At 37.4% G+C, this 57,122-nt stretch carries 57 protein-coding genes, 3 tRNA genes and 1 rRNA gene; 5 read left to right on the top strand and 56 right to left on the bottom strand.

The features are described from left to right. Positions 1 to 616 precede the first annotated feature (616 nt). From lysS to AC2CGN_RS23890, 17 genes are all read right to left on the bottom strand, one after another. Positions 617 to 2,110 carry a lysine--tRNA ligase gene (gene lysS / locus AC2CGN_RS23970; protein WP_429988385.1) on the bottom strand — a complete coding sequence of 498 codons (1,494 nt, stop codon included), beginning with the start codon at positions 2,108 to 2,110 and terminating at the stop codon, positions 617 to 619. A gap of 185 nt (positions 2,111 to 2,295) precedes the next feature. After that, complete coding sequence (gene dusB / locus AC2CGN_RS23965; protein WP_429989319.1) at positions 2,296 to 3,336, bottom strand: tRNA dihydrouridine synthase DusB; 1,041 nt, start codon at positions 3,334 to 3,336, stop codon at positions 2,296 to 2,298. 76 nt (positions 3,337 to 3,412) lie between these two features. Beyond that, positions 3,413 to 3,931, bottom strand: coding sequence for a 2-amino-4-hydroxy-6-hydroxymethyldihydropteridine diphosphokinase (gene folK / locus AC2CGN_RS23960; RefSeq protein WP_484516681.1), 519 nt, complete (start codon positions 3,929 to 3,931; stop codon positions 3,413 to 3,415). Further along, positions 3,931 to 4,296, bottom strand: a complete 366-nt coding sequence (gene folB / locus AC2CGN_RS23955; protein ID WP_429983609.1) for a dihydroneopterin aldolase — start codon at positions 4,294 to 4,296, stop codon at positions 3,931 to 3,933. The genes folK and folB overlap by 1 nt, the downstream gene beginning before the upstream one ends. Beyond that, entirely contained in the window at positions 4,296 to 5,150 is an 855-nt protein-coding gene (folP, locus tag AC2CGN_RS23950; protein ID WP_484516679.1) for a dihydropteroate synthase, read from the bottom strand. Before folP ends, folB begins: the two co-directional genes overlap by 1 nt. A gap of 13 nt (positions 5,151 to 5,163) precedes the next feature. Next, the gene (gene pabC, locus AC2CGN_RS23945; protein WP_484516677.1) at positions 5,164 to 6,003 is read right to left on the bottom strand and encodes an aminodeoxychorismate lyase; all 840 of its coding nucleotides are present in this window, start codon (positions 6,001 to 6,003) and stop codon (positions 5,164 to 5,166) included. Next, a complete protein-coding gene (pabA, locus tag AC2CGN_RS23940; protein WP_484516676.1) occupies positions 6,004 to 6,585 on the bottom strand; it encodes an aminodeoxychorismate/anthranilate synthase component II in 582 nt (193 codons plus the stop codon). Next, positions 6,582 to 7,991: an aminodeoxychorismate synthase, component I gene (gene pabB, locus AC2CGN_RS23935; protein WP_484516674.1), complete on the bottom strand. Its 1,410-nt coding sequence runs from the start codon at positions 7,989 to 7,991 to the stop codon at positions 6,582 to 6,584. The genes pabA and pabB overlap by 4 nt, the downstream gene beginning before the upstream one ends. A 157-nt stretch (positions 7,992 to 8,148) precedes the next feature. After that, positions 8,149 to 9,078, bottom strand: a complete 930-nt coding sequence (gene cysK, locus AC2CGN_RS23930) for a cysteine synthase A (RefSeq protein ID WP_054772178.1) — start codon at positions 9,076 to 9,078, stop codon at positions 8,149 to 8,151. A gap of 249 nt (positions 9,079 to 9,327) precedes the next feature. After that, positions 9,328 to 10,299: a peptidyl-prolyl cis-trans isomerase gene (locus AC2CGN_RS23925; protein WP_286927004.1), complete on the bottom strand. Its 972-nt coding sequence runs from the start codon at positions 10,297 to 10,299 to the stop codon at positions 9,328 to 9,330. Continuing rightward, entirely contained in the window at positions 10,283 to 11,164 is an 882-nt protein-coding gene (gene hslO / locus AC2CGN_RS23920) for an Hsp33 family molecular chaperone HslO (RefSeq protein WP_484516671.1), read from the bottom strand. Before hslO ends, AC2CGN_RS23925 begins: the two co-directional genes overlap by 17 nt. A gap of 21 nt (positions 11,165 to 11,185) precedes the next feature. Further along, the gene (locus tag AC2CGN_RS23915) at positions 11,186 to 11,953 is read right to left on the bottom strand and encodes a type III pantothenate kinase (protein WP_283870274.1); all 768 of its coding nucleotides are present in this window, start codon (positions 11,951 to 11,953) and stop codon (positions 11,186 to 11,188) included. Between the two features lie 190 nt (positions 11,954 to 12,143). Beyond that, positions 12,144 to 12,977: an aldo/keto reductase gene (locus AC2CGN_RS23910; RefSeq protein WP_484516669.1), complete on the bottom strand. Its 834-nt coding sequence runs from the start codon at positions 12,975 to 12,977 to the stop codon at positions 12,144 to 12,146. Between the two features lie 208 nt (positions 12,978 to 13,185). Further along, entirely contained in the window at positions 13,186 to 15,216 is a 2,031-nt protein-coding gene (gene ftsH, locus AC2CGN_RS23905) for an ATP-dependent zinc metalloprotease FtsH (protein WP_429983602.1), read from the bottom strand. 283 nt (positions 15,217 to 15,499) lie between these two features. Next, the gene (hpt, locus tag AC2CGN_RS23900) at positions 15,500 to 16,042 is read right to left on the bottom strand and encodes a hypoxanthine phosphoribosyltransferase (RefSeq protein WP_286927000.1); all 543 of its coding nucleotides are present in this window, start codon (positions 16,040 to 16,042) and stop codon (positions 15,500 to 15,502) included. 65 nt (positions 16,043 to 16,107) lie between these two features. After that, the gene (tilS, locus tag AC2CGN_RS23895; RefSeq protein WP_484516667.1) at positions 16,108 to 17,514 is read right to left on the bottom strand and encodes a tRNA lysidine(34) synthetase TilS; all 1,407 of its coding nucleotides are present in this window, start codon (positions 17,512 to 17,514) and stop codon (positions 16,108 to 16,110) included. A gap of 38 nt (positions 17,515 to 17,552) precedes the next feature. Beyond that, positions 17,553 to 19,937 (bottom strand): SpoIIE family protein phosphatase, encoded by a 2,385-nt coding sequence (locus AC2CGN_RS23890; RefSeq protein ID WP_484516665.1) that lies wholly within the window; start codon positions 19,935 to 19,937, stop codon positions 17,553 to 17,555. Between the two features lie 515 nt (positions 19,938 to 20,452). Here AC2CGN_RS23890 and AC2CGN_RS23885 point away from each other — a divergent pair. From AC2CGN_RS23885 to AC2CGN_RS23870, 4 genes are all read left to right on the top strand, one after another. Continuing rightward, positions 20,453 to 20,527, top strand: a tRNA-Gly gene (locus AC2CGN_RS23885). An 11-nt stretch (positions 20,528 to 20,538) separates the two neighbouring features. Beyond that, a tRNA-Met gene (locus tag AC2CGN_RS23880) sits at positions 20,539 to 20,615 on the top strand. Between the two features lie 6 nt (positions 20,616 to 20,621). Further along, positions 20,622 to 20,693, top strand: a tRNA-Glu gene (locus AC2CGN_RS23875). A 179-nt stretch (positions 20,694 to 20,872) separates the two neighbouring features. Further along, positions 20,873 to 21,124, top strand: coding sequence for a hypothetical protein (locus AC2CGN_RS23870; RefSeq protein ID WP_484516663.1), 252 nt, complete (start codon positions 20,873 to 20,875; stop codon positions 21,122 to 21,124). Positions 21,125 to 21,328: 204 nt separating this feature from the next. Here AC2CGN_RS23870 and AC2CGN_RS23865 read toward each other — a convergent pair whose 3' ends face one another. The 25 genes from AC2CGN_RS23865 to metG form a co-directional block, all read right to left on the bottom strand. Beyond that, the gene (locus AC2CGN_RS23865; RefSeq protein WP_219363866.1) at positions 21,329 to 21,757 is read right to left on the bottom strand and encodes a S1 domain-containing RNA-binding protein; all 429 of its coding nucleotides are present in this window, start codon (positions 21,755 to 21,757) and stop codon (positions 21,329 to 21,331) included. 134 nt (positions 21,758 to 21,891) lie between these two features. Continuing rightward, positions 21,892 to 22,296, bottom strand: a complete 405-nt coding sequence (locus tag AC2CGN_RS23860) for an FtsB family cell division protein (RefSeq protein WP_283870268.1) — start codon at positions 22,294 to 22,296, stop codon at positions 21,892 to 21,894. A 17-nt stretch (positions 22,297 to 22,313) separates the two neighbouring features. Next, positions 22,314 to 22,805 carry a spore cortex biosynthesis protein YabQ gene (gene yabQ / locus AC2CGN_RS23855; RefSeq protein WP_484516660.1) on the bottom strand — a complete coding sequence of 164 codons (492 nt, stop codon included), beginning with the start codon at positions 22,803 to 22,805 and terminating at the stop codon, positions 22,314 to 22,316. Further along, positions 22,802 to 23,101 (bottom strand): sporulation protein YabP, encoded by a 300-nt coding sequence (gene yabP, locus AC2CGN_RS23850; protein WP_054772175.1) that lies wholly within the window; start codon positions 23,099 to 23,101, stop codon positions 22,802 to 22,804. The genes yabQ and yabP overlap by 4 nt, the downstream gene beginning before the upstream one ends. Before the next feature lie 126 nt (positions 23,102 to 23,227). Next, positions 23,228 to 23,518, bottom strand: coding sequence for an RNA-binding S4 domain-containing protein (locus AC2CGN_RS23845; RefSeq protein WP_283870267.1), 291 nt, complete (start codon positions 23,516 to 23,518; stop codon positions 23,228 to 23,230). 3 nt (positions 23,519 to 23,521) lie between these two features. Beyond that, a complete protein-coding gene (gene yabN / locus AC2CGN_RS23840) occupies positions 23,522 to 24,982 on the bottom strand; it encodes a bifunctional methyltransferase/pyrophosphohydrolase YabN (protein WP_484516657.1) in 1,461 nt (486 codons plus the stop codon). Positions 24,983 to 24,991: 9 nt separating this feature from the next. Further along, entirely contained in the window at positions 24,992 to 26,614 is a 1,623-nt protein-coding gene (locus tag AC2CGN_RS23835) for a putative polysaccharide biosynthesis protein (protein ID WP_484516655.1), read from the bottom strand. Positions 26,615 to 26,776: 162 nt separating this feature from the next. Further along, positions 26,777 to 27,313: a stage V sporulation protein T gene (spoVT, locus tag AC2CGN_RS23830; protein ID WP_286926993.1), complete on the bottom strand. Its 537-nt coding sequence runs from the start codon at positions 27,311 to 27,313 to the stop codon at positions 26,777 to 26,779. 287 nt (positions 27,314 to 27,600) lie between these two features. Next, positions 27,601 to 31,113 carry a transcription-repair coupling factor gene (mfd, locus tag AC2CGN_RS23825; protein WP_484516652.1) on the bottom strand — a complete coding sequence of 1,171 codons (3,513 nt, stop codon included), beginning with the start codon at positions 31,111 to 31,113 and terminating at the stop codon, positions 27,601 to 27,603. Between the two features lie 139 nt (positions 31,114 to 31,252). Then, entirely contained in the window at positions 31,253 to 31,480 is a 228-nt protein-coding gene (locus AC2CGN_RS23820) for an anti-sigma-F factor Fin (RefSeq protein WP_008180264.1), read from the bottom strand. 147 nt (positions 31,481 to 31,627) lie between these two features. Beyond that, complete coding sequence (gene pth, locus AC2CGN_RS23815; protein ID WP_286926991.1) at positions 31,628 to 32,188, bottom strand: aminoacyl-tRNA hydrolase; 561 nt, start codon at positions 32,186 to 32,188, stop codon at positions 31,628 to 31,630. Positions 32,189 to 33,294: 1,106 nt separating this feature from the next. After that, positions 33,295 to 33,873, bottom strand: coding sequence for a 50S ribosomal protein L25/general stress protein Ctc (locus AC2CGN_RS23810; RefSeq protein ID WP_429988376.1), 579 nt, complete (start codon positions 33,871 to 33,873; stop codon positions 33,295 to 33,297). A 247-nt stretch (positions 33,874 to 34,120) separates the two neighbouring features. Beyond that, entirely contained in the window at positions 34,121 to 35,080 is a 960-nt protein-coding gene (locus AC2CGN_RS23805; protein WP_054772172.1) for a ribose-phosphate diphosphokinase, read from the bottom strand. 24 nt (positions 35,081 to 35,104) lie between these two features. Further along, on the bottom strand, positions 35,105 to 36,475 hold the full coding sequence (gene glmU / locus AC2CGN_RS23800) for a bifunctional UDP-N-acetylglucosamine diphosphorylase/glucosamine-1-phosphate N-acetyltransferase GlmU (protein ID WP_054772171.1): 1,371 nt from the start codon (positions 36,473 to 36,475) through the stop codon (positions 35,105 to 35,107). Between the two features lie 458 nt (positions 36,476 to 36,933). After that, entirely contained in the window at positions 36,934 to 37,236 is a 303-nt protein-coding gene (gene spoVG, locus AC2CGN_RS23795) for a septation regulator SpoVG (protein WP_054772170.1), read from the bottom strand. Positions 37,237 to 37,449: 213 nt separating this feature from the next. Then, entirely contained in the window at positions 37,450 to 37,824 is a 375-nt protein-coding gene (locus AC2CGN_RS23790; protein ID WP_429983592.1) for a RidA family protein, read from the bottom strand. Continuing rightward, positions 37,821 to 38,654, bottom strand: a complete 834-nt coding sequence (purR, locus tag AC2CGN_RS23785) for a pur operon repressor (RefSeq protein ID WP_004229190.1) — start codon at positions 38,652 to 38,654, stop codon at positions 37,821 to 37,823. The genes AC2CGN_RS23790 and purR overlap by 4 nt, the downstream gene beginning before the upstream one ends. 56 nt (positions 38,655 to 38,710) lie before the next feature. Next, positions 38,711 to 39,577 carry a 4-(cytidine 5'-diphospho)-2-C-methyl-D-erythritol kinase gene (ispE, locus tag AC2CGN_RS23780; protein ID WP_429988375.1) on the bottom strand — a complete coding sequence of 289 codons (867 nt, stop codon included), beginning with the start codon at positions 39,575 to 39,577 and terminating at the stop codon, positions 38,711 to 38,713. Positions 39,578 to 39,861: 284 nt separating this feature from the next. After that, on the bottom strand, positions 39,862 to 40,044 hold the full coding sequence (locus AC2CGN_RS23775) for a small, acid-soluble spore protein, alpha/beta type (RefSeq protein WP_054772167.1): 183 nt from the start codon (positions 40,042 to 40,044) through the stop codon (positions 39,862 to 39,864). A gap of 113 nt (positions 40,045 to 40,157) precedes the next feature. Next, positions 40,158 to 40,418: a biofilm formation stimulator Veg gene (veg, locus tag AC2CGN_RS23770; RefSeq protein WP_283870258.1), complete on the bottom strand. Its 261-nt coding sequence runs from the start codon at positions 40,416 to 40,418 to the stop codon at positions 40,158 to 40,160. A gap of 156 nt (positions 40,419 to 40,574) precedes the next feature. Further along, positions 40,575 to 41,456 carry a 16S rRNA (adenine(1518)-N(6)/adenine(1519)-N(6))-dimethyltransferase RsmA gene (rsmA, locus tag AC2CGN_RS23765; protein ID WP_286926406.1) on the bottom strand — a complete coding sequence of 294 codons (882 nt, stop codon included), beginning with the start codon at positions 41,454 to 41,456 and terminating at the stop codon, positions 40,575 to 40,577. Further along, complete coding sequence (rnmV, locus tag AC2CGN_RS23760) at positions 41,449 to 42,015, bottom strand: ribonuclease M5 (RefSeq protein WP_286926404.1); 567 nt, start codon at positions 42,013 to 42,015, stop codon at positions 41,449 to 41,451. Before rnmV ends, rsmA begins: the two co-directional genes overlap by 8 nt. Positions 42,016 to 42,231: 216 nt before the next feature. Continuing rightward, positions 42,232 to 43,443: a resuscitation-promoting factor gene (locus tag AC2CGN_RS23755; protein WP_429983589.1), complete on the bottom strand. Its 1,212-nt coding sequence runs from the start codon at positions 43,441 to 43,443 to the stop codon at positions 42,232 to 42,234. Positions 43,444 to 43,578: 135 nt separating this feature from the next. Continuing rightward, positions 43,579 to 44,349: a TatD family hydrolase gene (locus AC2CGN_RS23750; RefSeq protein WP_286926400.1), complete on the bottom strand. Its 771-nt coding sequence runs from the start codon at positions 44,347 to 44,349 to the stop codon at positions 43,579 to 43,581. Positions 44,350 to 44,600: 251 nt separating this feature from the next. After that, complete coding sequence (gene metG, locus AC2CGN_RS23745) at positions 44,601 to 46,577, bottom strand: methionine--tRNA ligase (RefSeq protein WP_429986464.1); 1,977 nt, start codon at positions 46,575 to 46,577, stop codon at positions 44,601 to 44,603. A gap of 350 nt (positions 46,578 to 46,927) precedes the next feature. Between metG and abrB the strand changes: the two genes are divergently transcribed. Then, a complete protein-coding gene (gene abrB / locus AC2CGN_RS23740) occupies positions 46,928 to 47,206 on the top strand; it encodes a transition state genes transcriptional regulator AbrB (RefSeq protein ID WP_036150958.1) in 279 nt (92 codons plus the stop codon). 192 nt (positions 47,207 to 47,398) lie between these two features. Here abrB and rsmI read toward each other — a convergent pair whose 3' ends face one another. The 14 genes from rsmI to rrf form a co-directional block, all read right to left on the bottom strand. After that, positions 47,399 to 48,271: a 16S rRNA (cytidine(1402)-2'-O)-methyltransferase gene (gene rsmI / locus AC2CGN_RS23735; protein WP_484516646.1), complete on the bottom strand. Its 873-nt coding sequence runs from the start codon at positions 48,269 to 48,271 to the stop codon at positions 47,399 to 47,401. Next, entirely contained in the window at positions 48,268 to 48,531 is a 264-nt protein-coding gene (locus tag AC2CGN_RS23730) for a GIY-YIG nuclease family protein (RefSeq protein WP_283870251.1), read from the bottom strand. The genes rsmI and AC2CGN_RS23730 overlap by 4 nt, the downstream gene beginning before the upstream one ends. Then, positions 48,515 to 49,264 carry a tRNA1(Val) (adenine(37)-N6)-methyltransferase gene (locus tag AC2CGN_RS23725; protein WP_286926396.1) on the bottom strand — a complete coding sequence of 250 codons (750 nt, stop codon included), beginning with the start codon at positions 49,262 to 49,264 and terminating at the stop codon, positions 48,515 to 48,517. Before AC2CGN_RS23725 ends, AC2CGN_RS23730 begins: the two co-directional genes overlap by 17 nt. 66 nt (positions 49,265 to 49,330) lie before the next feature. Next, a complete protein-coding gene (gene yabA, locus AC2CGN_RS23720; RefSeq protein ID WP_054772163.1) occupies positions 49,331 to 49,687 on the bottom strand; it encodes a DNA replication initiation control protein YabA in 357 nt (118 codons plus the stop codon). Positions 49,688 to 49,714: 27 nt separating this feature from the next. Continuing rightward, the gene (locus AC2CGN_RS23715; RefSeq protein WP_283870249.1) at positions 49,715 to 50,530 is read right to left on the bottom strand and encodes a PSP1 domain-containing protein; all 816 of its coding nucleotides are present in this window, start codon (positions 50,528 to 50,530) and stop codon (positions 49,715 to 49,717) included. Beyond that, complete coding sequence (gene holB / locus AC2CGN_RS23710; RefSeq protein ID WP_484516643.1) at positions 50,523 to 51,527, bottom strand: DNA polymerase III subunit delta'; 1,005 nt, start codon at positions 51,525 to 51,527, stop codon at positions 50,523 to 50,525. Before holB ends, AC2CGN_RS23715 begins: the two co-directional genes overlap by 8 nt. 141 nt (positions 51,528 to 51,668) lie before the next feature. Continuing rightward, on the bottom strand, positions 51,669 to 52,109 hold the full coding sequence (locus AC2CGN_RS23705; protein ID WP_283870247.1) for a YaaR family protein: 441 nt from the start codon (positions 52,107 to 52,109) through the stop codon (positions 51,669 to 51,671). A gap of 65 nt (positions 52,110 to 52,174) precedes the next feature. Next, entirely contained in the window at positions 52,175 to 52,504 is a 330-nt protein-coding gene (locus AC2CGN_RS23700; RefSeq protein ID WP_010857007.1) for a cyclic-di-AMP receptor, read from the bottom strand. A 150-nt stretch (positions 52,505 to 52,654) separates the two neighbouring features. Then, on the bottom strand, positions 52,655 to 53,284 hold the full coding sequence (tmk, locus tag AC2CGN_RS23695; RefSeq protein ID WP_286926392.1) for a dTMP kinase: 630 nt from the start codon (positions 53,282 to 53,284) through the stop codon (positions 52,655 to 52,657). 17 nt (positions 53,285 to 53,301) lie between these two features. Then, positions 53,302 to 54,726 carry an aminotransferase class I/II-fold pyridoxal phosphate-dependent enzyme gene (locus AC2CGN_RS23690; protein WP_484516640.1) on the bottom strand — a complete coding sequence of 475 codons (1,425 nt, stop codon included), beginning with the start codon at positions 54,724 to 54,726 and terminating at the stop codon, positions 53,302 to 53,304. Between the two features lie 106 nt (positions 54,727 to 54,832). Next, positions 54,833 to 55,369 carry an HXXEE domain-containing protein gene (locus AC2CGN_RS23685; protein ID WP_484516638.1) on the bottom strand — a complete coding sequence of 179 codons (537 nt, stop codon included), beginning with the start codon at positions 55,367 to 55,369 and terminating at the stop codon, positions 54,833 to 54,835. 62 nt (positions 55,370 to 55,431) lie between these two features. Next, positions 55,432 to 56,004 (bottom strand): TetR/AcrR family transcriptional regulator, encoded by a 573-nt coding sequence (locus tag AC2CGN_RS23680; protein ID WP_429983584.1) that lies wholly within the window; start codon positions 56,002 to 56,004, stop codon positions 55,432 to 55,434. 291 nt (positions 56,005 to 56,295) lie between these two features. Then, a complete protein-coding gene (locus AC2CGN_RS23675) occupies positions 56,296 to 56,730 on the bottom strand; it encodes an SRPBCC family protein (RefSeq protein ID WP_484516636.1) in 435 nt (144 codons plus the stop codon). Between the two features lie 316 nt (positions 56,731 to 57,046). Further along, positions 57,047 to 57,122, bottom strand: a 5S ribosomal RNA gene (gene rrf / locus AC2CGN_RS23670); the annotation flags it as partial.

Genomic DNA, 57,122 nt, shown 5'->3' with positions numbered 1-57,122 from the left:
TAAAAGAAATTTGATTAGCTCAAATTGTTTTGCTGGCATCAATTTTGATGTCCAAAATTTTTGTTTCGTTCACTAGCGAAAGCTAGCTAGTAAAAACTATATTGATTACGTTTTGCTTGTTCAGTTTTCAAGGTTCATTTTGATTGCGTTATCGGCAACCACTCTATTATAACATCTTTTTTCCGGTTGTCAATAACTATTTTATTTCATCTTAGTTATTTAAGAGACAACTCTCAAAATATATCATAATCTTTTTTTGATGTCAACATCTTTTTAGAACTTCACATTTTTGATGTCGACTCTTATGTCGTCTTAGCGACAAGTAATAATTTATCATGGTTTATATAACAATGCAAGTAATTTTATATAATTTATTTATCTTTGTAAAATCTCTGATTTTGCAAGCTATTTTACGTATTTTCGAGAGAGATAAAAAATTGTAAACTCATAATTATATATGATGATTTGTTTAAATATACATTTCTTTTATATAAATCTCAACTAATTCTGTACAATCACGTTTAGAAACAAAAACAGGAGTCATGGTGCTAATTAATTATTAACACCTTTGACTCCTAATATTTAAAAGCTGTTCATTCAGGTTTGCATCTTCTAATTACTTTGTAATATGACGCATTGTTGGGAATAATAGTACGTCACGAATTGAAGGTGAGTTTGTAAGAAGCATGATTAAACGGTCGATACCAATACCTAAACCACCTGTTGGAGGCATACCGAATTCTAACGCTTCAATAAAGTCATTATCCATCTCATGCGCTTCATCATTACCTGCTGCTTTTTCAGCCATTTGTGCCTCAAAACGCTCTCGTTGATCGATTGGATCATTTAGTTCTGTGAAAGCATTTGCGTGCTCACGGCGCACAATAAATAGCTCAAACCGATCTGTAAAACGCTCGTCCTCTGGGTTTTTCTTTGCTAGAGGGGAAATCTCTACTGGATGACCATAAATAAATGTTGGTTGTACAAGTGTTTCTTCAACCTTTTGCTCAAAGAACTCATTAATAATATGACCCACTTCATGAGCTTCTTTAACCTCTACACCATGCTCTTTAGCAAGTGCTTGGGCTTCTTCTACAGTCATTGGCTGCCAGAAGTCTACGCCTGTCATTTCTTTTACCGCATCTACCATATGCACGCGTTTCCAGCCTACAGCAAGGTTGATTTCATCTTCTCCATATTGAACTGTCGTTGTACCAAGAACTTCTTGTGCAACATGAGCAATAAGATTTTCTGTTAGGGACATTATATCCTTATAATCAGCATATGCTTCATATAGCTCTATCATCGTAAATTCAGGATTATGACGTGTTGAAATTCCTTCATTACGGAAAACACGACCAATTTCATATACTTTTTCTAGTCCACCAACGATTAAACGTTTTAAATGCAATTCAATTGCAATACGCATATATAATTCCATATCAAGTGCATTGTGGTGTGTAATAAATGGACGGGCCGCAGCACCACCAGCAATCGTATGAAGCATTGGTGTTTCTACTTCTAAGTATCCTGCGTTATCTAAGTAATTACGAATTGAACGAATGATTTTAGAACGCGCAATAAACGTTTTTTTACTATCTTCATTTGTCATTAAGTCTAAATAACGTTGACGATAACGTTGCTCCACATCCTGTAAGCCATGGAATTTTTCTGGCATAGGGCGTAATGCTTTTGTCAAGAATGTAAACTCCTCAGCCTTTACTGAAAGTTCCCCTACTTGCGTGCGGAATACATTTCCTCGAACTCCAACAATATCTCCAAGATCAGCTTGTTTAAATAGCTCATATGCTTCTTCGCCAACATGATCTTGACGAACGTAAATTTGAATTTGACCACCTAAATCTTGAATATGTGCAAAGCCAGCTTTCCCTTTACCACGTTTAGTCATAATGCGACCTGCAATAATCACTTCTTGTAAATGTTCTTCTAGCTGTTCTTTTGTTTGATCTGCAAATTGCTCACGTACTTCCGTCGATAAATGTGTACGCTCGAAACGACTTCCAAATGGATCTTGACCGTTCTCTTGGATAGCCGTCATTTTTTGGCGTCTCACTAAAAGCTGATCATTTAACTCTTCTATATTTGACACTTATTTCACTCCTTATTAAATTGTCCGCGTTTACGTCCATAATATTTCTATTGTACACAATTTTAGTGCTGTAATCATCTGTTTCAATTTTTTTTCGAGGGCAGTGGAAATGATTAATGATTCTGAAAATTAATTGTTGCAACAAAAAAGCGTCTCTTTCTTAGCATTGAGACGCCTTCAGGTAATTATATAATTAATTCTTTTGGTACTGGCACGATTAACTTGGATTCATTTTCTTCATAGTCTTGCACAAGATCATTTAATAAGGCGCGAAACTCAGGTGCTGTTTCAGTTTGATTAATAGCATTACGAGCTTTCCCGTTCCCTCTTATCCCCTTCAAATACCACGAGGCATGTTTACGCATCTCACGTACTGCCACAGCCTCACCTTTTAATTGGATAAGACGCTCGAAATGAAGTAAGCACACATCAATCTTTTCACGAACACTTGGCTCTTCCTTTAACTCACCTGTTTCTAGGTATTGAACTGTACGATAAATCATCCAAGGGTTGCCTAGGGCAGCGCGACCAATCATTACAGCGTCTACGCCAGTTGTATCTAACATCCGTTTAGCATCTAAAGGTGTCTCAACATCACCGTTACCCAGTACTGGAATCTTTACATTTTCCTTCACCTGACGAATAATGTCCCAATTTGCTTTCCCTTCATACATTTGCACTCGAGTACGTCCATGAACTGCTACCGCAGATGCACCTGCACGCTCTGCTGCTTGTGCATTCTCGACCGCAAAGATATGCTCGTCATCCCAGCCAATACGCATCTTTACGCTGACAGGTTTTTCAACAGCATCTACAACTGCAGCTACCATTTCATATAATTTATTTGGATCTAAAAGTAAACGAGCGCCAGCTTCACATTTAATAATTTTATTAACAGGGCAACCCATATTGATATCTATAATATCTGCAGTTGTATTTACATCTACATATTTTGCTGCCTCTACTAATGTTGCCTTATCTCCACCAAAAATTTGTAGTGAAAGTGGGTTCTCACGCTCATCAATATAAAGCATACCTAAAGTTTTTTCGTTCTTATTGACAATCCCTTTATCACTAATCATTTCTGCATATACAAGCCCTGCTCCAAACTCTTTTACAGTTAGTCTGAATGCAGAGTTACAAATTCCAGCCATTGGCGCTAATACGACACGGTTGTCCATAACAATATCGCCAATCTGAAACGGCTTCTCAGTTGCTTGACTCAATGGTGATTTCCTCCTTCGATGGGTTTTACATATCCTACAATGCAATGAAATGATTAACTATCCATACGCACAATTGTTAATTGGCTGATTGCAACACTAGCTTCTTAGACTCCAACCACAAGGTTACACCTTCGTCTACATAATTTAACTGTTGGCATATGTGGTGTGCTTGTTGTAATTGTTCTCCAACAGGTACAGGTGTAATTTCTACCAACGGGACTAACACGAAGGCCCGCTCATACATTCTTGGATGTGGAACAATTAAGCTCTCAGTTTCAATATTTTCATGATTGTATAGCAAAATGTCAAGGTCTATGATGCGAGGACCCCATCTAAATTTACGTACACGCCCAAGTTCCTGCTCAACTGATTGGCATATGGTCAATATTTCAGAAGAAGATAGGGCAGTTTTAATATGAACTGCAATGTTTAAAAAATCTGCTTGATCAGTGTAGCCAACAGCAGCCGTTTCATAAACAGAGGAAATACGGACAACCTCAATCCCTTTATTATCTTTTAAAAGCTCTACGGCATGTTGGAGATTTTCTAAGCGCTCCCCTATATTAGTGCCAATTGATAGATAGACATTATTCATTAAAACTCACCCCTCGTTACTTCAACTGAAACTTCTTTATAGTAACCATGTATGGGTGGGTCCGGTTTAATAAGCTCTACACGAACACCTTTCACTTTATCTGCGTATGTCTCTAGGATACTATTTGCTATTTTCGTAACAAGCGCTTCTATTAGCTTTAAAGGCTCACCTTCAACGATGTCACGGCATAGCGCATAAACTTCAGCATAGTTTACCGTATAGTTCAGATCATCTGTTTCCCCAGCCTCTGTCATATCTACCGCAAGTGAAACATTCGCTCGGAAGCGTTGACCAAGTGTTGTTTCTGCTGATAATACACCATGATAACCATAAAACTGCATATCCTTTAAATGAATATAGTCCATTACGCTTCCTCCTTATAAATACGTTTACCAACTAATACATCGATCATATGGGTAGCTCGTGCCATTTCCTGTACATCATGTACACGAATAATATGACACCCCTTTTCTATACCATAAACAACTGTTGCGCTAGTGCCTTCTATCCTTTCCTCAACAGGTAATTTCAAAACATTACCAATCATTGATTTACGTGATGTTGCTAGCAAAACGGGATAGCCCATTGTCACTAAATCGTTTAAATGTTGCATCATTTTTATATTTTGCTCTGTAGTTTTGGCAAATCCAATGCCTGGATCTAAAATTATATGGCTATCAGGAACTCCAGCACCATGAGCAATGGCGATACTATTCTCCAAATCCGTTCTTGCAGTTGTCCAAAAGTCTAAGCCGTAATCGGTATTTTCACGATTATGCATTAAAATAATCGGAACATGCAACTCTGCTGCGACCTTAGCAATCTCGGGCTCAGCCTTCGCTCCCCAAATATCATTAATGATATGTGCTCCAGCTTCTATTGCAGCACGGGCGACATTTGCCTTATACGTATCAATTGATATAACGGCTGGTACTTCAGCCACTAGGGCTTGAATCACTGGAACAATGCGGGCTATTTCATCCTCATCCGAGATACGTGTATAGCCAGGGCGAGTAGACTCTCCGCCAACATCAATGATTTTAGCCCCCTCAGCTACCATTTTTTTCGCTTGTGCAACAGCAGCTTCTACGTTATTGTATTTGCCACCATCCGAAAATGAGTCTGGTGTGACATTTAAAATACCCATTACAATTGTTTCTTTTTTATAGTCTAAAGTAATACCATTAATCGTTAATGGTGATATATATTTTTCTAGCATGATAACGCTCCTTCTATCCCTGCTCCACTTCTTTGATAAACGCTTCATGGATACTCGAATAAATAGGCCCTTCCTTGCCTAGCAATTGTTTGTTTGCTAGTTTACGAATTGGCACAAGTTCTTGTATGGAGTTCGTAATAAAGCATTCAGTACTATTCTCGACATCTTCCTTGGCAAAGAGCCCTTCCTTTACATAAATGCCTAGAGATGACGCCTTTTTGATCACCCATCCTCGGATAATACCTGGTAAAATGCCTGTGTCCAAGGAAGGCGTATATAGTATATCATTTTTTACCCAAAAAACATTTGATGTTACACCTTCAGCCACATAGCCATCTGTAGTTAAAAATAAGCCTTCCTGTTGTGCTAAGGATGGCATTTCAAAGCGACCAAGAACATTATTCCCATAATGATGTGACTTAACGCGGACTCCCTTTTCAGGAGTATTGCGTGGCGTCTCTAACCACTGTGCGTTTTTTTCTGTACCTCTAGGTGCTAACGGTAATTCTTTACGAAAAACAATAACATTTGGTTGTTTGTATTCCGCTGGCTGTAGCCCAATACCATGTTCCCCAGCAGATACATTTAGACGGAAATAACCATCCTGTCCATTAGATTGTTTATTTAAATGCTGAACAACCTCTAGTAATGCTTCTGAAGAATATGCCAAATGGATATGGTATTGTGATAAAGCAGCGTGTAACCTTTCCATATGCATGTCCCACTCAAATACTTTATCTCCATATGTCCGAAATGTCTCAAAAAAACCCAAGCCATATAAAAATCCATGATCAAATGGTGAAATACGCAAATCTTCCGCCTTTAGATACTCTCCGTTCATCCAACAATACATTTACTCCGCTCCCTCTACATACAATTCTATAAATTGGTGCAAAAGCTTTTTCCCTTGCTCTGTCATTATAGATTCTGGATGATACTGAACACCTTCAATAGGATAATCCCTATGGCGAATGCCCATAATTTCACCTTCATCTGTCCAGGCAGTTACTTCGAAGCATTCTGGTAGTGTTTCCATTTCTACAATGAGAGAATGGTAACGGGTAGCCTGAAACGGATTTGGCATGTTCTTATGTAGACCTCTGTCAGCATGTAATACAGGAGAAGTTTTTCCATGCATTAAACGTTCTGCTCGAATAACATTTCCTCCAAATACCTGTGCTATCGCCTGATGCCCGAGACAAACACCTAAAATCGGAATATTTCCCGCGAAATATTTAATAATGTTCAGGCTTTCACCCGCTTCATTCGGACTGCATGGTCCAGGTGAAATAACAATCATATCGGGTGCAAGTTGCTCAATATCCTTTACTGTTAATGTATCATTTCTTTTCACAACGAGTTCATGACCAAATTCCCCAAAATATTGAACTAGGTTATACGTAAAAGAATCATAGTTATCAATCATTAAAATCATTTTGCTCGCTCCTCCGCCATTGCCTTTGCCTGCCACATAGCCTTCGCTTTATTCAAAGACTCTTGATATTCTCGCTGCGGCACAGAGTCAATGACAATTCCTGCTCCAGCCTGAATATGTGCTACACCTTGTTTTATAAAGGCTGTACGAATAACAATATTGAATTCCATATCACCTGTGTAGCCAAGCCAGCCAATTGAGCCTGTATATAACCCACGTCTTACAGGTTCTAATTCTTCAATTATTTCCATCGTACGAATTTTTGGGGCACCTGTAATTGTACCGCCTGGGAACATAGCACGTATTACATCTGCATTTGATTTACCTTTAGCGATTTCTCCTCGCACGTTAGACACTATATGCATTACATGAGAATATCGTTCAATAACCATAAACTCATCCACCTCTACTGTTCCATATGTGGATACTCGTCCTAAATCATTGCGCTCCAAATCAACGAGCATTACATGCTCTGCTCGTTCCTTTTCGTTATCGATTAATTCCTTTGCTAATTCTATATCCTCTTCCTCAGATTTCCCTCTAGGTCTTGTACCCGCTATTGGTCGTGTAGACAATTCATTTCCATGACGCTTCACTAAAAGCTCCGGTGATCCAGAGACAACCGCAAAGTCCGGTGCTTCAATGTAAGCCATATAAGGAGATGGATTGAAAGTACGTAATGCTTCGTATACATCCATCGCTGAGGCAGTTAATTTTTTAGATTGACGAACAGATAAGTTCACTTGAAATACATCGCCTTGCGCTATATAAGATTGAATTCTACTTACTGCTTCTTCAAAGTCAGTTCCTGCAAATGATACTAGTAATTCACTTTCATCATTTACTATTTCTACAGCACTTGTTTTTTCAAATTTGCGGTCATTTAAACCTGCTACTGCCGCTACATGCCATACATTAGCCCAATCTTCTAAATTGGCATCACTGCTTTCTAGCTTCATAAGCGTTACTTCATTTGTGTTCACATCATGTACAGCCCAGCAGTCGAAAATATAAAAATATATATCAGGAACATGTAAATCGTCCTCTGCAGAATCTGGTAATTCTTCAATTTTTCGCGCATAATCATACGCTACAAATCCGATTGCTCCACCTTGAAATACTGGAAGGGTAGCATTGTATGAAACTTGATATTTTGCTACCAAATCCTCTAATAATGATAGGGATTCACCCAGTAGAATTTCACTATCACCATTTCGCCACTTCACAAGTAGTCCATCCTTAACTGATTGCGCTATGGCTAATGGATTCCATGCGGCTATCGTAAAATGTCCTCCACGTCCACTTTCTAAAAATACATGTGCTTGTTCTGCTGCTACTTGCTTTTTATAGCTATAAAAAAACGAATCTGCATTCATCGTTATTGTTTTCGTTCGTATTGTCTTCAAGCTGCCATTCCCCTTTAAATCATTTGATGTGATACCATCTTAACTTGAATATTGCTGAGAAGCGAATATTTTTAAATCGTTCCAATAAATTTCATACAATTCCCTTTAACAGAAAAAAGGCTCCTCGTTAAAGGAGCCTTTGTTAGCAAATCATAGATTAGTCTTCAAATTGATATAAAGGTGTTGATAAATAACGTTCACCATTAGATGGAACAATTGCAAGGACATTTGAGCCTTTTCCTAAACGTTTTGCTGTTTCAATTGCCGCATAGATTGCTGCACCTGATGAAATACCGCACAAAATTCCTTCTTCACGCGCTACTTTACGTGCAACTTCGAAAGCAATCTCATTTTCAACAGGGAATACTGAAGAATAGATATCTGTATCTAACACTTCAGGCACGAAACCAGCGCCAATACCTTGAATCTTATGTGGTCCTGGTTGACCGCCAGAAAGTACTGGTGAATCCTTTGGCTCAACTGCAATAATTTCAATCTCAGGATATTTTTCTTTTAATACGGCACCTGCACCTGTAATTGTACCTCCTGTACCTACTCCAGATACAAACGCATCAAGCGTTAAACCGTCAAATGCTTCAACAATCTCTGGGCCTGTTGTCAAACGGTGAATAACAGCATTAGCAGGATTTGTGAATTGTTGTGGTAAAAAGTAACCTTTTTCTGCGGCTAATTCTTCCGCTTTAGCAATTGCCCCCTTCATACCTGCTGGACCAGGTGTTAAAACAAGCTCTGCTCCGTATGCACGTAATAAATTTCGGCGCTCTAAGCTCATTGTCTCTGGCATTACTAAAATCGCTTTATAGCCTTTAGCTGCTGCGATCATTGCAAGACCAATACCTGTATTACCAGAAGTAGGCTCAATAATAGTACCTCCTGGCTTTAACGTACCGTCTTTTTCAGCTGCTTCAATCATCGCCAATGCTAGACGATCTTTTACTGAGCTACCTGGATTAAAATATTCTAATTTTACATAAACCGTACCTTCATTTTCGCCTGTTGCATGATTTAACTTTACAATTGGTGTTTTTCCAACTAATTCAGCTACTGAGTTCGCTAATCTACTCATTTATTAATCCACTCCTAATCCCTACTATTTTTATAGGTTTTACTTATTTTGTATTTTATCAATTTTTCCATTCGATTGTCAATAAATAAAGCATATATTTTCAGAATATTTATTGAAACATAGAAAAGAATCCGCCGAACTTTTGGAATATGCCAATAAGCTGTTGACGCAAAACGTCTGCAGTATTATTTGGCTCACCTATCCCGCAGATTTCTTGCAGATTCTTCCTAAACGCATTGGAGCTAGCTATTATTTATCTTTTTTCTCTTCTCCATAATACCAAGTTGCCTTGAATTCAGACCAAAATGCTTCTGGAGTAACAGATTGCGGTAATTGATCTAGCGCAAGCTCACGTTCAATATGCTCTTTCACATCTTCATATGTAAAGGATTGTCCTTCTACGATTTCTTGTACTTGCACAATTCCATAATGACCGTTATTAAGCTTAAAGGCTTTACTTACCTCTTTAGCTTTTAATGCCTTTGCAGCCTTTATAATTGCTGGATCAACGTTTTCCTGTTTTTCTGTGAGGAAACCGATATCTCCACCTAAACTAGCTGAGGCACTATCTAAAGAAATTTCTCGTGCTAGCACGGAAAAATCAGAGCTATTTTTTAGCTCTTTTAATGCTTCCTCAGCAGCTTTTTTGGAATCCACTTCTATGAAATTGGTGCGATAGCTTGTTTTCGTATTATACAGGGATTGATTTTCTTCATAATATTTTTCAATACTATCCTCTTTTATTACTACATCTTTTGTTAATACTTTATCCAAAATAAGTTGTGAGCGTATTTTTTGTCGCAGTTGCTCAGCAGACAGATTTTGCATTGCCGTATCAAACTTATCCTGGGCAGAGCGCATTAGTGCAAGCTCTAAATCAATTTCTTTATCTGTAACTTTAATTTTATATTTCTTAGCTGCCTTCTCCATCACAGATTCATTTACTAAATTTTGTAGTGTCTCTTTACCATAGCGTTCTTCCATGGCAATCATCCACTCCTGACGAGTGATAACCTCCCCGTCAATGGCAGCGACCTGTTCATCGCTGCCAATCTCCTGACCTTTGTTTGGGATTAACCAAGCAATCAACCATAAAATATTTCCTAATAACAAAACGGCTATAACTGTTAAAGCTGGTTTCGTTTTTAAACGTCGTTGCAATAGAGGCGTTTGGTTTGGCGTTGCAGAGATTGAAGGTCGGCGATTACGCGTTGAGCTCATCAATATAACCTTCTAGTTCTTCTTTGGAGAAATGATATGTTTCTAAACAGAAATGACATTGTGCTTCGGCACCGCCTTCTTCATCGATCATTTCTCGAATTTCTGCTGTTCCTAAACCTAAGATTGCTGCCCCAAAACGCTCTTTTGAACACTGACATTTAAACTCTACTGGCATGGAATCTAAAATCTGTAGATGGCCTTCCCCTAATACCGCTTCTAAAATTTGCTCAGGCGTAAAGCCCTTTTCAATCATTTTGGAAACGGGCTCTAATGTTGAAAGGTGCTGTTCGATTTCATTAATTGTCTCTTCATCACAGCCAGGCATCAATTGAAGAATAAACCCTCCAGCTGCAAGAATCGTATTATCAGGATTTACTAAAACACCTAACCCAACCGATGACGGTACTTGCTCGGATGTAGCAAAATAGTAAGTAAAGTCTTCAGCGATTTCACCTGAGACAATAGGCGTTTGTCCAGAAAACATATCTCTTAAACCAAGGTCTTTAACAACCGTAAGAGCTCCCTCTGTACCTACACCCGCGCGAACATCCAACTTACCCTGCTCGTTTAGATCGAAATGGACGTGTGGATTTGTAACAAAACCACGTACATCACCTTTAGCATTACTATCGATAACCATTGGACCAATTGGACCGTTGCCCTCAATTTTAATAGTGATTTTTTCTTCACCTTTCAGCATGGCACCCATCATTACAGCAGCGGTCATAGATCGACCAAGGGCTGCCGATACAACAGGCCACGTATTATGACGATGCTGAGCCTCCCCTACAGTCGCTGTTGTACAAGCTGCAAAAACACGAACTTGTCCGTTGAACCCTAAGCCTCGTACTAAATAGTCTTTCATAAATGAAATGTCCCTCATTTCCTATTGGTTGCGTTTATATAGCTTATATAAACCTTTTAATGTTAAAAACGGATCAACCACATCAATTACCTGTGTCTCTCCAGCGATTAAATTAGCTAAGCCACCAGTGGCAATCACGAATGGCTCTTCCTTACTTTGTGCTTTCATGCGATTAACGATGCCCTCAACTTGTCCAACAAAACCATAAAATATTCCGGCCTGCATCGCAGAAACGGTTGTTTTTCCTACAATATGCGTAGATCTCAATATTTCAATACGTGGTAACCTAGCCGCTTGCGTATAAAGGGCCTCCGTAGAAATCGTAATACCTGGGGCGATTGCACCTCCCATGTAATCACCTTTTTCATTTAAGTAACAAAATGTTGTAGCAGTACCAAAATCAACAATAATAATTGGTGCTTTATAAGCATCAAGAGCCGCAATTGCATTCACAATGCGATCGGAGCCAACCTCACGTGGGTTCTCATACTTAATATTCAAACCAGTTTTCACACCAGGTCCTACAACAAGCGGTTTTTTACGGAAATATTTTTGACACATCGCTTCTAACGAAAACATTATTGGTGGTACAACAGAGGATATAATAATGCCGGTTATTTGTTCAAATGAGATGCCTGCATGATTAAAGAAAGCTAAAACTTGCATTGCGTATTCATCTTCAGTCTTGTGAAGATCTGTCACCATACGCCAATGAAAGGCTAAATGATCGTTTTTATCATAGACCCCCAAAACGATATTTGAATTTCCTGCATCTAAAACTAATATCATAGTGACGCCCCCAATTTCTTGCACCTCATTGTCATTGTAACTGGCTCTATGCATTTGATACAACTATACAATGTGTAGTCGATAAAGTTAAAACACTTTTAAAAATGATACCATACTTTACACTCTACGAAATAGCATTCGTGCTCACTTTAAAAAGGAGCCACCCGTCTATTAAGTAGCTCCTTACAGTTTATTTAAAATTAAACTTTTCTGGATCAGGACCGCAACGTAATCCATCATGTAATGCATCTAACTGAGACATTTCTTTTTCAGTTAGTGCAAAATCAAAAACATTTAGATTCTCTGACATACGTGCAGGAGTCATTGTTTTCGGAATGGTTACTACCTCATGCTGAACATCATAACGTAACACAATTTGAGCTGGTGTTTTGCTGTATTTTGACGCCAGCTCCTGAATCAATGCTTCTTCTAATAAAGCTCCATTCATCAGTGGGGACCATGCTTCTACTTGGATTCCTTTTTCTTTGCAATAGGCACGTACTTCCTCTTGCGTTAGATGTGGATGAAATTCAATCTGATTAATAACCGGAATAACTGTTGCTTCCTTCAATAAATTTTCTAAATGATGTACATGAAAGTTACTAACACCTATTGATCGTACACGGCCATCCTCATATATTTTCTCAAGCGCTTTATAAACATTCATGTAATTATCATCGATTCCTGGCCAATGAACTAAATACAAATCTAAATACTCTAACCCTAATTTCTCTAAACTGCTTTCATATGCCGCAAGTGTTTCTTCATAGGAAAGTCCAGCATTCCAAACTTTTGATGTGACGAATAGCTCCTCACGAGTTACCAAGCCTTCCTCGATTGCTGTGCGAATTCCTCGCCCAACACTTTCTTCATTGCGATATACTTGCGCTGTATCAATACTACGATAGCCCTTTTTAATAGCTGTTTTTACTGCCTCAGCCAAATCATCTCCTTCAGGTACTCGAAAGACACCATAGCCTACTAACGGCATTACTAAGCCATTATTCAATGTTACATTCTCCATGTTTCTATTCACTCCAATCTTGTTTACTATACAAGCATAAGTAGCTTCCTCAAAATTTCTTTGATAACCAGACTGTTCTAGAATTCCTTAGTGAGAATCGCAAGTTGTAAAACGTCTATCTTGAAATTTATATCTATATCCTAATACCTGTTAACGAAAAAAGGCAAAGGAAAAGACTGTTCACTTAATGTAAACAGTCTTTCTTCATTTAATCACGTTTTTCATCGATACCTTTTGGTGCATTATGATTGAAGTCCGTGCCCTCTTTTGGTAAATCAGCCGTTGTTGGATTTGGTTCTTTGCTAAGCAATTCCTTTTTAACAGTTGGCTCACCAACGATATCTAAAGTTGGTTTAGTTTCAGCTTTAGGAGCTTTTTCCTCAATTACCTCAACAGCCTCTGGTTCTGGTAAGACGCCGTGATCACGCAAATGTTCGATTTCTTGCGCATTCAATGTTTCTTTTTCCATCAAAGTATTGGCAATTAAATCAAGTAATTGGCGTTTTTCCGTTAAGATACGCTTAGTGCGCTCATATTGAGAATCGATAATTTTTTGCATTTCTTTATCAATCTCATAAGCAATTGAATCAGAGTAGTTTTGATCTGAATTAAAATCACGACCAAGGAATACATTACCACCCTGACTTGAACCAAACTGCATCGCACCAAGATTCTCACTCATACCATATTCAGTTACCATAGCACGCGCAATACTTGTCACCTTTTGGAAGTCGTTATGTGCACCGGTAGAAACTTCACCAAGCACGATTTCCTCAGCGACACGACCACCCAATAGTCCAGCAATGCGGTCTAACAATTCTTGTTTTGTTGTAAAGAAGCGTTCTTCCTTAGGTAACATAATTGCGTAGCCTCCTGCTTGACCACGAGGAACGATTGTTACTTTGTGTACTGTATCGGCTTCATCTAGTTCTAAACCAACGACTACGTGACCAGCTTCATGGAAGGATACAAGCTTTTTCTCTTTTGCAGAATATACACGACTAGCTTTAGCTGGACCAGCGATTACTCGGTCAGATGCTTCATCGATATCTGCCATATTAATTGTACGTTTGCTTTTACGCGCTGCTACAAGTGCAGCCTCATTTAACAAGTTTTCTAAGTCAGCCCCTGAGAAACCTGGTGTACGCTGAGCAACAGCTGCTAAATCAACTGAGTCCGCTAAAGGTTTGTTGCGTGCATGTACCTTAAGAATTGCTTCACGCCCTTTTACATCAGGATGACCGACTGTAATTTGACGGTCAAAACGACCTGGACGTAATAACGCTTTATCTAAAATATCTGGTCGGTTTGTTGCTGCGATAATAATAATACCTTCATTCGCGCCGAAGCCATCCATCTCAACCAATAATTGGTTAAGCGTTTGTTCACGCTCATCATGGCCACCACCAAGACCCGCGCCACGTTGACGACCTACTGCATCAATCTCATCGATAAAGATAATACATGGAGCGTTCTTTTTCGCATTTTCAAATAAATCACGAACACGAGATGCACCGACACCGACAAACATTTCTACGAAGTCAGAACCTGAAATCGAGAAGAACGGTACGCCTGCCTCACCTGCTACTGCTCGTGCAAGCAATGTTTTACCTGTACCTGGAGGACCTACAAGTAAGATACCTTTTGGAATACGTGCACCGATTTCAGTGAATTTGCGGTGGTCTTTTAGGAAATCTACCACTTCTACAAGTTCTGCTTTCTCTTCATCAGCACCCGCCACATCTGTAAAACGAACTTTTTTCTTTTGATCATCGTATAGCTTTGCTTTGCTTTTACCAAAGCTCATTACTTTATTGCCGCCACCTTGCGATTGACTCATCAGGAAGAAGAATAAGAAAATGATAATGATGAAAGGAATAATCCCTGTAAAGAATTGAATCCATCCACTTGTTTCTGGTGCTGTTAAATAGCTAATATTACTATTCTTATCCTTAGCAGCCTCATCGATACGGTTCAATAAAGATTGGTTTTCACGAGGGATATTTACTGTAAAGCGTTGACCCTTCTCATAACCTTTCATCGTACCCTCAACGATATATACTTGTTTATCAGGTTGAATTGTAGCACTTGTTATTTCTTTCTTATCTAGAGCATCTTGAAACTCAGAATAAGTTAACTCTTTCGTTGGCGCATTTCCACCATTGAAAGTACCAAAAATACCGATAATCACTAGGAAAATCAGTAAATAGAATATGGTATATCGAAATATTCGATTCATCTCCAGCCTCCTCATTACAAACAGAAAAATTATAAGTAAAATCTTAACATATCATGATTTCATCATACAACGAAAAGCCTTATTTAAAAAAAGTTTGGTTCGCTTTTTGTCGAAATAGAAACATATTTATGTCATAATCACTGCATCCAAGCGTAAATGTACCTGTTCCTGGATCTCAGCACAGCTAAACAATGTGTCAAGATTTCGAATTATTATTAATTCAATAAAAATCTGACCCTCGCTGAAGGCTTACTTTTCATAGCTGGGGGTCTTTCGTTAACTCTTAGAAAGAATATACTTCTGGTTTTAAGATACCGATATATGGTAAATTACGATACTTTTCTGCGTAATCTAAGCCATATCCCACAACAAAGCCATCTGGTACTTCAAATCCTACATAATCAGCTGCTAAATTTACCTTACGACCTGACGGTTTATCTAACAATGTAACGATTTTGATGGATTTTGCTTTGCGGTATTTAAATAAGTCTACTAAATAGCTTAATGTTAAACCACTATCGATGATGTCCTCGATAATTAATACATCACGTCCCTCAACGCTTGTATTTAAATCCTTAAGAATTTTTACTTCGCCTGATGATACTGTGGCGTTTCCATAGCTAGAAACATCCATAAAGTCTAACTCAATGAAAGAATCGAAACGCTTCATCAAATCAGTCATAAATGGCATTGCTCCTTTAAGAACACCAACTGCTAACGGGAATGAATCTTTGTATTCTGCAGTCAATTGTGCTCCTAGATCAGCAATTCTTTCTTGCAATTGTTCCTCTGTAATCATAATTTTTTCGATGTCATTTTGTAACATATCGATTCCTCCTCGTGTGTATCAAAAAATCTTCAACCTTTATGGTGAAATGTTTTACAAAGACCTTAGTCTACGATGAGCACTGTATCATCGTTTGGTTGCGGAGTGGTTGAAAAAAACATACCCATACGCACACCAATTACCGCTACGACCTCATCAGATGGAGAAATCAGTAACGGCCAGCTATTTCGCTCATTTAAAGGAATCTTTTCATCTATAAAAAGGCGAGATAAGCGTTTTGGCTGATCCATTCCTTTTAACAGCATTCTATCCCCTTCCTTACGAGTTCTAACATAAAGAGGAAGTTTGAGTTTGCTAGCGTTAAAATAAAAAAGTTGTGCAGTATCCGTCAGCAATTCAGACGATAAATCAGGCAACTTGACTATGCATAAACGTTCACCGTTTGTCAGTGTTGTCCACCCATTAGCAGTCGAAATAATTTTTTTCTCAGGAGAAGTTTGACCTTCTAATGGTTCTTTCTTCTGAATCGATAATTTTCCGTAACGGCGAACTGCTAGAAATTCTTCTGGCAAGTGAACTTCAGCATATCCAGCTGTCGTATCACAAAGCTTTAACATTGAAACCAATAAAGCATAACTTTGTATCGTATTTGAATCTTTGTAAAGATAGTTTAATAGTATTAAAATGAGCCTCCTTTGTAAAGCAAGTGGTACCAATTGAAAAGCCTCAATTTCCATCCTATATGTATTTTCGTCTAATTTTTTTACTGTTCTAGAAAATACATCCTCTGCTAATGTCATTAAATAGGCATCATCTTCTTGTAATTGTTCTGTAAAATGGGTCACCTGCTCGGTTACTCGTGGATTTTCTGCCTCCAATAATGGCACCACATGATGTCTAAAACGATTACGTACATAGGTATCTTTAAAGTTGCTAGCATCTTCACGGTACTCTAAACCTTGTCTAAGTAAATATTCCCTTATTTCAGACTTTGTAACCGTTAAAAACGGACGAATTAATGATTTTCCTGCAAAAAAACGCTGTGGCCGAATACCTTGCATACTGTTAATCGTTGCATTTTTAGTCAGGGCCATTAATACTGACTCCAGTTGGTCGTCCGCATGATGTGCAGTTACAAGCTTGCTTGCATTTGTTTTTTGCATGACCTCTTTAAAATATTGATACCTTTCTCTACGACAAATAAGCTGTGTATTTCCATTTTCTAAAGCCATAATCTCTGGTATTGGAATTGCTTTTGCATGTAAATATATTTCATGATTATCACAATATCTTTGGACGAAGGCTCTATCCTCAACAGACGCTTCTCCTCTTAACATATGATCAACGTGAATTGCCTCTACCTTTATTCCCCATTTTTCTTTTGTTTGAACAAAATAGTGAAGCAAAGCCATGGAATCTATTCCACCCGAAACGGCGATGAGAAGATGGTCGTCTTGCTGTATTAATTGCTTTTCTTCAATTAGTGATTTGACCCTTAATTCAAATGACAAACGCTTCTCCTCCCCTTTTCGCTGATTATTTTAATCATTTAACTCATAGAATATTGAACTGGTCTAAAGACAGCCCAAGTAGGTACAACGTGTGTTACCTCTAACATCAATACTGTACAATCATCTTCAATATCATAGTGTGTTTGGAAAGACTGCATGATCGTCGTTAATTTTTCCTGAATGGATTTGGTCGTGCTTGCAACCTGCTGAGCATAAGCTAAAAAGGACTCTTCTTGTTCATCCCAATCGGCAATACTTGAAAATAACCCATCAGAATGCATTAGAATGACATCCCCTGCTTTCAGTTTTCTTTTTTCTGCCTCAATTGCTGAAATAGATAAAAATCCAACAGGTGCTGCATTACTTTCAACTTTTAGCACCTCTTTTCCACGTAAGATATACGTAGACATTCCCCCTGCCTTCCATGACCATAAATCACCCTGTTGTAAATCAACAAGGGCAAAATCCAGTGTTGCATACATATCATCCTGTTGCTTTAAGGACATGACATAATGCAATGTGTGCATTGCAGTCTCTGGATTCATATTGTAATTTAAGCATTCTCGCATTAAATGTATTAGTTTTCTACTTTCATGCTGTGCTTCTTTACTCTGTCCCATACCATCTGACAATAAAATTGCAAATAATCCAGGATGTAGTTGAAATAACGCATGGGAATCACCAGAATATAGTGTTGCGCCTTTTGACATACTATATATATCATACTCTACTTCAAAACTAATAGCTGAACTAAAGCTTACTTGTATGTGGCGAAATGGTACATCACACGTTACTACCTTTTCAATTTCAAACGGTTCTTCAAAAATATCATATAAAATCGGTAGTATCATCCTTTCTGCCAATGTTGTATCCTCTTCCCAATCGACTCGAGCTGGTGTGAGCGCACAGACAATTTTTCTTGCTCCAGGTTTATTACTCAGCACATCTAGCTGGAAGCATTCAATATGCGCCTCCTTTAGTTTTTGGATAATATCCTTTTCCACACTAACAAATGATACGGTGTCCTCCTTCATCTCTGCAATTAGCTGATTTAGATGATTGCTCATATCTCGTAGTTGAAGTGCAATCATTTTCTTTCCATGAAAATATTGTCCATTAATACGCTCCCTATACAGCTCTGTTTCTAGCTCCTCGAAAATTTTTGTAGATTTCACGCATTTATAACGAATTTGGTCCTCTGCCCGATGTATTGCAGATTCCTTCCCTACACCCTTCATATGGAACCAGTCTGTCATTAGCTTGTCCATACCGTTATTTTGAGCACCCCAACAGCGATCATAACGAAAACAGCTTAAGCATGTATTCATTGGTGACACTTCCTTAGAAGCCTCAACAGGAGTTGTCATAAAGCGCTCAAACACAAGTTCTTTCATGAATTGTACGAAATGTTGAAAATGCTCTAATTTATAAGTGACATGCTCCGTTAACCAATTTTGACGGGCGAGTAGGATCTCCTCTCGCTGTGGGAATAGCTTGTCCCTTACCTTATCAGAATACTTTCTGGGAATGGTTAGAAATGCGATACTACCTACAACAATGGATGTAAAATAAACGCTATCTAATGGTAATGTTGCGTCATAAAATAAAAAAAATACACTTGGTAAGATGCTACCAATCGCCACTCCAAAGCGCCCTGCACGTGCCCCCATTCCTGCACACAGTCCAGTTAACGTAGCAACCGAAAGCATACCGGTAAAAGACAGCTTTGCAACACCTATGAGCGTTCCAAGCACTGCTCCAATTACAGTTGCTAATGGTACACTTCCCACTAATGCACCAAAGCATATAAATAGCTGTAATAAAAAAATAGGCAGAGAAAAATAACTAATTACAACTGTTTGCATTCCAGTAAGCATGGCGGCAAAAACCACTAATCCAGAACCAAGCTTTTCATATGTCCAATGACTTGTAAACCATTCATAGGAATTAACAAAAAGGACTTGCATAAAAAGAGTCATAATAAGTGCTAATGCAGCTTCACAGCCAACATAAAATTGTACAAGCATGGGAGGTAAACCCTGATGCATGACCCCCTGCCATATCATTTGAACAAGCGATATGGCTAATGCAACTGAGATACTTTGAGGAAGCTTCCAGTACCGAAAACGTATGATACACTCATACATGGCAATTTGTAAGGCTAAAATAACAACCTGTCCAAAACCAAGAAAGAATCCCCCAATTAAGCCACCAAATAAAACATATTTAGCATACTCCTTATACTTCGTTCGTATAATTGCCCAAAAAGGAACCGAGAAAGGTACAGCTGCTTCAAATACAACAGACTGAGCTAAAAAAAAGGATGTTATAAAAAATAAAGAGCCAATAAACAACTGCCTTCTTTTTACTCCTAATTTATGATCAGCTACGTTTGCTGTGTCAAACCACTCAATACTTGTCATTTCACTATCCCCTTTCCACACTTTCGGTTATTATAAAAAATTATGCGTGGAAAGATTGTCTGACGGTGACAAGAAAAATTTTTAAAATTTCGACGAATACATATGCATAAATACGGGAAATGGCAGCAATCTCTACAAAAATTTTAGCTACTTTAACGATAATCTGTTTTTTTATTAAAATTAAATCATCACCACAAATTGTTTTCAGACCTTTAAATCTTAGCAACCATAGGATTAGGTACCGCAATTAATCTTTGATTTTCAATGTTTTTCCACTTTTCGTCATAAATATAATGGTCAGAATTTACGCTGATACGTTTCTACTTAAGAACAAAATATTTGCTAAAATTCCCACTTATAAATATAAATCCTTCATAACTATAGCTTTTTACATTACAAATTTTAAATCAATTTTATTTTGTTAAGAAAGATGCATATTTATTAATATTTTTTATAAAGCTACTTGACACTAGTGATAAAGGCTTGTATTATTTAATTTGTTGCTTTAAGAGTTTGCGGAAGTAGTTCAGTGGTAGAACACCACCTTGCCAAGGTGGGGGTCGCGAGTTCGAACCTCGTCTTCCGCTCCATATTTATTTTTGGCGGCCTAGCTCAGCTGGCTAGAGCGTACGGTTCATACCCGTAAGGTCGGGGGTTCGATCCCCTCGGCCGCCACCATAGAGAGGCCCCTTGGTCAAGTGGTTAAGACACCGCCCTTTCACGGCGGTAACACGGGTTCGAATCCCGTAGGGGTCATCATAAAAAGGCGTCTCAGATTATTTTCTGAGGCGCCTTTTTTGAGATTAGAAAAACTGTGATATAAAAGCATTTAGTTATATTAGAATTGTAGAAATTACCGATTTCCTCTATCCCTGCCTCCTAATAATATGGCATACTATAGAGAGAATAGAACATGATATTAGGAGGTTAATCCTTTGAGTTCATTAACAAAAGCCGCTTTAATTTGTGGTAGTGGCTCCATGATTATTCTTATATCTATCCTTATTAATTTACCATTTGTCGTACAGATATTTTTACTCCTTACTGGACTAGCCGTAAGTGCTTACGGTGTTCTATTACTTGTAAAAATGATAGTAAGGCCTACTGATAAATCCTCTGAGACTACTGTGGAAGAAGCAACCGTATCAACACTTAAAAAGAAAAAAAGGCCAACTTCAACATTATAAAAAAACAGAAACCTAAGTATCACTCTCGTTATTGAGGAAACGATGAGGGTGCAGTTTGTTTATTCTTGCACTAATTTTAAGTATCCATCATTTTGTTAAAATAATGGATTCTTTTTAAATAAACAAAAAAAGGATCAGCTCTTTTAAAAAGCTAATCCCAACTCTATTTCATACACTTTTTCTACGATTAAAACAGTCAGCAAACTACCCTCTTCTAGCTCCACGACCACCGCGTTTTGACTCTGTAGCACGTTTAAGCGTTGCTAGACGCTCATCACTATCTTTTAAGAAACGTGCCATTTTCTGCTCAAAATTCTCTTTTGGCTGGTGGCGCTCGTTGCGATCGTTAGAACGATTGTCACGACGTGGGCGTTGAGGACGCTCTGGTCTCTCAACTTGAGGCTTTGCTTTACGAATTGAAAGACCAATCTTTCCATCCGCTTCAACATTCATCACTTTTACTTCAACTTCATCTCCAACTTTTAGATGCTCATTGATATCTTTTACATAATTGTCAGCAACTTCACTGATGTGAACTAAGCCTGTTTTGCCATCTGGCAGCTCAACGAATGCTCCAAAATTTGTGATTCCTGTTACTTTACCTTGTACCTTGCTGCCTACTTCAATTGACATAAAAAAAATGCTCCTCCTTAAAAATTAAGCGACTCTTTTGAGCCATGTAATCAATTTAATCAAACTTTTTACTACAATAAGTTTCTCTTTTCATTATATATAACAATAAAAGTGTGTCAACAATACATAGCTCTTCAGTCGTCTTTTTTATCCTTCTTCTCAGGAATAATGAAAATAATTTCACCTTTTTCGGATAAGAAATACTCTTTACGTAACATCTTTGCGATATATTCATCATCTTCTAATTGCTTAATTTTAAGATTTAATGAATCTCGTTCATCTTTTAATTCTGTAAGATGCTGATTCGCTTCGTCCTTTTTCTTCTCTTTTTCAGCTAAAATTTCATTTTGATGGAAAAGTATATTAACGAGAAAGGCGATAATAACGACTGGTACAATCGCAAAAAAGACAATACGGCGTATTTTTCGTTTCCGAGCTTGTTTTTTACGATTAATGGCTTTATCCGTGTTACGGACATAGTCATTATCAAGCTTAGTAAAGTTTCGTTGGTCATCATTTGATGAATGACGTTTAGTCATGCCCGCACCTCCGAAAATTATTGTTGTTTCTTATTATACTTGATAAATTTAAATTTTTTTAAAAAAGTGTTGGACAAATACGAATAAATTTTGACAAAAGGTCTTAAAACAAACATACAAACATTTATAATTATTTTCAGTATTTGTCGAATAATGGCGATTATTAATCGTACGATGAACCAGAAGGGTCTCCATGTTATATTTACCAAAACCCTTGCTATGAAACGTAAGAAAGTTTGAAAAAACGTTTGATACAAAAAAATTCCAGCAATTTGCGCTAGCGGGTCATAAGCCCGCCAAGCGCCATCTTTCAGCCAAAATAGTAAATAATATGTCAGCACCCCCAGTAGAATCCAAGTAAGTAATTCAAATACCATCATCCACTTTCGAAGGCTTGACCTTTTTGGAGTTGAAAAAACAATGAGCCTAACACTATCAATTATAAAACCAACTGCTATACCGCTCAAAACCATGACTAATAGCTGAACAAATTGTTCACTAACAATCATCCAAACAATCTATGAAGGAAACCTTTCGAGAAGCCACTTTCTTCCTCGTCATACTGTAGGGTTTTTACAGTTCCTTCAAGTGTCAATAGTCCTTTATCAACATCTAAATGAACGATATGCAGTTCCTCTCCACGGATTAACAAATGCCCTTGGGACGTCTTGATGAAAAATTCTTCCTGATCAAAGCGTTCAATTGATTTTACAGAAGTCATGTCCATTCTTTTACGATTACGAATCGTTAAAATATGTTCTCCAGATGGAATTGTGTAACGATTACTTTCTTGATGTAGCGTCATTTTCTTCCTCCTTTAGTCGTCCTAGCTTCTGTTCACTTTATGCGGACAACCTTCAAAGCATGACAACTTTATAAAAGTTATCTACTACTAAGGAGGAATTCAGAAATAATAACTTCTTTCATTCAATTATTCTTCATCATCAATAAACTCTGGCTCTATTTTATCCAAACGCTCCTCTTTTAATATCGTAAACATTTTCGCAGCGTCTTCTTTTTTAACAGTGTCTCGTAATTCATCAACACGTGCAGTGACAATTTTTTGCCCAAAACGAATCGCTAGCTCATCACCAGCTTTTACTGTACTACTTGCTTTTGCGACCTTTCCATTTATCGTAATTCGACCTTGGTCCGCCACTTCTTTCGCTAGTGTACGGCGCTTAATTAAACGCGATACTTTTAAAAATTTATCTAATCTCATAATTTACTCCTTTTCTATCTGCTTAGCTTCATTCCAGAAAGCATCTAATTGTTCTAAAGTATACTCAGAAAAAGGCTTTCCGCTTTCTTTTACCCTCTTTTCAACATAACCAAATCGTCTCGCAAACTTCTCATTCGCATGTAACATTGCCTCTTCTGGAGATAGCTTATAAAAACGTGCTAAATTTACAAGTGTGAATAATACATCTCCAAACTCATCAAGACGTGACGCATTTGTACCTTTTGTCACTTCCTGACGAAATTCATGCCATTCCTCTGAAAATTTGTTCCAGGCACCATCCACATCAGGCCAGTCGAAACCTACTTTTGCTGCTCTTTTTTGATAATTAAAAGCCGTTTGAAGGGCAGACGATGACCTATATTCTTCTTCTAATAGTGGCTTATCGCTCTCACCCTTCTCCTGTGCTTTTATAGCTTCCCAATTGGTTACGACACCTTCCGCATCTTCTACAGAAACATCTCCAAAAACATGTGGATGGCGACGAATCATCTTTTCACTAATAGAAGCTAAAACATCTTCCAGTGTAAAGTAGCCCTGATCTTCTCCTATTTGTGCATGTAAAAATACTTGTAATAATACATCTCCAAGCTCCTCAATCATCGCAAAGTCATCCTCTGCATCCACAGCTGCCAAATATTCATGGGCTTCTTCAAGTAAATATTTTTTCAGGGATTCATGTGTTTGCTTTTGGTCCCACGGACAGCCGTTTGGACCTCTTAGCGTAGCGATAATTTGCCTAAATGTTGACCAATCTCGCAATGCCTCTTCCTGTGATTTTACTGGTGGCACATAAACCGTTGTTAAATTATTCACCTCAACACTTTGATCAAGCTCGTAAAGTGGGACGGTTATCAATTTTTCTTGTGAAGATCCTGCGGCTGTCACCACTGTAACAGGGTATTCATCATCATATTTTTCCATCAACGTAAGCTTAACTTCAGAGGCACTGAATGTGTCATATACTTGGGCAATTAAAATATGTTGACGCATGTTGATGTCGTGCATCGAAAAGCTAGTGCCATCAAGCAGTTGAAAGCCTTCAATTGGGTCAATTTTCAATGCCCCAAAGATTGGATCTAAGAAGCTTTGTCCACCCTCGATGACTAAATTTATTCTTCCAGTATCTGATGCAGCAATCAGTAATTGTACCGTTTGCTCAGCAACAAGTGGGTGACCCGGAACAGCGTACATAACATCTCCAAATGTTGTTGCCTCCACAAGCCTTTCTACAATTTCTTCATATACAGGCTGGAATGAACTATGTTTTTCATATACAGCATCAAAGCTTTCAAACTGTAAGCCCTCTGCCGACAATGCCTCTAGTACAGGATGATCCACTGTACGAACAAATAATTTTTTTGCTGCCTTTAATTTTTTATAAACGCCCATTTGTAGCTGATCAAAATCCCCTGCCCCCAAGCCAATCACTGTTAAAGTTTTCAATTAATCCACCTACTTCTTCCGATTTAACCATAACTGATAAACAGCCATTCTACGCCCAAACGGTAATAAATACCATTCTTTTTCTGCTAACACTCGTAGCTTAGCAATCACTGTCATCATCACAAACGCACCAATACTCACCGCTGAGAATCCAGCTATCACTGCCACCATTCGAGGCGATAAAAAGGGGTGTAGCAATGCTGGTACTAGCTGTAGCCAAAGTATTACCACAGCCGTCATAGAGATTGCTGCAATGCCAAATTTTTTATAAAAACTGCGAGGTGCTAATTGCACTGCTGTCATTTTCTTCAAATAGAAGACAAGCATTAGGGCTGTAAACAATAATCCCACATTGTTAGCAACGGCTGCTCCTAAAACCCCAAACAACCGTATAGTCAGCATGTTCAATATTATTTTTAAGTTAAAACCAATTATTAAAAATATAGCTGGCTTTTTTAATTTTCCGTAGCCTTGCAAAATAGCTGTGAAAGTCAAAATAATTGACAAAGGAACGATTTGTAATACATATACCATGAGTACTTCTGACAGAGCGTCCGTTTTAAAGAGCATTTCATTTATATAGGGCATAACCAGCACTAAACCTAAAGATGCTGCTCCTCCAAATAGTACTGATGCTCTATATGTTAGCTGTATAAATGGGATGGCATTACGCCCTTCCTTTTTCTTAGACATATGTGCAACGAGTGGCACAATTGCCAATGAAAGTGAAGATGCAATAATGACGCCTAACTGAACCAATGGTTGACCACGATCATAAATACCTTTTGTTTCCTTAGCCATTGTTTGATCCATGCCACTATCTAATAACAATGAATAAATTGTAAAGGAATCAACTAATTGATAGCCAAGCAATAACAAGCCACTCATACTAACACTTAGGCTGAGCAGTGTAACCTCTTTAATAATTGGATAGCCTGCGAAACGCTGCTGTAATTGCTTATCTTTTAATAATCCAAATCTTTTTTTAAAGATAAATGCTAACACAATAAAACCTACAACTTCACCAACGACAGTACCTATTATAGCCATTTGTCCAGCACCATATAGCGATTTTGTCGTCGCCATTATCATAAATGTACCTGCTAAAATAACAGATACTCTGACAGCTTGCTCTAGCACCTGTGCATAGGCTATCGGCTCCATAATTCCCCTTGATTGGAAGCCCCCTTTTAAAACAGCAAGAGCTGGCATAACAAGTACTATAAATGAACCTGTCCGTATTAAAGGCGCAAGCTTGGTATCACCCATTAACTGCGCAATCATATCTGCCCCACCAAACAAAGCTGCAAAGAACAACAATGATAATACTGTTAAATATCTAAAAACTATACGCATAATACTGTTTCTTTTTTTATTCCGCTCCAGTGGGTCCACAATACAATCATTGTCTGCAAGCATCTTAGAAATGGCTACTGCAAAGCCACTAGATGTCCATACGACAAAAATGGAAATAACCGGATACACTTGCTGGTAAATATAAAAGCCTTCATCCCCAACAAGATTTTGAAAAGGCACACGATAAATTGCACTAAGAACCTTTACTATAAGAGCTGCAATTGTAAGTAGGGCCGCACCCTTCATGTAGCTTTTCATGCCAAAACGTTCCGACATAAATTGCCCTCTTTCCTTCTTTAACAATGCCATTAGTATAGCATATCTCAAAAGTTTGACGCGCCCGATAGCATCACTTTTTATTATCGACATAAATCCTATGTACAAAAAAAAGTTATTGTTCAGCCCAAAAAAGGTCAGCGCAATAACTTTACATTTCAACTAACTATTCATTTGTTTAGCTAAGAAGTTTGCAGCCGTTTCGACAACTTTTACTTCTACTTCGCCTACAAAGTGTACTTTTGATAAAACGATAATACAGCCGATCGGATCACCATTTACCATTATAGGTGTTGCACAATATGACTTTACTTGCTCATATTGTCCAGGAACAATCTCGATAGTTGTTTCCATTTTTTCTATTTTTGTTGAACGCTCGTCCATAAAACCTTCTGCAAAGGAGGTAATGCGACGATTAATGTATTCTTTTTTACCGATACCTGCCACAGCGATTACTTCATCTCGATCGGTTACAAATGCAGGAGTACCTAACGTTTCATACAATGTTTCAACATACTCTCTTGCAAATTCCCCCAAATCATTAATAGGAGAATATTTCTTTAAAATGACTTCGCCTTCACGATCTGTATAAATTTCTAGCGGGTCACCCTCACGAATACGTAGCGTCCTACGAATTTCTTTTGGAATAACCACACGCCCTAAATCATCAATACGACGAACAATTCCTGTTGCCTTCATTCTTAATGCCTCGCTTTCGCTACAATGAAATTTTTATTCAACTATAGTATGGTTTTTTATAAAACAATCTATGCAAAAACTGAAGAAAAAGGATTTCACAGCCAACAACATTTCCCAAAAACCTTAAAATCATGCTTAAAAGGCTATTTGCATGTAGAATTTAACCTTAATCATCTTACCTTAGAATAACCATTTGCATAACTTTCTATTAGTGATTATTGAAAAAATTTGAACTCATTAAAGAAAAGCTGATTGTTATCCTATGTAAGATACAATCAGCTTTTCTTTTAAGGTTGTTTTTTTGCATTAAAGATCATTTGCATCAATTCTTCTAAAATATCAAAAGGCAGATATTTTCCGCACTTTCGTTCATCAATTGTTAATTTCAATTGCATGTTATCCATACCAAAGCCAACAGCACGTTCAAATTTCATGGATTGCTCCACAATTTTACCACCATCGACATTTGCTGTACCTTCCTCTGATAATAAAATGGTAATAATTTTTTGCTTCTCCTTTACTGACATTACACCCGCATTTAAGCCCCATACCTTCATACGTGCAATTTTTAGTAAGCGCTCCGTCTCAATCGGAAGATCTCCAAATCGGTCTTCTAATTCCTCAAAGATTTCATGATATTCTTCCACCTGATCCATCGCTTTAATACGTTTATACATTTGAATTTTTTGATAGCCATCTGGAATGTAGACATCGGGTATATACGCATCAACACTTACTAAAATTTCAATATCAGGTCTTTCTTCTTTTTTCACACCTGTTTGACGTTCTGCAATTGCTTCTTCTAGCATTTGTGAATATAAATCAAAGCCTACTGAATCGATAAAGCCATGCTGCTGGGCTCCTAGTAAGTTCCCAGCACCTCGGATAGATAAATCTCGCATTGCAATTTTAAAGCCTGACCCAAGCTCTGTAAATTCTTTAATTGCCTGTAATCGCTGCTCCGCCACGTCTGTTAAAACCTTATCACGTTGATACATAAAGTATGCATAAGCTACCCTATTGGAACGACCTACACGTCCACGCAATTGATAGAGCTGTGCCAAGCCCATTCGGTCAGCATCATGCACAATCAATGTATTTACATTCGGTATATCGACGCCCGTCTCAATAATTGTCGTTGTTACAAGAACATCATAGTCACCTTCTAAAAAGGCTAATATTACGGACTCTAGCTCTGATTCTGTCATCTTACCATGTGCATGTCCTACACGTGCTTCTGGTACAAGTACTTGAATTTCTTCAACTTTTCGAGCCATGTCCTCTACACGATTGTATAAATAGAACACTTGCCCTCCACGTGCCATTTCTCGTTCAATGGCTTCACGTACTAATGCCCCACTATGCTCCATTACATACGTTTGGACAGGAAAACGATTGGCTGGAGGCGTTTCAATGACAGATAAATCACGAACACCTACCATTGACATATGCAGCGTTCTTGGAATTGGTGTAGCAGTAAGTGTTAAAACATCTACATTTGTTTTTAACTGTTTAATCTTTTCCTTATGAGTTACACCAAAACGCTGCTCCTCATCGACAATAAGCAGTCCAAGGTCTTGAAACATTAAATCTTTCGATAAAATTCGGTGTGTACCTATTACAATATCAACTTGCCCTTCCTTTAATCCCTTTAGCGTTGCAGTTTGTTCTTTTTTTGTACGGAAACGAGATAGGAGACCAACATTTATCGCAAAGTCCTGGAAGCGCTCACGAATTGTTTCGTAATGTTGCTGAGCCAAAATTGTTGTAGGTACAAGAAAGGCTACTTGTTTTCCATCCTGTATCGCTTTAAACGCAGCCCGAATAGCAACCTCTGTTTTACCATAGCCCACGTCACCACATACAAGTCGGTCCATAGGGCGTTCACGCTCCATATCACGCTTAACTTCAACAATGGAACGTAATTGATCCTCTGTTTCTTCATAAGGGAAGGAAGCTTCAAAATTTCGTTGATCATCATTGTCAGGAGCAAATGAATGTCCCTTCTCTGCTTCACGTTTCGCGTAGAGCTTTATCAAATCATCAGCAATATCCTGCACAGCAGAGGATACCTTAGCTTTGGTCTTTTTCCATTCTGCCCCACCAAGTTTATGTAGCTTCGGTTCACGGTCTTCAGATGCCACATATTTTTGAATCAAATCGATTTGCTCTACTGGCACATATAATTTATCATCAGCTCGATAGCGAATGTGTAAATAATCTTTATGTGTACCATTTACCTCTAAGGTTTCTACACCTATATATTTACCAATACCGTGATGAACATGGACAACGTAGTCACCAGCTTTAATTTCAGTATAGCTTTTAATACGTTCTGCATTGGTCATTTTTTGAGGACGTGCTTTTTTCTTTACCTGCTGCTTAAAAAGCTCATCCTCCGTCACAATGGCTAATCGTTGTAGAGGTAGCTCAAACCCACTAGAAAGTGTACCATCTACAATATAGATACCTGGCTCAGTCGGCTTACCATTTACTGTATGAATATCATATTCCTCTAGCATCTGCTGAACGCGTTTAACACGCTCTTTATCTCGAGCAACGATAAGTACTGTAAATTTACCAAGTAACCAACGTTCAACCTCACTTTGTAACAATGCCATTTGCCCATGAAACTGTTGCATTGGCTTACAAGAAAAATTCGTTGTCTTATTAAATGTTACTCCTGCAAATGTTCGAGAAAATAAGGAGAAATACAATTTTTGCTGTGACAGCATTGCCAAAATTTCTTTTAAGGAGAAAGCTGGCTTTACATCATGAACCATCTTACCTTCTTCAATTAACGATAAAAACCATTCATCCTCTTCACGTTCCCAAGCATCCATAACTTCTTGAATACGACCAAGCTCATCAAATAACACGATTCCATCATGAGCAAAGTAATCTCCCAGATACGCAGTTTTCTCATACAACAACGAACCATATTTGTTTACATAGTCCGGTAAGTTCCCCTGCTGTAACAACTCAATATCATATTGAATATGCTGATACAGTAGCTCTTTTGTTTCCTGTTTTTTAACCTTCTTTAGGCTTGTTGCTAAAGCGGTTTCTAGGCGACCAGCCAATGCCATTCTTTCTTCCCTCGTTAAAATTGCTTCTGAAGCAGGGAGGATGCGGATTGTTTGTAATTTATCAATGGATCGCTGATCATCTGCTGAAAATGTTCGAATTGAATCCACCTCTGTATCGAATAACTCAATACGAATTGGGGACTCTAAATATGGAGGGTAAATATCTAAAATACCACCACGTAACGCAAATTCACCAGGTGTTGTCACCATTGAATTGCGGACGTATCCCATTTCCACTAATGTTTGTAGCCACTCATCAATTTGAATATCTTCTCCTATTGCAGTTTGTAAATAGTACTGTAGCCAATGCTCTTTTGGCTGCATCATTTTACGTAAGCCTGCAACTGGTATTACATAAACAGCCTTTTTACCTCTAGCTAGACAATCAAGTGTAGCTATACGTTCTGCACGTAACTCGGGTGACGCTACAGATAAATCTGCAGCAATAAATTCATCAGCAGGATAATAATGAACATATTCTTCACCTAAAATTCCAGCAAGCTCATCAACCATCTTTTGTGCTTGCAATAAATTTGGAGAAACTATATAGATCGGCTTTTGTACATATTCGAATAACGCATCGACCATTACTGGGCGTGCGCTTCCTGTTAGTCCTGTAATAAGCTGTGCTGCAGTATGACCGCTCTGAATCTCCTGTAAAAATGATGTAATATGTTTGTCCTGCGACACTAACTGTCGTAAAACTTCCACAGTCAAAAGCTCCTTTCAGCCGTAATTCTATCGCCATATACTATGAATCTAGTACGATAATACGTATCAATTTTTTGTTCATTATATTAAACGGAAAAAGCTTTGAACGCACACAATGTGCGTCAAAGCATCTCTCCAATTATTGAATCCATTTATTGAGTGCATGATAATCTGGATATTGTCTCAGCGAATCCTCACATTGCTCACAAATGCAGTGCACAGTCGTGTGTCCATGTTGGTCTTTCTCAACATAATCATCCGCTTCTCCCAATTCGAAAATATGCAGCTTTCGAATTGTATCATCTGCATCAAATGGGAGTGTCCCTATTTCTACTTCACAATGCCGACATCGATAGCGAACTGACATCTCCAAATCATCCTCCTTTAAGCAACTTACTACTTAAAGTATAGACATTTCTAAAAAGGATTATGCACCATACAATATTCACAAACATAAAAGAATAATCTTCGCTTTGTGTTGGAGACTATCAATAATACCACCTTTGATATTTGGTTATCCGTTAAAATGGTTCATGACATCAAGAAATGGCTTTGTAAGAGATGCTTCAACAGCATTTACACACTTCTCAATAGCGTTCTCAATGGCACCTTGGTCTTCTTTCGAAAATTTTGACAACACATAATCTGCGACCTTCATACCAGCAGGTGGGCGACTCACCCCAACACGAATACGATTAAACTCTTGTGTGCCTAAATGATGAATCAATGACTTAATTCCGTTATGTCCACCCGCACTACCTTTTTGACGAAGGCGCAATTTACCTGTTTCTAAATCTAAATCATCATAGATAACAATTAAGTTTTCCACATCAATATTAAAATAATTCATAAGAGGTCCAACACATTCCCCTGATAAATTCATATATGTTAAAGGCTTAACAAGTAGAACCTTTCCTTCTGGACGATGTACAGTGGCATACATGCCATTAAATTTTGAATTTGTTAAAGGTGCACCCCATTTTTCAGCTATTGCATCAATAATATCAAAGCCAATATTATGTCTTGTATGTTCATAAGGTTTACCTGGATTCCCTAACCCAACAATAATTTTCATAAGTACCTCTCTTCTTTTCCATCTAATAGTCATTATTTTACCATATCGTGCACTAAGAAAGCATTTTGTACATTCTTGCATATAAAATATTTAAAATCAATTTCGCCTTAGCGTAATTGCCATAGTGTTAAAAAACTAAATGGTCAAGGATACCTTTGTGAATATTTAGTCAAAATGAAGATGATTTCCGTTTCAGGCTACTCGCTTTCCTGTGGGCGAGCGACGAGCCGCTTCCTGCGCTGACGCTCCGTGCAGGGTCTCATCTGTCTCGCTATCCCACGGGAGTCGAGTAGCCTTGCACTCCAATCAGCAATAGTGTAGAACTTTAAATATTTTCTTCCCTTAAAAGTAAAGTAAAAGTATATTACTTACTATCATTAAATAGATAGAATAGTGGTACAATTCTTCTATAGTTGTAACCTACATTTTATGCATAAAACTACTTTTTCACTTTACATAAAGCCACTTATTACTGTCGCTCTGCATTCACATAGAAAAATGTTATCAAAGCTCCATTTTTGCACAATATAGTGATGGCTAAGACTTCAAATTTATCACTATTAATTTGTGTGAAATGCCAGAAGAAATACTATGAGCAGTGGTTGATTGGAGTGTAGACTGAGTGACTCCTCGGGGATTCAGCGTTACAGATGAGACCCTGGAGCGAGCAGTGAGCGAGTGAAGCGGCTCATCGGACGCCCCCAGGAAAGCACTCAGTCGGAACGGAGATCAACCCCTCGTTTTGAAAAAGGACTATACTTTTAATTTGTCACCTTGATTCATTGACATAATAGTATTTCAACAACATGTCAATTTCGCCTTAGCGTAATTGCGTCCGGTTTTTGAATTGTGCCTGCACAATTCATTCCTTTGAAAATCCGTGATATCTGCCAGGCTTTATCTTCATTCAGTAGATGTTTGATTACCACTGAAAGGAGCCAAAACCACATTTATCTCATCATCTGTAGAGATGGGAGTCTTCTGTATCTGCCCCCTACACTTACGCGCAAAGCCGCTATGCTTTCGATACAAAAACATTTGCTGAATGAAGATAAAAAAGGCTATTAAAGAAGTTTAGCCTCTTTAATAGCCTTAGCAATATATTGTTATTCTTGTTCTTCTTCTGTAGTTTCAATAGTAGCCGGAGCCATAAGTGTGACCAAAATATGATCATCTTCACTAACAACATCAAAACCAATACTTTCACGAATTTCAGCAACTGTGATGGTTTCGCCAATTTTAAGATTCGTAATATCAATTTCAATTACTTCAGGCAATTCAGCCGGTTTTACTTTAATTTTTATCTCTAAATTAGGCTGCATCAAAATGCCGCCCTCGCTGACACCAATTGACTCCCCAACTAGTTTAATAGGGATATCTGCTTCTAATGCTTCAGACATATTAATGGCAAGAAAATCAACATGGTTCACTTCATCTTTTAAAGAGCATTGTTGGATTTCTGACACAACAACATTTACTTTTTTCCCTTCTAACTCCATCGAGAACACACTGTTTTGTCCATTTTTTTGAATGGATTTTTTGAATTCCTTTGCTGAAATAGAAATTGGGGTCGAATCTAAATTATAGCCGTAAATAACCGCAGGAATGGCTCCCCCTTTTCTAAGTTGGGTTAAAGTCGAACGATGCCCAGCTTCGCGCTTTGTAACACTTAATACTGTACTCATATCTATATCTTCCCCTTCCAAGAAAAATTATTTACGCCTTACTACGAATGTCACTACATTTAAAAGGTACCCATGACATTTGTTGAAGGCTATAATAATATTCACTTCTCTCTTTGTAAGTCGTGAAATATTATTAAGTCACAATTACCATTATACCCTTTTATAAGAAAATTCACACAAAAGACGCCTATAAAAAAACAAATCTACCCGTGAAGATAGATTTGTTCTTTATTTAGCCATATATTTATTAATCAAATAGAGTACTTACAGATTTGTTTTCATAGACACGAGAAATTGCATCAGCCATTAATTTAGCTACAGAAAGCTCTGTAATTTTTGGCGACTTTTTCTCTTCAGCAAGCTGGATTGTATTTGTTACAACCAATTCTTTGATTGCAGAGTTTTCGATACGTTCAATAGCTGGGCCGGATAGTACTGGGTGAGAGCAGCAAGCATAAACTTCCTTCGCACCAGCAGCACGTAATGCATCTGCACCAATCGTAATCGTTCCCGCTGTGTCAATAATATCATCAATCAAGATTGCCACTTTACCATCAACATTACCAACAATGTTCATTACTTCTGCAACGTTTGGTTTTGGACGACGTTTGTCAATAATCGCAATCGGTGCTTTTAAACGTTCTGCCATTTTACGAGCACGTGTTACACCACCATGATCTGGAGAAACTACTACAATTTCATCCGCTGGAATACCTTTTGATTTGAAGTAATCAGATAATAAAGGTACCGCCATTAAGTGGTCGATCAAGATATCGAAGAAACCTTGAATTTGAGGTGCGTGTAGATCTAAAACGATAACACGTGTTGCACCAGCTGTTTCAAGTAAGTTTGCCACTAATTTAGCTGTAATTGGCTCGCGCGCTTTTGCTTTACGATCTTGGCGTGCATAACCATAATAAGGCATTACGACGTTTACTGTACGAGCAGATGCACGTTTAACTGCATCCACCATAATTAAAAGCTCCATTAAATGTTCGTTTACTGGTGCAGAAGTTGATTGCACGATAAACACATCACAACCACGAATACTTTCTTCAATGCTAATTTGAATCTCTCCATCGCTGAAGTGCTTAACAGAAGATTTACCTAATTCTACACCCATTTCTTGCGCGATTTCTTGAGCAAGTGGATTATTGGAATTAAGTGAAAATATTTTTAATTGTGAGTTTGCATAATGATACGGCATGATGGCCTCCTGTTTAGTTGATAATTATTTTGAATTTAATTTGCTTACATAATTCGGTTTGTTTTCTTGTCTTGCACGAGCAATTGCAAGTGCGTCTTCAGGAACTTCTTTTGTAATTGTAGATCCTGCTGCAATAAATGAACCTTTTCCAACTTTGACTGGTGCTACTAAGTTAGTATTACATCCTACAAATACATCATCTTCAATAATTGTTTGGAACTTATTTTTTCCGTCATAGTTGACAGTAATGGAACCACAACCAATATTAACATTGTTACCAATTTCCGCATCGCCAATATAGCTTAAGTGCGATACTTTTGTGTCATTCCCTAGATTACTTTTCTTCACTTCTACAAAGTTACCAATTTTCACATGGCTACCAATAGTAGAAAGTGGTCGAATATTTGCAAACGGTCCAATGGCTGTGTCTTCTGCTACAGCGCTTTCACGCACAACAGAAGAATGTACTGTTGTACGATCGCCAATGCGGCTATCTATAATTTGAGTGTTAGGACCAATTAGACAGTCCTCTCCAATTACTGTCTTCCCTTCGATCATAGAGCCTGGTTGAATAACCGTATCACGACCAATCACTGCATCTGCACTAATATACGTTGCTTCTGGATTAATAATAGATACACCATTACGCATATGCTGCTCATTAATTCTTGCACGCATCAATGTCTCTGCTTGCGATAAAGCAACACGATCATTGACACCAAGTGTTTCCTCGAAATCTTCCGTTACATACGCTTCAACAATCTCGCCTTGCTTTTGTAATATTTCAATGACATCAGGTAAATAATACTCACCTTGGGCATTGTCATTTTTCACAAGTTTTAACGTCTCAAATAACGCTTTGTTATCAAAACAATATGTGCCAGTATTAATTTCTTTTACTAATTGCTGCTCTGTTGAAGCATCCTTTTGTTCAACAATTTGCTCCACTTGTCCATTATCGCCACGTAAAATGCGACCATAACCTGTTGGATTATCCGCGATTGCAGTTAAAATGGTTGCTTTGGCACCCTTTGCTTGATGATGCTCAAATAATGCTTGCATTGTTTCAGGGCGAATTAGCGGCGTATCACCACAAACAACTAATGTTGTTCCCTCTTCACTACCTAAAATAGCCTCCGCTTGTTGAACAGCGTGTGCAGTCCCTAGTTGTTCTGCTTGTAAAACATATTCACTTTTATCACCAAGCTGTTGTTGTACTTTTTCAGCACCATGTCCTACGACCGTTACGATGCGATTAACATCTAACGTTTGAATATGATCCACCACATGTTGAACCATTGGCTTCCCACATACTGGATGGAGCACTTTATATAATTTGGACTTCATACGTGTACCTTGACCTGCAGCCAAAATGACAGCAAAAATGTTGCTCATCTGTAAGTCCTCCAATACGCTCATTTTCTCTTATGACTATATAGCAAAATTCATCTATTTTCAAGGTATGTAGACTTGACAAAAAGATGAATTCCTAAATCAAATGCACCTTATGCTCGATTGTTTATATGTATGTCCATAAACTACTGTATTTTTCTTATTTACAAATAAAAAGAACTCTCCGAATAAGAAGAGTTCTTAATAATAATTTTTCACCAGTAATATGCTGAATTTGGGGCAGTTAGGCGATTTGGTAAATCGTGTGATCCTTTAATTGCTCCAAACTTTACACAGCAGGTCCTTTGATCAATTTCGCCTTGGCGTAATTGCGTCCGGATTTTAAATTGTGCCCAGGCCTCATGAGGGCCAACACGATTCGGACCTGTAGGGTGGGAGTCTTCTGTATCTGCTGCTTTACTTTCGATACAAAAAACATTTGCTGAATAATATTTTTCTTGCTAAACGCCAATTCCTTCTAATTCTTCAGCTTTATCGGCCTCTTCTGATTCGCTTGAATTATGATACTCGTTTAAAATAATCTCCTGTATTTTATTACGAGTAGTAGAATTAATCGGATGCGCAATATCTCTAAATTCTCCGTCAGGCGTTCGTTTACTTGGCATAGCTACAAATAATCCAGTATTTCCATCAATTACTCGAATATCATGAACTACAAACTCATTGTCGAGTGTAATGGAAGCAATCGCACGCATACGACCATCCGTCTGAACACGACGTAATCTTACATCAGTAACTTCCATTTTCTCACCACCTCTCTTCTTAGATGCCTAAATGAAAATATAATATTCTTAATTACCGAATATTTTCCTTTTCATAGTCTATCAAATTTTCTAAAAAATTTGAATACTTATTAATATAATATTTTCTCTAATTTACGTAAATTTTGACAATTGTTTGTCAGCTCTAAAAAAAACTCGCTAAAAGATTGTTCTTTTAGCGAGCTTTACTGTTTCTTATTTAACGATGGCAATAACTTCTATTTCTACTTTTACATCCTTTGGAAGGCGTGCAACCTCTACCGCAGAGCGCGCAGGTTTATGATTACCGAAGTGACTTGCATATACTTCATTCATTGCCACAAAATCATTCATATCCTTCATAAAAACTGTTGTTTTCACAACATGATCTAAAGATGTGCCTGCAGCTTCTAATACTGCTTTTAAGTTGGCAAACACTTGATTTGTTTGAATAGTAATATCACCCTCTACCAATTCACCGGTAGCCGTTAGCGGAATTTGGCCAGAGCTATAAAACATGCCGTTTATAATAATCCCTTGCGAATATGGTCCGATTGCTGCTGGTGCATTTGTTGTTGCTACTACTTTCATTTGTCATGTCCCCTTTTAGAAAAATAGTTACCTTCACTTAATGCAATTGTACGGTCTTTTTCGTTGACCTCATGAAGCTTAACGAGTGAATAATAATCATCTACTAAAGTTTCATCTGCATGCTCAGCTTCTACAAGCACTGCGATACCTGCCAGCTGACAATCAAATTCCTCTAGTAAATTTTTCATGCCATTCATTGTACCACCGACTTTCATAAAGTCATCCGTAATTAGTACACGTTGTCCACTCTTCATACTTCTTTTTGATAATACCATTGTCTGAATTCTTCGGGAAGAACCAGAAACATAGTTAATGCTGACTGTAGAACCTTCTGTTACTTTACTATCTCTTCTAACAACTACAACAGGTACATTTAAATGTCTTGCAATAGCATGCGCAATAGAAATCCCTTTTGTGGCAACAGTCATAATAACGTCAATTTGTTGATCAGCAAATGCCGATGCAAAGACTTTTCCAACCCGGTTAATCAAATCTGGATTGCCGAGTAAGTCCGTCATAAATAAATAACCGCCTGGTAACAAACGATCTGAATGCTCAAGTTCTGCCTTTAAATCTTGAATCACTAAACGTACCTCAGCCTCGGACATTTTAGGAATATACTTTACTCCTCCTGCAGCGCCCGGTACTGTCATCAATAACCCGATTCCTTTTTCTTCGAAAGTTTCTTTTACAATCGTTAAATCTTCACTAATGGAGGATTTTGCAGATTGATATAATTCAGAAAAATAAGTTAGCGGGATCAGCTGATGTGGATGTTCTAGCAAATAATACGTCATATCCACTAGTCGTTCACTACGCTTCCATTTCATGCGACCCTCTCCTAAACACGAATATTTATAGGTAAAATTAACACAAATTTGCGGTTTTAAGCAAGCGTATTTCGTTCACCTAAAATACGCACAGCATATACTTCTTCACAAAAACCACGTAAACCATTATAAATGCGGCTTACTCGAGCCTCGCTGTCTACTAGACCAAAGACCGTAGGACCGCTTCCGCTCATCAATGTTGCATCCGCTCCAAAGCGCTTCATCTGTTCCTTTAACATTACTACTTCTGGATGTAGCTTAAATGTTACAGTTTCCAAAACATTCCCTAATGATGAACATAGTAGCTCATAATCTTCCATTTCAATAGCACGAATCATTTGCTTCGTATTTGGATGCTCTAATCCTTCAACCTTTAGTCCTCCATAGACTTCTGCAGTAGAAACACCTATTTTAGGCTTAGCTAAGACTACCCAACAGTTTGGCGGTGCAGGCAATTCTCGGATTTTTTCCCCACGCCCTGTGGCTAATGCTGTACCACCATAGACACAAAATGAAACATCAGATCCAATTTTTGCACCAAGTTCCGCTAATTCATCAATGGATAACCCTAAATTCCATAGCTCATTCAACCCCTTTAGTGTAGCAGCTGCATCACTACTGCCCCCTGCAAGACCTGCTGCAATTGGTATTTCTTTTTCTATAGTAATGGATACACCTTGTCCAATGCCGTATGTATCTTTTATTAGACGCGCTGCCTGATAAGCAAAATTACGATGATCATTCGGCACAAAATTATCAGTTGAAATTATTTCTATTGTGCCATCTTCTCGGGATTCCAAACTAATACGATCTGCTAAATCGACAGTTGTCATGACCATCTCTACTTCGTGATAATTATCTGGTCTTTTATAAAGTACATCTAATGTTAAATTTATTTTTGCAGGCGCCTTTACATAAAGCATCTTTCTTCCTCCCTTATAACTACACTTATCAATTATGCTTTGTCGCAATTATTGGCTGGCGCTCCTTCAGCTCTTCGCTTTCGCAACAACCCATCATCTTACGTACAAGATTATTCATTTTATTTTACCATAATGGGAAAGCGAAAATGGAAAAAAAAGAACCGTATACCCCTATTTGGTGTAACGGTTCTCTCTCGTCAGTTGTGTTGTTGTGTTAGCAGAAAAATTCCATTCCTGCTAAAAGAAATTATTTTTTATAAGTTGGCTATTTTAGCAAAAATAGTCTACTTATTTTGGTCTTGCTCATTACTTGCTCGCTCAGCCATTTCTATGGCACGTTTGACCATATTACCGGCGTCACGAGCTTTAATGCCGCCCCAGCCTTCTCGTTGCACAACATCATAAAATCCAAGCTCTTTTGCGATCTCTTCTTTTAATCGAGGTGACATGATACCTTTTCTAGGCATATAAACTCCTCCTTTAACAACTGACGAATTTAGTATGTCCCGAAAAACGCAAAACACTCATGCAGTTTTTAACATACATGAGTGTTTCAAAATATAGAAATAAGTACTAGAAACTATTTTGCGACAGCAGCCTTTGCTTCGTCTAAAAAAGTAATCTCTACTGCTTCAGTTAAAATATCTGTGTAGCTATACGATACGCGCTTGCACGTATTGTCCTCTTGATCAAGCTCAACTACAAAGATAGCACGATATGTCTCACGTAATATCCCTGCACACTCGACCGTTTTCTTGCGACCTCCGTTTGCTCTTAACTGCAAACGTTTACCCAAATGACAATCCAACGACTTTTTAATGTCCGCTAAAGTTTTTGGCATTTTCGCTTACACCTCACTACAAAACAGTATAAGCGATACGCCCAAAAATGTCAACAAAATATAATATTTTATCAGCCCTGAATAAATATTGTCAACTTATTTTTTATGAAAAATTATGTTTTTTTTACTTGTAAGAAAAAATGTTAACAAAATTTCTTACTTTCCAAATGTCGGATAGAGCGCATCTGCTAATTTTCCAAACTCTTGTATGCTAAGTGTTTCTCCTCGACGGGTTGGCTCTATATTGACTGCTGTTAAAGCCTCTAAAATTTTCTCTTTATTTTGCTTTCCATTTGGTAAACCCGATTGTAAATTATTGAAGATTGTTTTTCTTCGCTGCACAAAGGATGCACGTGTCACGACAAATAAGAAATCCTCATCAATCACTTTTACAGGGGGTTCATCATGCTTAATTAAGCGAATGACCGCAGAATCTACATTAGGCTGTGGCATGAATACAGTTTTTGGTACCGTCATGGCAATATCAGCCTTCACATAATATTGGATTGCTATCGATAAAGAACCATACTCTTTCGTTCCCGGTTTGGCCGTTATACGATCTGCAACCTCCTTTTGCATCATGACAACAAAGCCTCTTATCGGTAAACGATCATTTAGTAATTTCAATAATATCGGAGTCGTCACATAATACGGCAAATTTGCTACTACCATAATATCCTCAATTCCCGGCATCTCTTCCTCAATTATTTTAGCAACATCTGCCTTTAAAATATCTGAATGTACAATTGTCACATTATTATATGGACTTAATGTATCTTCTAATACAGGTAATAGTCGTTGATCAATTTCAAAGGATACGACCTTTTTTGCACTTCTAGCTAAGTGTTCAGTCAATGCCCCAATGCCAGGACCCACTTCAATTGCACCACTATTTTCAGTTAAATTTGCATGACTAACAATATTTCTTAAAATGTTTGGATCTATTAAAAAATTTTGACCTAAGCTTTTTTTAAATGAAAATCCATATTTTTTTAAAATTTCTTGTGTTCTAATTGGTGTTGCAATATCCTTATGCATTGTTTTCCTCCTGATCTAGCTGTGCGACAGCCGCACCAAATTGCTGTTCTGTAATTTGAAACATTTTTAATCTTTTGTGAAGCTGCTTACCATTTGTTGCGCCAATATTCAACAGCTCCCCAAGACGATCCCGACGATATTTTGCACGAGGATGTCCAATTAAACGTGCTGTCATTAAATCCTCTAGTGTAATGTCATCAGTTATCGGCTCTATACTACTTGGCGTATAGACATGTTGGAGTGCCTTTCGTATATCTTCATCTGCTGCGTGCTCAATTCCAAGCCCTTTGCCGTTTTTGGCAATTGTTTTTGCTTTTGGTAAGAAGGCATGCTTAACCCCTTTCACACGCTCTTCTATAATTGCACGAATTCGCCGTCCCGGATAATCAGGATCAGTAAAAACGATGACACCTCTTTTATCCTGAGCATGCTGAATTCGCTTCAGCGTTTCTTCTGAAATTGCTGATCCATTTGTTTCTATAGTATCTGCATGTACAGCTCTTTTAATGGCAGTTGTATCATCTTTTCCTTCAACCACAATGATTTCTTTTATTTGCAAAAAGGCTCCTCTTTTCTACCTTATCTTCAGACCATTTTACAACTGCACTGTTTGATTGTACAGAAATACACGGTTATGTATTCTAGGACAAAGTATTTACATTCTTTCTAAAAGGTACAAACTTTGTCCACTAAATAAAGATAAAAAGCTTTCCCGCCAGTCAAAACAGGAAAGCTCAATTAGTGAAAATACATTTTGATTAATTTTACAATTTTTTTAATTTAATACTTTTATACGCACTTTCTTTACGCCCCACTTACTAGCTTGGGCATCAGATTGTACAAGTATATCGATCTTATTACCCTTAATTGCGCCACCAGTATCCCCAGCTACCGCTGTTCCATAGCCTTCAACCCATACTTTTGAGCCAAGCTTAATAACAGATGGATCTACCGCAATTACTTTTAATCCAGCACCTGAACGTAAATTAATGCCAGTGGCAGATGTACCTGAACATCCCTTACAATACGGTGTATAGGCTGTTGCTGTAACATAAAATTCTTTACCGTTAGCTGGCTCTGCTGAACCACGTGATACAGTCGCTGCACTTGCCACAACAGTTTTAGTACCTACTGCAACCACTTGCTTCTTCGGCTCCTTTAGAACCTTTTCAGTTTTTAGATTTCTAGCTACCTCTTTACCATTTTCTTTCACGACTTCAAACGTTCGAGAAATAGAACCTTTCTCGCCCGTTGTCACTACTTTTTGTTTTCCCTTCTGCAACGAAGCATCCTGCTTCTTTTCAACTGCGAAATCTAAAGAGTCTTCCACTACATCGATAACCTTTTCTACGCGAACTACTGTGATTTTACTCTTCGGAGTAATAACGTCCTCGAGGTTATTTTCGACACGATCGGATTCATTAAGCTGAATTCCTTGTTGTTTTAAAAAGTTAGCGACCGTAGTCGAAGTGGACCATACTTGTCTTTCTTTTACACCATCGACAAGAGCTACTGGAAACGCTTTTTGAATATCAATTTTGCTATCTGCTCCTACTTCCGTATCCAGACCTTGTACTAAAGAGTCGTGCTCAGATACTTGAATATTCGCTTCTTTCAAAATGTCTTTCACTAGAGTTTCAGTTGTCCAAACTTTTGACTGATTTCCATCAACTGAAATAGTTACTTCTTTTGCCTGTTCCCATGAAATTGCTAATCCATTAACAATTTTGGTGTTCAGAGAGGGTGATATTTTGTCATGCTCTGCTATGTCTATATTTTGATCTTGTAATAATTGTTCTACAGTTTTGGCATGTGTTGCTACTTCGATTTTTTCTCCGTTTGCTTCAAGCGTTACGGTTTGTTTAGTACCTTGATAAAGTACAAATGAAATTACAGATACAAACAGGACAAGTGAAATAATTCTTATCACTGTTTGCTTACTCCTCAATGATCCTAAGAACAAGTTTTTCATGGAATTATTTGACATGAAAAAACGCCTCCTTAATACAAGGTTGGATTATACGGACTAGATTTGGCACTGTCAACCCGAAAGTATTTCTAAGAAAATTGACTTCGCCATTTCGACCAACCACAAACCCAATATTGGAGGCATGTCAGCTAGTTAAACGTCAATCCTAAAAAATTTTTTCGCATTGGCTGTTGTCACCTGTGCAATTTCCTCAATTGTTACCCCTTTTAAACGCGCAATTTCTTCTGCCACTAATGGCACAAAAGCTGGTTCATTACGCTTTCCTCGATATGGATGGGGCGCTAGATACGGTGCATCTGTTTCAATCATCAAATGCTCTAACGGTATTTCTGTCGCCACTTCCTTGGGCATCCGTGCATTTTTAAATGTCACCGGCCCACCAAGGCTAATCATAAAATTCATAGCAATACATTCATGTGCTGTTTCAACACTGCCACTATAGCAATGCATAACGCCTCCAACAGATGCTGCATTTTCTTCACGTAAAATTCGTACAACATCCCCTGTTGCATCCCTGTTATGAATAATGATTGGTAAATTCACCTTTTGCGCTAAATGAATTTGCTTGCGGAAAAGTGCTTGTTGAACATCCTTCGGAGATTTATCCCAATAGTAGTCCAACCCGGTTTCACCAATACCAACTATTTTTGGATGTGCTGTTAATTCCTCAATCCAATTCAAATCTTCTTGTGTACAATCAATCGCATCAACCGGGTGCCACCCTATGACACCATAAACAAAATCATATTGTTCAATCAGTTGCATAGTTTTTTCAATGGTTTTTCGGTCAAATCCAACCACAACCATTGTTTCTACCTTTGCCTCAAGGGCTCTATCAATAACCTCTTGTAAATCTTCTGTGTACTGATCTGCGTTTAAGTGTACATGTGTATCGATGAACATCGTCATTCTCCTAACATAGATTTTATTAAAAAATATTATTTCTTTTTTTGCGTAAGTATTACAAATATATTACAAACAATTTGGTATTGTGACATTACACATAATCCCAAACGCCTTGTTCGATACCATTTACCTATAAAAATACAAAATTTCCCTTCTGTAAATTATCTTAAAATAATACTTACTGAGAATTGCTAAAAGATTTTAAAAGCCTGCTGAATGTAAAAATTCAGCAGGCCCCCTAAAATTCTTTACTTAACTTTTGCTCCATTTTCAAGCTTTGAATCGACGGAAGCTAATTTTAAAATTCCATCTTTTTCACCAGCTAAAATCATACCTTGAGATAATTCACCTCGTAATTTCACCGGTTTTAAATTAGCAACTACTATCACCTTTTGACCAACTAATTCGTCAGGAGAATAGAACTTAGCAATGCCTGAAACTACTTGTCGCTGCTCATATCCAAGATCAACTTGAAGCTTTAATAATTTATCTGCTTTCGGAACTGTTTCACATGCAGTTACTGTTGCTACACGTAAATCGATTTTCATAAAATCATCAATTGAAATTTCAGGAATTTCTGGAATCTCGGAAGTTTCTGATTGATCTTTAGGCTCCTCTTCCTGCAGCGTCTTCACTGAACCACGCATTTCATCACGAATATAGGCAATCTCTACTTCACTCTCTAAGCGTGGGAATATCGGAATACCTTTTTCTACCACTTTAATGTTTGCTGGAATAGTATTGCCGAATGTTTCAATTGTATCCCATGCTAAGAATCTGTCATCCAAGCCTAATTGTTCAATTATTCGTTTAGGTGTAGATGTCATAAACGGTTGTAACATGACGGCAATTTGGTGTAAACTTTCCGCCAAATTTCGCATAACAGCGCCTAATTTTGGTTTATCTGTTTCCTCCTTTGCTAGAACCCATGGTTGAGTTTCATCTATATATTTATTCGTGCGTGAAACAAGTGTCCATAAGTCTGCCAATACGACACTAAATTGCATTTTTTCCATACTTTCTTCATATTTAATACGTACCGTCTCAGCTTGCTCTTTTAAAGCCGCATCAAATTCTGTTGGTAGAAGATTTTCTGTAGGAATAATACCATCGAAATATTTATTAATCATAGAAATTGTACGATTCAATAAATTTCCTAAATCATTTGCAAGATCAAAGTTAGTTCTTTCCACAAATGATTCTGGTGAAAATACACCATCAGAACCAAATGGTAGCTCACGTAATAGGAAATAACGTGTCGCATCTAGGCCATAACGGTCGATTAACATTTCTGGATAAATAACATTGCCCTTCGATTTAGACATTTTACCATCCTTCATCATAATAAAACCATGTGCAAACACTTTCTTAGGAAGCGGTAAGTCTAGGGCCATTAGGAAAATTGGCCAATATATTGTATGGAAACGAACGATATCCTTTCCAACTACATGTACATCTGCTGGCCAATATTTGTTGAATAATGTTTCATCGTCTGATAGATAGCCTAAAGCAGTGATATAATTCGTTAAGGCATCCACCCAAACATAAATAACATGCTTCGGATCACCAGGTACTTTAATTCCCCAGTCGAATGATGTTCTTGATACAGATAAGTCCTCTAGCCCTGGTTTAATAAAGTTATTGATCATCTCATTTTTTCGAGATTCAGGTTCAATGAACTCCAGGTTCTCCTCATAATAAGCTAATAGACGATCTGCATATTTCTTCATATTAAAGAAATATGATTCCTCTTTAACTTTATGCACTGGACGACCGCAGTCAGGACAGTTTCCATTCTCTAGTTGTGTTTCGGTAAAGAAAGATTCACAGGGAGTACAGTACCACCCCTCATATTCACCTTTATAAATATCATTATTATCTAAAAACTTTTGGAAGATCTTTTCGACAGCTTTCGTATGTCGATCTTGGGTTGTTTGAATGAAATCATCATATGAAATATCCATTAAAGCCCACAGTCTTTTTGCAGCATCTGCAATTTCATTTACATATTCCTGTGGATGCTTGCCCACTTCAGCTGCTTTCTCTTGAATTTTTTGCCCATGCTCATCCATTCCAGTTAAAAAACGTACATCATATCCACGTAAACGTTTATAACGTGCAATTGTATCTGATGCTACAGTTGTATACGCTGTACCAATATGAAATTTTCCACTTGGATAATAGATTGGGGTTGTTATATAGAATGTTTTGTTTTGTTCGCTCACAAGAACTGCCTCCATTGTTTCACAGTATACTTTCTATTCTAACGAAGTACGAAATTCGTTTCAATGAAAGTTTGAATCGTACGCGAAAATTGTCGAATCATATATTCAATCCATTAAATGTCTTAAATAAGAAGCTTTTTTACTATAAATTAAAATATATAATAAAAACCTTTTATAAAAATCAATATATCTGTTTTCTCCTCAAAAATTTTTTTAAAAACAATAATATTAGTGCATTAATTAATTGACGTTTATGGCATTACTTGGTATGATAACTATCAGACAAAGAAATTATGTCGAAATTTGACGAAATACCAATATAACTTTTAACATTAGGAGGAAAAATAATTATGAAATCAACAGGAATTGTTCGTAAAGTCGATGAGTTAGGTCGTGTAGTAATTCCTATCGAACTACGCCGTACTTTAGGTATTGCTGAAAAGGATGCTTTAGAAATCTATGTGGATGATGATAAAATCATCTTAAAAAAATATATGCCTAACATGACATGTGCTGTTACTGGCGAAGTATCTGATGATAACTTCCGTCTAGTTGGAGGCAAATTAATTTTAAGTCCAGAAGGCGCAGAAATGTTAATGAAAGAAATTCAAAATAACTTAAAAAAATAATGTAACTTAGTTTTTAATATACCCAAATTAGGAGACCCTTATAATGTCCATGTCAGACCTTTCACATTTAAGGGTACTATTTTTTACAATTATTATCAATTTAAACATTTATAATTAATAAAAAAACATAATTTCCAACTTGGTTAACTATACAAAAGAGGCTGCCTCTCTAAAGGCAACCTCTTCTTTTTATTAGTTATGATATTCATTATATACATCTCGTTTAGATACTTGACGTAGTTTGGCTACTTCTTTTATAGCTTCTTTTGATGTAACACCTTCCTGAGCAATAATATAATCGACATGTTCAACAAAGGACATTTTTTCCCAATACACTTCCTCGTTATCCTCTTCCTCAAAATTGCTATTTCCTTCAAGGATAATACAAAATTCTCCTCGGATTTCCTCATCTTGAGACCATTCCACCGCCTCATTGAGACTCCCTCTTAAAAACTCCTCGAATTTCTTTGTCAACTCACGCGCTAATACAATTCGACGATTTCCAAGAATAAGCTCCATATCTTTTAAGGTTTCCTTTAAGCGATGAGGTGCCTCGTAGAACAGTATTGTTTCCTGACGTTTTTTTAGCTGCTCTAATTGCTGTCGACGTTCCTTTTTCCCGCGATTCAAAAATCCATAAAAGAAAAACGGCTGGGGTGTTAATCCAGATGCAATTAAAGCAGATAGTGCTGCATTCGGGCCCGGAACCGGCACAACCGGAAAGTTCTGAGCGATTGCCTTTTCAACTATATCTGCTCCAGGATCAGAAATACAAGGTAAACCTGCATCACTCACTAATGCAATTGTTTTTCCCTCCTGTAATAAAGTTAATAATTTTTCTCCTCCAACAATTAAATTATGTTCATGATAACTTATTAAAGGTGTTTCAATGTCAAAGTAGTTACACAGCTTCTTTGTATTTCTAGTATCTTCCGCCGCTATGATATCTGCTTCTTTTAAAATACGTAGCGCACGGACGCTCATATCCTCTAGATTTCCAATAGGTGTTCCTACAAGATATAAACAGCCTGTCTGATCGTGTATGGCACTTTTTTGTGATTTCACGATTCACCCCTCCTTATATAATTAATTTTTTGTGCTCTTGTTAGTTGCTTAAAAGCATACTCTGCACGCATTGCCTCTTGTTTTGTTTCGAACTCCTCCATATAAATACATTCCACTGGTCCTCTGGCTCTTGTATATTTTGCCCCTTTACCAGCATTATGTACAGCTACACGCTTTTCTACATTGTTTGTATAGCCTGCATAAAGTGATTGATCTGCGCATTCTAGCACGTAAAAGTAGTGATTATTGTTCTTTTCCATAAAGAATTTCTCTCACCTCAGGTGTATATTCATTATTGGCTTTATAGACATACAGTGGTGGTAAAATTTTCAAATCTGGCTTTCCATCTTTTATTCCTTCTATTAATAACGTATTGGCCTCTTTCCCTTCTTTGGGATAAATAAATTGCATTCTTTTTGGCTCTAAACGATTTGCACGCATTGCTGTAACAATGTCTAATAATCGCCCTGGACGATGCACAAATGCTGCCTTTCCGCCTTGTTTTAGTAATTTACTAGCTGATTGAATTGCTTCTTCTAATGTTAAATATAGTTCATGTCGTGCAATGGCATGATGCTCACTAAGATTTTTATCACTTGCCTCATGTGCTAAGAAATAGGGCGGATTGCAGGTAACAACATCATACTTTTCAATGCCCAGTTGCTTTGGTATTTCTTTTACATCTCCAAGGATCATTTGAATTTGGTTTTCTAGCTGATTGTACTGAATGCTTCTCTCCGCCATATCAAATAAACGCGGTTGAATCTCTACTCCCGTTATTTGTCCTTTAGTTCGAGCACTTAAAAAGAGAGGGATGACACCATTACCTGAGCATAAATCAACAATGTTCCCTTTATAGTAAGGAACATTGACAAACTTCGAAAGTAATACTGCATCCAAAGAAAATGAAAAGACTGAGGGACTTTGTATAATACGTAAGTTCTCTGCCAACAAATAGTCTAGCCTTTCATCATCCTTTAACCATTCATCCATATTTTTTCTTCCTCCTACTATACAAAACAAAAGACTGATACCACCGTAGTGGCAATCAGCCTTCTATTACACATTTTGTTTATTTAAAAATGATAGACAAAACAGACAGTCTTCACCTTTACGTGAACTTCCGAAATGAACATGACATACATGGAAGCCCTCTTGGTACAAACGTGCCAGGTTATCATAGCCTTCTCCAATATCTAGTGAAGTCTCTTTCTTCACATCAGCAGCCTGTATGGAGTTATCTTTAGCAAGTAGTTCTTCTAGACGTGTACGAAGGTGATGATTTTCTGTTTCAAGTGCCTTATGCTCTTCCATCATTAACGCTACAAATTGCTTCAATGCACCAAATTGCTCCTGCATTGCTTCGAGCTGTTGTTCGAACTCCATAACGGTATCTAAGAAATTACGGTCCTTCACCCAAGCCACCTCGTTAAATTCTCTATCTCATATAAGATTTTTTTCGCATGCTAGCAGTTCTTCTAGTGTATACTCAACTGTGCGTTCCTGCTCTTGTAAATAAACTTGAATGAGTCTCTCCAGCACATTTAAACCTACAACTCTACCGCGTCCGTCTGGTGTCATCGTCATTTCGCCAATGTCAGGCATGCCCTCTTTCGCTTCCTCATATTCATCATTTTCATACTTTAAACAGCACATTAAACGGCCACATAGACCTGAAATTTTTGAAGGATTTAAAGAAAGATTTTGATCTTTTGCCATCTTAATAGAAACTGGATCAAAGTCACCTAAAAAAGTTGAGCAACAGAGCATTCGTCCACAAGGACCTATGCCACCCAACAATTTTGCCTCATCACGCACACCAATTTGGCGAAGTTCGATACGTGTTCTAAATACCGAGGCTAGATCCTTTACTAGATCCCTAAAGTCGACACGTCCTTCAGCTGTAAAATAAAAAATAATTTTATTACGATCAAATGTATATTCAACATCTACTAGCTTCATTTCTAGATTATGCTCTATAATTTTTGTACTTGCCAGTTCAAATGCCCGCTTTGACTCAGCAGCATTTTCCTCTACCTGAATACGATCACGTTCATCCGCTGGTCGTAGTACTTGTTTAAGTGGTAATACAACATCATTATCCCCAACAACCTTTTGTGGGACAACTACTTTACCATATTCTACACCACGAGCTGTCTCTACAATGACATATTGACTATCTTCTAGTAGATATGATGCTGGATCAAAATAATATATTTTACCCGCTTTTTTAAAGCGGACTCCCACTACATTATACAAATGTGTATCCCTCCTGCAGATTTAGCATTAGCTGCTCCATCAATAACGTCCTATTCATGTTACGCTGTAAAGATGCGCGCGCCTGTAAAATAGACTCCATTTGACTAGATAGGCGTTCATAAGTCGAATGTAACGCAGCTTCTTTAAATGTCTGTAACATGTCTGGATAAGTACAAGCTGCCTCGGGATTAGCTTTTATTGACACTATATCACGGTAAGCAAATAGTAGTAAATCCAATGCTTGTTCCATTTCACTTTTTTCTTTAAAAAGTGGCAACCATTCTTCATGCACAACTAGCATTGCTTCGTGTACACTTTGGCCAATTACCTCTACTAATTTTAACACTGTTTTTCGAGCAAGTGCAAACTGCTCGTCATTTGCTAAAAATATAGCTGTTTCGAGCTCATTCGTCATCATGCTCACTGTACAAGACATTGAATAAGAAATATTGCTTTCTTGCAAATGATTTAACAATACATGACGAGGCATTTTTTGAAACTTTACATGCTGACATCTAGAGCGAATCGTTGGTAATATTGACTGCATTTGCTCAGTTAGCAAAATGGCCGTAACCTCTCCATCAGGTTCCTCTAAAAATTTTAGAATCATATTTGCTGATGCAATATTAAGTCGATCTGCATGATGAAGTACATAAATCTTTCGCCCTTCTTCAACACCCATCATCTTCATCTCAGCTACTAAATCACGTATTTGATCAATTTTAATAAATTGACCATCTGGATATATTTGATGAATATTAGGATGATTGCCAGAATCAACACGTCTGCAATTTCGACATGTTTCACATGGAACATTTTGATTTGGTTGCTCACATAGCATTAATTTGACAAAAAACAGCATAATATCTACTTTGCCTGTCCCTTTTTCGCCATCAAAAATGTAGGCATGTGCTAATCTATTTTTGTCAAAAATCGTTTGAAGCTGCTTCATTACGACAGGTTGTAGTGAAAATAGCTCTTCAACATTCTTGGCCATATATTTAAATTCCTTCCTATAACAATTACAAATAGATATAATTGTTTACCATTGCTCTCTTCTCAATACAGAATTACTTGTAACAATAAGCAAAATATATTTGAAAAAAGCCCGCGCCTACAAGAGAACGAGACACGGGTTTTACATATACAGATTAATTAATAAGCCTTTTATCTCACCGATTTTATCAAGAAGATCAATTGCTTCTTTCTCTTCATCTAAAATATCTTGTGCTAACTCCACAAGGCGAGAATCAATCGTTTCGATTATTTTTAAACGTCTTCCCTCACCGAAACGATTCCACGTATGTGATTGCTTTAATTCCATACCATGTTCGACTGTTTCTTGTAGAAATTTTTTAACAAGCATTTTAAAACGAGCAAGCTCTCGTAAATTTCGAGATCTTGCAACTCGGTCACCCGCAGTAGAAATATCCCCTAGCAATCGTGTAAGCTGTTCAGTCTGCAATTTGGTTCCCTGCTTGACGACCATATCTCCAAATCGGTTATTTTGATTATTATTTTGTAGTGGCTCTTTGCGATTAGTATTTAACCCGACACGTATATCTTGATTGATCTTCAAGCTGTATTCGCCCCCACTTGCTTTCTTTATCGATACACAAAAGCTAATTTAAATTTCGTTCTGAACTAAAAATGATGAAACTGCTCAATTGGTAAAACAAAAACTGTCGCTCCTCCTACTTCAACCTCTACAGGATAAGGTATATAGGAATCCGCATTACCGCCCAATGGTGAAACGGGTGCCACCATTTGTTCCCGAGCTCGACAATTATCTCGAATAATATCTAAAACTTTGGGTATAAGAGAGTCTTCGGTTCCAATAAGAAACGTAGTATTTCCAGAACGTAAAAAACCTCCTGTGCTCGCTAACTTAGTTGCGCGAAACTGATTCTTCGTTAAAGCATTTGATAAGCGACTGCTATCCTGATCCTGCACTACAGCTACGACTAACTTCATTCGCACTCACCCCTTTTATAAAATTAACCTAGATCAATTTTTGTTACCATTATCTATAGGAAAATTTCAATTTAATGAGCGTTTTTTTCTCATTAAATAAAATAATAGATGTTACCATTATATCACAATGTGTTAGACAACTTCATGCTTTTACTGCAATGCATCAAATAATAATGCCCATACATCTTCTACAACACGCTCAATATTTTGCTCAGCATTAACAACATGTATTCGCTCCGGGTAACGATCCACTAGTTGTAAATAACCTTCACGAACTTTCTGATGAAAGGCTAAGCTTTCAACATCTAATCGATTTACCTCTCGTTCACCATGAGCATGAATACGTGCTAAACCAATCTCTGGTTCAAGGTCAAATAAAATTGTGATATCAGGCAATTTCTTACCGATTGCAAACTCATTAATAGATAATACCTCATCCACACCGATACCACGTGCATATCCTTGATAAGCTAATGAAGAATCAATAAAGCGATCGCAAATCACCATTTTCCCCGCATCTAATGCAGGTCTAACCTTTTCAAAATAATGCTGACTTCGAGCTGCTGCGTACAATAATGCCTCTGTTCGTTCATCCATTGCTGTATGTGCTGGGTTTAAAATGATTGTCCGAATTTTTTCAGCAATCTCTATACCACCAGGTTCTCTCGTTGCTAATACATCAATATTCTCCTGAGCTAGTCGCTCAGCTATTTTTTGAATGACTGTTGTCTTTCCGGCACCCTCTGGACCTTCAAATGTTATAAATAAATTGCTGTTCATCCTGTAATTGCCTCCAACTATTTCATGACCTCAATCATTTTTTCTTCTAAACGGTGATTTCCTTGGAATGTTGCACCTGTAGCCAATAATTCCTCAAGCTGGCTCAATTTTGCCACTGTTATCTTTTCCCCTGGAACAAGTAATGGAATGCCTGGAGGGTAAGGAATAACCATGCTTGATGAGATTCGCCCCATTGTTCGCATATACGGTAACCATTCCTTTTCCGATTTTTCAATTTCCTCAATAGAATAAGCTGGTTCGGTAATGGCTACAAAATTATAGGCTGTATGTGGAGCTGTTATTATATCTGCTTTCGGTGTATTTAACAATATTGTTATCGCTTCCTTAATACGGACACGAATTTCTGCAAAGGGATAGTTATGCCCCTGTTTTAATAAAGGTAGTACCAACAAAACCTGATTTGCATCTGCCAGCTCTACATATACTTGTTTTGCCTCCAGTGCCTCTTGTAGTTGGAAACCACTATAGCCCTCTACACGGAGTAATAATTTTATAGGGTCATCTACCTCGATAACTTTCAAAGATCCTATTGCCCGTAATGCTTCTACCCATTGATTCTTTTTTTCTATTATATATGCACCATCACTCTCCATATATGTCTGTATATAATAGCGTGCATCATCTAAAGAAGCTAATAAAAGATAGGATGGGCTACTAGATTGCAGCATACGTAGATAGTAATTTATTTTATCGACATTAATGATATCTGAATTAACATGCATAAAGGATGCCATTGTCATTGCAGGTAGAGTTTTATGTGCAGACTGTACCACTATATCTGCACCAAACGTCAATGCTGATGGTTGGAATAAGGCACAGGCACTAAAATGGGCTCCGTGTGCCTCATCTACTAAGACAGGAATTCCCTTTTCATGACAGTAGGCTATCTGCTGCAGAATTTCTTTAGATGTCATACCATAATAAGTAGGATATGTTAAAACAACGGCACGGGCCTCTGGATAATAATCAACTGCTTCTTTTAAATCCTTATAGGAAACATGCGTTGCTGTTAGTGTTTGATCATCCCACATGGGTGAGACAAATACAGGTCTTGCTCCAACCAGCTCAATTGCATGAAAAATTGACTTATGAGCATTACGTTGAACAATAATCGTATCATCCTTTTTACAGGTAGCATAGATCATTGCTAAATTCCCAACCGTAGATCCACCTACTAAAAAGAAGCTTTTCATTGTCCCATATGTATCTGCCAATAAATTTTCTGCTTCTAATATCATTTCCTCAGGATGATGTAGATCATCAAGACCTGATAACTCCGTTACATCATATCGCATAACATCTTTAAAGGCCTGAGGAAGATGAGATAGCGCACCGTGTTTATGCCCTGGGACATGAAAGGAAATATTTTGTTGTTGTCGAAAGCGCTCTAACCCTTCTACAATCGGCTTTTTCTTTTGCAAAACAAAACACCCATTTCCGTTATATTCTTATTTAATTATAACACGATAAAAAGCTATCCCACTAAGTAGGATAGCTTTTACATCAGATTGACATAAAAACTTTTTATCAAATAACCTTTCTACCAACCCAGTGTGCAAATAAAGCAAGTGGTATTAATAATAGACTAAATGGTAAGCAAATAAAAATGATGTTCCATGTTATAACATTATTCATTAATAGTGAATGATACAAAATTAAGCTATATGGAATAATGATAATTAACGATGTGACTGCACCAGGTGTTATAGATCGAAGAAATATTGTCTGCCCTAGATGGGTAAAAGCATGAAGAAAAAAGGTTAACGTAACAATAGTGAATATATAAATATTTCCTAATTGCCCTTGATTCACAAATTGACTGGCACTAAAAGTCGAACCACTTACAAAGAAAAATATAACCACTACAGCTACTGCAAACTGTGCTGTTGACATCGAAAATTGCTTAATCACTCTATCAGCTGCTTTTGTTGGTAGTTTTGCATACAAAATTGAAGATTTATTATTTAACCACTTCTCAACCAAAATAATTTCTTCAAAATCATGGAGGATAAACATAATAGGGAATAACCAAATAAGTGTATAAATATCAATCCATTGAAGCATAGATGTACCTTCCTTCACCGAAAAAAATACTGAGTATTTACTCAATTTTTTCTAAAAAATTTTTATGTATTTTGTATACCCTTTAAAATAACTGTAATTACCTCCTCTATATACTGATTTACTAATAGATTGTCGCCCTTTTTCCTTTCCTCAACTAATACATAGGTTAATATCGACGAAAGAAACATTGAGGCTGCTGTATCAATGACCTTTTTCTCAACGGAACATAGAATAACTCTTGATATGAATACACTAGCTTGTTCACGCATTATAGAAATAAAATCCACAATCTCCTCACCTACATCTGAGTTTTGTACGATTTCCGGAGACCAAATAAAAATTAAAAAACTTTTATTTTGTGACAAAAAATTAGCATATAATCGTCCAAATTGAATTAAAGCAGGATACGGCTCCATCTTGGTTAATTCCATTATTTCTTTTTGGAGAGAGCCAATAAAAGAAAATTCTCGAATGAGTTTATAGAGAAGATCCTCTTTATCTTTAAAATAATAAAAGATTAGCCCCTCTGCCACACCGCTTGTTAATGCGATTTCTTTAGTAGTCGTTGCATTAAAGCCCTTTTTAGTAAATAAATCAAATGCTGCCTCTAGAATTTTATCCTTTTTCGTTGTCAAACATCTTCACCACTATTTTCTTTGAGTATTTACTCAAATTTAAATTATATAAATGACTTTGTCAAGTTATTCCATAATACTTAAAGACAGATCTAAAACATTTGTTTAATGCGACATATGCTTACCTTCGATGATAAATTACTTTCCTACATGCAATGTACACCGCAACATAGAGGACTGACATTTACTAATCAACATAAAAAAATCATTGCTTTCTAAAGCAACGATCTTTTCAACTTATTAGATATAATCATTTTTACAAAAACTTAACTGCTCTAATAGTTATTCACTTTATAGGCTTGCTTTAAGTGCCATTTTTTGTACTAGTTGCTCTACCAATTGTGGAACAAATTTTTCTAATATAGGATTCATCATTCCGGCTAAAAAACCACTAGCTTTCATTGTTAAATTTCCTACAAGCTGACATGTATCTCCCTGTTCTTGTCTAATTTCAAAAAAGCCATCGCCATTTATAGGGTCTGATAACCCTATCAGATCAAACATAACTTGATTTGTAGTGGATTCCTTATATTTAAGTTCCACTTTTACAGCCTTTTGAATAAGGCCAAAATCACCTTGAAACACCCAAATCATATCTTGTTCATTGGGAAATTCATGATGCAAGTAACCTGGTATAAGTTCAGCCCACTCTTCTTTATTTTGAATAAATGCTTGTAATTTTTCCTTCTCAATTTGAATTTCCTTGCTATATAAGCCTGTCGCCATTTTAAGCACCCCTTTATTTTGAAAGCTATTTAAATTTTAGCATTTTATGGTATACGTTTGAATAGGAAAGTAGCGCTTTAGTTCAACTTAAATTGAGGAGTTCAAACTATGACATATGCTAAAATTTTTGACGATCTCAGGTTATTCATTTGTTTCTGATGAATACAAAATTAAATAGCTAAGCATCTACCTTTCGTGAAATTAATTTAATTAGCATTACTTCTACTCTATTATTCCAGGTTCCCACTCAACTAACTTCATTTTGATAGCCAATCGTAAAATAAAAAAACCACTGATTTCTCAGTGGTTGCTGTGTGCCTAGCGACGTCCTACTCTCACAGGGGGAAGCCCCCAACTACCATCGGCGCTAAAGAGCTTAACTTCCGTGTTCG

The sequence above is a fragment of the Lysinibacillus sp. DFXJR4 genome, assembly GCF_057196045.1.
This window is presented reverse-complemented; position numbering and strand designations above follow the sequence as displayed.

Excerpts from the sequence above, each read along its gene's own strand:
- folK (WP_484516681.1), bottom strand. The coding sequence starts at position 3,931 with ATGAATAATGTCTATCTATCAATTGGCACTAATATAGGGGAGCGCTTA.
- folB (WP_429983609.1), bottom strand. The coding sequence starts at position 4,296 with ATGGACTATATTCATTTAAAGGATATGCAGTTTTATGGTTATCATGGT.
- folP (WP_484516679.1), bottom strand. The coding sequence starts at position 5,150 with ATGCTAGAAAAATATATATCACCATTAACGATTAATGGTATTACTTTA.
- pabC (WP_484516677.1), bottom strand. The coding sequence starts at position 6,003 with ATGTATTGTTGGATGAACGGAGAGTATCTAAAGGCGGAAGATTTGCGT.
- pabA (WP_484516676.1), bottom strand. The coding sequence starts at position 6,585 with ATGATTTTAATGATTGATAACTATGATTCTTTTACGTATAACCTAGTT.
- cysK (WP_054772178.1), bottom strand. The coding sequence starts at position 9,078 with ATGAGTAGATTAGCGAACTCAGTAGCTGAATTAGTTGGAAAAACACCA.
- AC2CGN_RS23925 (WP_286927004.1), bottom strand. The coding sequence starts at position 10,299 with ATGAGCTCAACGCGTAATCGCCGACCTTCAATCTCTGCAACGCCAAAC.
- hslO (WP_484516671.1), bottom strand. The coding sequence starts at position 11,164 with ATGAAAGACTATTTAGTACGAGGCTTAGGGTTCAACGGACAAGTTCGT.
- AC2CGN_RS23915 (WP_283870274.1), bottom strand. The coding sequence starts at position 11,953 with ATGATATTAGTTTTAGATGCAGGAAATTCAAATATCGTTTTGGGGGTC.
- AC2CGN_RS23910 (WP_484516669.1), bottom strand. The coding sequence starts at position 12,977 with ATGGAGAATGTAACATTGAATAATGGCTTAGTAATGCCGTTAGTAGGC.
- ftsH (WP_429983602.1), bottom strand. The coding sequence starts at position 15,216 with ATGAATCGAATATTTCGATATACCATATTCTATTTACTGATTTTCCTA.
- hpt (WP_286927000.1), bottom strand. The coding sequence starts at position 16,042 with ATGTTACAAAATGACATCGAAAAAATTATGATTACAGAGGAACAATTG.
- AC2CGN_RS23890 (WP_484516665.1), bottom strand. The coding sequence starts at position 19,937 with ATGACAAGTATTGAGTGGTTTGACACAGCAAACGTAGCTGATCATAAA.
- AC2CGN_RS23865 (WP_219363866.1), bottom strand. The coding sequence starts at position 21,757 with ATGTCAATTGAAGTAGGCAGCAAGGTACAAGGTAAAGTAACAGGAATC.
- AC2CGN_RS23860 (WP_283870268.1), bottom strand. The coding sequence starts at position 22,296 with ATGACTAAACGTCATTCATCAAATGATGACCAACGAAACTTTACTAAG.
- yabQ (WP_484516660.1), bottom strand. The coding sequence starts at position 22,805 with ATGATTGTTAGTGAACAATTTGTTCAGCTATTAGTCATGGTTTTGAGC.
- yabP (WP_054772175.1), bottom strand. The coding sequence starts at position 23,101 with ATGACGCTACATCAAGAAAGTAATCGTTACACAATTCCATCTGGAGAA.
- AC2CGN_RS23845 (WP_283870267.1), bottom strand. The coding sequence starts at position 23,518 with ATGAGATTAGATAAATTTTTAAAAGTATCGCGTTTAATTAAGCGCCGT.
- AC2CGN_RS23835 (WP_484516655.1), bottom strand. The coding sequence starts at position 26,614 with ATGTCGGAACGTTTTGGCATGAAAAGCTACATGAAGGGTGCGGCCCTA.
- spoVT (WP_286926993.1), bottom strand. The coding sequence starts at position 27,313 with ATGAAGGCAACAGGAATTGTTCGTCGTATTGATGATTTAGGGCGTGTG.
- AC2CGN_RS23820 (WP_008180264.1), bottom strand. The coding sequence starts at position 31,480 with ATGTCAGTTCGCTATCGATGTCGGCATTGTGAAGTAGAAATAGGGACA.
- pth (WP_286926991.1), bottom strand. The coding sequence starts at position 32,188 with ATGAAAATTATTGTTGGGTTAGGGAATCCAGGTAAACCTTATGAACAT.
- AC2CGN_RS23810 (WP_429988376.1), bottom strand. The coding sequence starts at position 33,873 with ATGAGTACAGTATTAAGTGTTACAAAGCGCGAAGCTGGGCATCGTTCG.
- AC2CGN_RS23805 (WP_054772172.1), bottom strand. The coding sequence starts at position 35,080 with ATGCCGTATCATTATGCAAACTCACAATTAAAAATATTTTCACTTAAT.
- glmU (WP_054772171.1), bottom strand. The coding sequence starts at position 36,475 with ATGAGCAACATTTTTGCTGTCATTTTGGCTGCAGGTCAAGGTACACGT.
- spoVG (WP_054772170.1), bottom strand. The coding sequence starts at position 37,236 with ATGGAAGTTACTGATGTAAGATTACGTCGTGTTCAGACGGATGGTCGT.
- AC2CGN_RS23790 (WP_429983592.1), bottom strand. The coding sequence starts at position 37,824 with ATGAAAGTAGTAGCAACAACAAATGCACCAGCAGCAATCGGACCATAT.
- purR (WP_004229190.1), bottom strand. The coding sequence starts at position 38,654 with ATGAAATGGAAGCGTAGTGAACGACTAGTGGATATGACGTATTATTTG.
- ispE (WP_429988375.1), bottom strand. The coding sequence starts at position 39,577 with ATGCTTTATGTAAAGGCGCCTGCAAAAATAAATTTAACATTAGATGTA.
- AC2CGN_RS23775 (WP_054772167.1), bottom strand. The coding sequence starts at position 40,044 with ATGCCTAGAAAAGGTATCATGTCACCTCGATTAAAAGAAGAGATCGCA.
- veg (WP_283870258.1), bottom strand. The coding sequence starts at position 40,418 with ATGCCAAAAACTTTAGCGGACATTAAAAAGTCGTTGGATTGTCATTTG.
- rsmA (WP_286926406.1), bottom strand. The coding sequence starts at position 41,456 with ATGCATAAGGATATTGCAACACCAATTAGAACACAAGAAATTTTAAAA.
- AC2CGN_RS23755 (WP_429983589.1), bottom strand. The coding sequence starts at position 43,443 with ATGTCAAATAATTCCATGAAAAACTTGTTCTTAGGATCATTGAGGAGT.
- AC2CGN_RS23750 (WP_286926400.1), bottom strand. The coding sequence starts at position 44,349 with ATGTTCATCGATACACATGTACACTTAAACGCAGATCAGTACACAGAA.
- abrB (WP_036150958.1), top strand. The coding sequence starts at position 46,928 with ATGAAATCAACAGGAATTGTTCGTAAAGTCGATGAGTTAGGTCGTGTA.
- AC2CGN_RS23730 (WP_283870251.1), bottom strand. The coding sequence starts at position 48,531 with ATGGAAAAGAACAATAATCACTACTTTTACGTGCTAGAATGCGCAGAT.
- AC2CGN_RS23725 (WP_286926396.1), bottom strand. The coding sequence starts at position 49,264 with ATGGATGAATGGTTAAAGGATGATGAAAGGCTAGACTATTTGTTGGCA.
- holB (WP_484516643.1), bottom strand. The coding sequence starts at position 51,527 with ATGGCCAAGAATGTTGAAGAGCTATTTTCACTACAACCTGTCGTAATG.
- AC2CGN_RS23700 (WP_010857007.1), bottom strand. The coding sequence starts at position 52,504 with ATGAAGTTAGTCGTAGCTGTAGTGCAGGATCAGGATAGCAGTCGCTTA.
- tmk (WP_286926392.1), bottom strand. The coding sequence starts at position 53,284 with ATGAACAGCAATTTATTTATAACATTTGAAGGTCCAGAGGGTGCCGGA.
- AC2CGN_RS23685 (WP_484516638.1), bottom strand. The coding sequence starts at position 55,369 with ATGCTTCAATGGATTGATATTTATACACTTATTTGGTTATTCCCTATT.
- AC2CGN_RS23675 (WP_484516636.1), bottom strand. The coding sequence starts at position 56,730 with ATGGCGACAGGCTTATATAGCAAGGAAATTCAAATTGAGAAGGAAAAA.